53 protein-coding genes, 1 pseudogene and 1 riboswitch (1 of these 55 running past the window's edge) are annotated in these 54,943 nt (G+C 70.1%); of the genes and pseudogenes, 27 read left to right on the forward strand and 27 right to left on the reverse strand.

The features are described 5' to 3' along the window. From Pka01_RS34000 to Pka01_RS34015, 4 genes are all read left to right on the forward strand, one after another. Positions 1-178 carry the final stretch of a hemerythrin domain-containing protein gene (locus Pka01_RS34000; RefSeq protein WP_203887071.1) on the forward strand. The gene continues 485 nt to the left of window position 1, outside the view, so only the last 178 of its 663 coding nucleotides appear in the window; its start codon lies beyond the left edge, outside the window; its stop codon occupies positions 176-178. A gap of 136 nt (positions 179-314) precedes the next feature. Next, on the forward strand, positions 315-728 hold the full coding sequence (locus Pka01_RS34005) for a VOC family protein (RefSeq protein WP_203887072.1): 414 nt from the start codon (positions 315-317) through the stop codon (positions 726-728). Between the two features lie 112 nt (positions 729-840). Then, a complete protein-coding gene (locus Pka01_RS34010) occupies positions 841-1,272 on the forward strand; it encodes a YdeI/OmpD-associated family protein (RefSeq protein ID WP_203887073.1) in 432 nt (143 codons plus the stop codon). 368 nt (positions 1,273-1,640) lie between these two features. Continuing rightward, a complete protein-coding gene (locus Pka01_RS34015; protein WP_203887074.1) occupies positions 1,641-2,084 on the forward strand; it encodes a pyridoxamine 5'-phosphate oxidase family protein in 444 nt (147 codons plus the stop codon). Here the strand turns inward: Pka01_RS34015 and Pka01_RS34020 are convergent. The 4 genes from Pka01_RS34020 to Pka01_RS34035 all read right to left on the reverse strand — a co-directional run bounded on the left by Pka01_RS34020 (position 2,062) and on the right by Pka01_RS34035 (position 5,049). After that, positions 2,062-2,247: a site-specific integrase gene (locus Pka01_RS34020; protein ID WP_203887075.1), complete on the reverse strand. Its 186-nt coding sequence runs from the start codon at positions 2,245-2,247 to the stop codon at positions 2,062-2,064. The genes Pka01_RS34015 and Pka01_RS34020 overlap by 23 nt on opposite strands. Before the next feature lie 48 nt (positions 2,248-2,295). After that, positions 2,296-2,988: a GNAT family N-acetyltransferase gene (locus tag Pka01_RS34025; RefSeq protein ID WP_239115798.1), complete on the reverse strand. Its 693-nt coding sequence runs from the start codon at positions 2,986-2,988 to the stop codon at positions 2,296-2,298. 178 nt (positions 2,989-3,166) lie between these two features. Then, the gene (locus tag Pka01_RS34030; RefSeq protein WP_203887076.1) at positions 3,167-4,144 is read right to left on the reverse strand and encodes a DUF8189 domain-containing protein; all 978 of its coding nucleotides are present in this window, start codon (positions 4,142-4,144) and stop codon (positions 3,167-3,169) included. A gap of 266 nt (positions 4,145-4,410) precedes the next feature. Then, the gene (locus tag Pka01_RS34035; RefSeq protein WP_203887077.1) at positions 4,411-5,049 is read right to left on the reverse strand and encodes an HD domain-containing protein; all 639 of its coding nucleotides are present in this window, start codon (positions 5,047-5,049) and stop codon (positions 4,411-4,413) included. A 134-nt stretch (positions 5,050-5,183) separates the two neighbouring features. On the opposite strand from Pka01_RS34035, the gene Pka01_RS34040 reads away from it, so the two are divergent. Further along, positions 5,184-5,534 (forward strand): DUF4097 family beta strand repeat-containing protein, encoded by a 351-nt coding sequence (locus Pka01_RS34040; protein WP_308442313.1) that lies wholly within the window; start codon positions 5,184-5,186, stop codon positions 5,532-5,534. Between the two features lie 5 nt (positions 5,535-5,539). Further along, positions 5,540-5,653, forward strand: a pseudogene (locus Pka01_RS34045) (ABC transporter permease); the annotation flags it as partial. 147 nt (positions 5,654-5,800) lie between these two features. On the opposite strand, the gene Pka01_RS34050 reads toward Pka01_RS34045, so the two are convergent. Then, positions 5,801-6,553 carry an SDR family NAD(P)-dependent oxidoreductase gene (locus tag Pka01_RS34050; RefSeq protein ID WP_203887078.1) on the reverse strand — a complete coding sequence of 251 codons (753 nt, stop codon included), beginning with the start codon at positions 6,551-6,553 and terminating at the stop codon, positions 5,801-5,803. Positions 6,554-6,681: 128 nt separating this feature from the next. Next, the gene (locus tag Pka01_RS34055) at positions 6,682-7,281 is read right to left on the reverse strand and encodes an NADPH-dependent F420 reductase (protein WP_203887079.1); all 600 of its coding nucleotides are present in this window, start codon (positions 7,279-7,281) and stop codon (positions 6,682-6,684) included. Positions 7,282-7,474: 193 nt separating this feature from the next. Here Pka01_RS34055 and Pka01_RS34060 point away from each other — a divergent pair, with 193 nt between their 5' ends. From Pka01_RS34060 to Pka01_RS34070, 3 genes are all read left to right on the forward strand, one after another. Then, entirely contained in the window at positions 7,475-8,068 is a 594-nt protein-coding gene (locus Pka01_RS34060; RefSeq protein WP_203887080.1) for a TetR/AcrR family transcriptional regulator, read from the forward strand. A 1,738-nt stretch (positions 8,069-9,806) separates the two neighbouring features. After that, a complete protein-coding gene (gene bla, locus Pka01_RS34065) occupies positions 9,807-10,805 on the forward strand; it encodes a class A beta-lactamase (protein ID WP_203887081.1) in 999 nt (332 codons plus the stop codon). 285 nt (positions 10,806-11,090) lie between these two features. Further along, entirely contained in the window at positions 11,091-11,759 is a 669-nt protein-coding gene (locus Pka01_RS34070; protein WP_203887082.1) for a response regulator, read from the forward strand. Positions 11,760-11,788: 29 nt separating this feature from the next. On the opposite strand, the gene Pka01_RS34075 is transcribed toward Pka01_RS34070, so the two are convergent. Both Pka01_RS34075 and Pka01_RS34080 read right to left on the reverse strand, forming a co-directional pair. Next, on the reverse strand, positions 11,789-12,196 hold the full coding sequence (locus Pka01_RS34075) for a MerR family transcriptional regulator (protein WP_203887083.1): 408 nt from the start codon (positions 12,194-12,196) through the stop codon (positions 11,789-11,791). Then, positions 12,193-12,462, reverse strand: a complete 270-nt coding sequence (locus Pka01_RS34080; protein ID WP_239115817.1) for a hypothetical protein — start codon at positions 12,460-12,462, stop codon at positions 12,193-12,195. Before Pka01_RS34080 ends, Pka01_RS34075 begins: the two co-directional genes overlap by 4 nt. A gap of 326 nt (positions 12,463-12,788) precedes the next feature. On the opposite strand from Pka01_RS34080, the gene Pka01_RS34085 reads away from it, so the two are divergent. Next, entirely contained in the window at positions 12,789-13,949 is a 1,161-nt protein-coding gene (locus tag Pka01_RS34085) for an aromatic ring-hydroxylating oxygenase subunit alpha (RefSeq protein WP_239115800.1), read from the forward strand. Positions 13,950-14,055: 106 nt separating this feature from the next. Here the strand turns inward: Pka01_RS34085 and Pka01_RS34090 are convergent, their stop codons facing one another. The 5 genes from Pka01_RS34090 to Pka01_RS34110 form a co-directional block, all read right to left on the reverse strand. Further along, the gene (locus tag Pka01_RS34090; RefSeq protein WP_203887085.1) at positions 14,056-15,708 is read right to left on the reverse strand and encodes a hypothetical protein; all 1,653 of its coding nucleotides are present in this window, start codon (positions 15,706-15,708) and stop codon (positions 14,056-14,058) included. 299 nt (positions 15,709-16,007) lie between these two features. Then, positions 16,008-16,331 (reverse strand): hypothetical protein, encoded by a 324-nt coding sequence (locus Pka01_RS34095; RefSeq protein ID WP_203887086.1) that lies wholly within the window; start codon positions 16,329-16,331, stop codon positions 16,008-16,010. A gap of 401 nt (positions 16,332-16,732) precedes the next feature. Continuing rightward, positions 16,733-18,025, reverse strand: a complete 1,293-nt coding sequence (locus Pka01_RS34100) for an MFS transporter (protein WP_203887087.1) — start codon at positions 18,023-18,025, stop codon at positions 16,733-16,735. A gap of 299 nt (positions 18,026-18,324) precedes the next feature. Beyond that, a complete protein-coding gene (gene lpdA / locus Pka01_RS34105) occupies positions 18,325-19,725 on the reverse strand; it encodes a dihydrolipoyl dehydrogenase (protein ID WP_203887088.1) in 1,401 nt (466 codons plus the stop codon). Positions 19,726-19,890: 165 nt separating this feature from the next. Then, the gene (locus tag Pka01_RS34110; RefSeq protein ID WP_203887089.1) at positions 19,891-20,598 is read right to left on the reverse strand and encodes a hypothetical protein; all 708 of its coding nucleotides are present in this window, start codon (positions 20,596-20,598) and stop codon (positions 19,891-19,893) included. Between the two features lie 249 nt (positions 20,599-20,847). Here Pka01_RS34110 and Pka01_RS34115 point away from each other — a divergent pair, with 249 nt between their 5' ends. The 5 genes from Pka01_RS34115 to Pka01_RS34135 all read left to right on the forward strand — a co-directional run bounded on the left by Pka01_RS34115 (position 20,848) and on the right by Pka01_RS34135 (position 27,264). Next, entirely contained in the window at positions 20,848-22,857 is a 2,010-nt protein-coding gene (locus Pka01_RS34115; RefSeq protein WP_203887090.1) for a sensor histidine kinase, read from the forward strand. Between the two features lie 2 nt (positions 22,858-22,859). Next, complete coding sequence (locus Pka01_RS34120; RefSeq protein WP_239115802.1) at positions 22,860-23,522, forward strand: response regulator; 663 nt, start codon at positions 22,860-22,862, stop codon at positions 23,520-23,522. A gap of 397 nt (positions 23,523-23,919) precedes the next feature. Then, entirely contained in the window at positions 23,920-24,552 is a 633-nt protein-coding gene (locus tag Pka01_RS34125) for a hypothetical protein (protein ID WP_203887091.1), read from the forward strand. A gap of 76 nt (positions 24,553-24,628) precedes the next feature. After that, positions 24,629-26,608 (forward strand): sensor histidine kinase, encoded by a 1,980-nt coding sequence (locus Pka01_RS34130; RefSeq protein WP_203887092.1) that lies wholly within the window; start codon positions 24,629-24,631, stop codon positions 26,606-26,608. Further along, a complete protein-coding gene (locus Pka01_RS34135) occupies positions 26,605-27,264 on the forward strand; it encodes a response regulator (protein ID WP_203887093.1) in 660 nt (219 codons plus the stop codon). Before Pka01_RS34130 ends, Pka01_RS34135 begins: the two co-directional genes overlap by 4 nt. Before the next feature lie 36 nt (positions 27,265-27,300). Here Pka01_RS34135 and Pka01_RS40980 read toward each other — a convergent pair whose 3' ends face one another. Continuing rightward, positions 27,301-27,504 carry a response regulator transcription factor gene (locus tag Pka01_RS40980; protein ID WP_373318221.1) on the reverse strand — a complete coding sequence of 68 codons (204 nt, stop codon included), beginning with the start codon at positions 27,502-27,504 and terminating at the stop codon, positions 27,301-27,303. Between the two features lie 23 nt (positions 27,505-27,527). Between Pka01_RS40980 and Pka01_RS40985 the strand changes: the two genes are divergently transcribed. Further along, positions 27,528-27,674 carry a hypothetical protein gene (locus Pka01_RS40985; RefSeq protein ID WP_239115821.1) on the forward strand — a complete coding sequence of 49 codons (147 nt, stop codon included), beginning with the start codon at positions 27,528-27,530 and terminating at the stop codon, positions 27,672-27,674. 95 nt (positions 27,675-27,769) lie between these two features. Here the strand turns inward: Pka01_RS40985 and Pka01_RS34145 are convergent, their stop codons facing one another. Both Pka01_RS34145 and Pka01_RS34150 read right to left on the reverse strand, forming a co-directional pair. Next, positions 27,770-28,423: a response regulator transcription factor gene (locus Pka01_RS34145; RefSeq protein WP_203887094.1), complete on the reverse strand. Its 654-nt coding sequence runs from the start codon at positions 28,421-28,423 to the stop codon at positions 27,770-27,772. Continuing rightward, positions 28,420-29,616: a sensor histidine kinase gene (locus tag Pka01_RS34150; protein WP_203887095.1), complete on the reverse strand. Its 1,197-nt coding sequence runs from the start codon at positions 29,614-29,616 to the stop codon at positions 28,420-28,422. Before Pka01_RS34150 ends, Pka01_RS34145 begins: the two co-directional genes overlap by 4 nt. Before the next feature lie 160 nt (positions 29,617-29,776). Between Pka01_RS34150 and Pka01_RS34155 the strand changes: the two genes are divergently transcribed. Then, entirely contained in the window at positions 29,777-30,484 is a 708-nt protein-coding gene (locus Pka01_RS34155; protein WP_203887096.1) for a hypothetical protein, read from the forward strand. A gap of 50 nt (positions 30,485-30,534) precedes the next feature. Here the strand turns inward: Pka01_RS34155 and Pka01_RS34160 are convergent, their stop codons facing one another. The 4 genes from Pka01_RS34160 to Pka01_RS34175 form a co-directional block, all read right to left on the reverse strand. Continuing rightward, positions 30,535-31,209 carry a response regulator transcription factor gene (locus Pka01_RS34160; protein WP_203887097.1) on the reverse strand — a complete coding sequence of 225 codons (675 nt, stop codon included), beginning with the start codon at positions 31,207-31,209 and terminating at the stop codon, positions 30,535-30,537. Next, on the reverse strand, positions 31,197-33,317 hold the full coding sequence (locus Pka01_RS34165; RefSeq protein ID WP_239115819.1) for a sensor histidine kinase: 2,121 nt from the start codon (positions 33,315-33,317) through the stop codon (positions 31,197-31,199). The genes Pka01_RS34160 and Pka01_RS34165 overlap by 13 nt, the downstream gene beginning before the upstream one ends. 55 nt (positions 33,318-33,372) lie before the next feature. Beyond that, complete coding sequence (locus Pka01_RS34170; protein WP_203887099.1) at positions 33,373-33,900, reverse strand: hypothetical protein; 528 nt, start codon at positions 33,898-33,900, stop codon at positions 33,373-33,375. Between the two features lie 130 nt (positions 33,901-34,030). Then, positions 34,031-34,669 carry a hypothetical protein gene (locus tag Pka01_RS34175; RefSeq protein ID WP_203887100.1) on the reverse strand — a complete coding sequence of 213 codons (639 nt, stop codon included), beginning with the start codon at positions 34,667-34,669 and terminating at the stop codon, positions 34,031-34,033. Positions 34,670-34,826: 157 nt separating this feature from the next. Here Pka01_RS34175 and Pka01_RS34180 point away from each other — a divergent pair, with 157 nt between their 5' ends. Then, positions 34,827-35,978 (forward strand): sensor histidine kinase, encoded by a 1,152-nt coding sequence (locus Pka01_RS34180; protein WP_203887101.1) that lies wholly within the window; start codon positions 34,827-34,829, stop codon positions 35,976-35,978. Further along, the gene (locus Pka01_RS34185) at positions 35,975-36,631 is read left to right on the forward strand and encodes a response regulator transcription factor (protein WP_203887102.1); all 657 of its coding nucleotides are present in this window, start codon (positions 35,975-35,977) and stop codon (positions 36,629-36,631) included. The genes Pka01_RS34180 and Pka01_RS34185 overlap by 4 nt, the downstream gene beginning before the upstream one ends. Before the next feature lie 20 nt (positions 36,632-36,651). Here Pka01_RS34185 and abc-f read toward each other — a convergent pair whose 3' ends face one another. Then, positions 36,652-38,412 carry a ribosomal protection-like ABC-F family protein gene (gene abc-f, locus Pka01_RS34190; protein ID WP_275414525.1) on the reverse strand — a complete coding sequence of 587 codons (1,761 nt, stop codon included), beginning with the start codon at positions 38,410-38,412 and terminating at the stop codon, positions 36,652-36,654. A 250-nt stretch (positions 38,413-38,662) separates the two neighbouring features. Between abc-f and Pka01_RS34195 the strand changes: the two genes are divergently transcribed. Next, complete coding sequence (locus tag Pka01_RS34195) at positions 38,663-39,310, forward strand: hypothetical protein (RefSeq protein WP_203887103.1); 648 nt, start codon at positions 38,663-38,665, stop codon at positions 39,308-39,310. A 64-nt stretch (positions 39,311-39,374) separates the two neighbouring features. Here the strand turns inward: Pka01_RS34195 and Pka01_RS34200 are convergent, their stop codons facing one another. Further along, positions 39,375-39,614 carry a tautomerase family protein gene (locus tag Pka01_RS34200; RefSeq protein WP_203887104.1) on the reverse strand — a complete coding sequence of 80 codons (240 nt, stop codon included), beginning with the start codon at positions 39,612-39,614 and terminating at the stop codon, positions 39,375-39,377. Between the two features lie 38 nt (positions 39,615-39,652). After that, on the reverse strand, positions 39,653-40,369 hold the full coding sequence (locus tag Pka01_RS34205) for an SDR family NAD(P)-dependent oxidoreductase (protein ID WP_203887105.1): 717 nt from the start codon (positions 40,367-40,369) through the stop codon (positions 39,653-39,655). 79 nt (positions 40,370-40,448) lie between these two features. On the opposite strand from Pka01_RS34205, the gene Pka01_RS34210 reads away from it, so the two are divergent. Beyond that, a complete protein-coding gene (locus Pka01_RS34210; RefSeq protein WP_203887106.1) occupies positions 40,449-41,075 on the forward strand; it encodes a TetR/AcrR family transcriptional regulator in 627 nt (208 codons plus the stop codon). On the opposite strand, the gene Pka01_RS34215 is transcribed toward Pka01_RS34210, so the two are convergent. The 3 genes from Pka01_RS34215 to Pka01_RS34225 form a co-directional block, all read right to left on the reverse strand. Further along, on the reverse strand, positions 41,064-41,735 hold the full coding sequence (locus Pka01_RS34215) for a response regulator (protein ID WP_203887107.1): 672 nt from the start codon (positions 41,733-41,735) through the stop codon (positions 41,064-41,066). The genes Pka01_RS34210 and Pka01_RS34215 overlap by 12 nt on opposite strands. Beyond that, the gene (locus Pka01_RS34220) at positions 41,732-42,877 is read right to left on the reverse strand and encodes a sensor histidine kinase (RefSeq protein ID WP_239115804.1); all 1,146 of its coding nucleotides are present in this window, start codon (positions 42,875-42,877) and stop codon (positions 41,732-41,734) included. Before Pka01_RS34220 ends, Pka01_RS34215 begins: the two co-directional genes overlap by 4 nt. Positions 42,878-42,946: 69 nt before the next feature. Then, on the reverse strand, positions 42,947-43,852 hold the full coding sequence (locus tag Pka01_RS34225) for an EamA family transporter (protein ID WP_203887108.1): 906 nt from the start codon (positions 43,850-43,852) through the stop codon (positions 42,947-42,949). Positions 43,853-43,991: 139 nt separating this feature from the next. On the opposite strand from Pka01_RS34225, the gene Pka01_RS34230 reads away from it, so the two are divergent. From Pka01_RS34230 to Pka01_RS34240, 3 genes are all read left to right on the forward strand, one after another. Next, entirely contained in the window at positions 43,992-45,410 is a 1,419-nt protein-coding gene (locus Pka01_RS34230) for a HAMP domain-containing sensor histidine kinase (protein ID WP_203887109.1), read from the forward strand. A gap of 49 nt (positions 45,411-45,459) precedes the next feature. Further along, complete coding sequence (locus Pka01_RS34235; protein WP_203887110.1) at positions 45,460-45,975, forward strand: NUDIX hydrolase; 516 nt, start codon at positions 45,460-45,462, stop codon at positions 45,973-45,975. 184 nt (positions 45,976-46,159) lie between these two features. After that, on the forward strand, positions 46,160-46,672 hold the full coding sequence (locus Pka01_RS34240; RefSeq protein ID WP_203887111.1) for an ATP-binding protein: 513 nt from the start codon (positions 46,160-46,162) through the stop codon (positions 46,670-46,672). Between the two features lie 36 nt (positions 46,673-46,708). On the opposite strand, the gene tenA is transcribed toward Pka01_RS34240, so the two are convergent. Continuing rightward, positions 46,709-47,407 carry a thiaminase II gene (gene tenA, locus Pka01_RS34245; protein WP_239115806.1) on the reverse strand — a complete coding sequence of 233 codons (699 nt, stop codon included), beginning with the start codon at positions 47,405-47,407 and terminating at the stop codon, positions 46,709-46,711. Beyond that, positions 47,402-47,512, reverse strand: a riboswitch (TPP riboswitch). It overlaps the preceding gene by 6 nt. A gap of 87 nt (positions 47,513-47,599) precedes the next feature. Here tenA and Pka01_RS34250 point away from each other — a divergent pair. Genes Pka01_RS34250 through Pka01_RS34260 form a run of 3 tightly spaced genes read left to right on the forward strand, consistent with a single transcriptional unit; the run spans position 47,600 to position 54,676 of the window. Then, positions 47,600-49,138 carry a TIGR02677 family protein gene (locus tag Pka01_RS34250; RefSeq protein WP_203887112.1) on the forward strand — a complete coding sequence of 513 codons (1,539 nt, stop codon included), beginning with the start codon at positions 47,600-47,602 and terminating at the stop codon, positions 49,136-49,138. Continuing rightward, positions 49,131-50,468: a DUF2398 family protein gene (locus tag Pka01_RS34255; protein ID WP_203887113.1), complete on the forward strand. Its 1,338-nt coding sequence runs from the start codon at positions 49,131-49,133 to the stop codon at positions 50,466-50,468. The genes Pka01_RS34250 and Pka01_RS34255 overlap by 8 nt, the downstream gene beginning before the upstream one ends. Continuing rightward, positions 50,465-54,676, forward strand: coding sequence for an SbcC/MukB-like Walker B domain-containing protein (locus Pka01_RS34260; protein ID WP_203887114.1), 4,212 nt, complete (start codon positions 50,465-50,467; stop codon positions 54,674-54,676). Before Pka01_RS34255 ends, Pka01_RS34260 begins: the two co-directional genes overlap by 4 nt. Positions 54,677-54,943: the final 267 nt, after the last annotated feature.

Genomic DNA, 54,943 nt, shown 5'->3' on the forward strand with positions numbered 1-54,943 from the left:
ACCCAGAATCCTGCCGTGGCTTCTGGATGGCGCGAGCGACCAGACCGTCGCCGCAATGCTGGCGCAACTCACCGAACCGGCGCGCCAGGCCTACCAGCACCAGTGGCGACCCGCCTATGCGGCCCTCGACCGCTGGCATCAACGGAAGGAACGATCCGGCGGCATCGGTCAGGTTTGAAGAAGCACCGGTCGGGCCGCCGCTTCTACCGTCAAGTGACACACGCGCCGGGGTGGCGTCCGGGGCCTGCCTGGATGCCCGGCCGGGCACATGACCCCCCATGCACCGCATAACCATCTTTGTAAAGGAGTAAGGCATGAAGGCACACGTCAGCTCGATCCTTCTTGGCGTCCGGGACATGGATCGGGCCAAGCAGTTCTACACCGAGGGGCTCGGCTGGAAGATCCAGAGCGACTTCGGGATCTCGGTGTTCTTCGCATCGGACGGCGCCTCGCCCGTCGGCTTCTACGGCCGTGAAGGCCTGGCCGCTCAGGTGGGTACGGACTCCGAAGGCAGCGGCTTCAGCGGACTGGTCCTGACCTACGTCGTCCGCAGTGAGACGCGGGTCGACGAGGTCATGGCGGAGGCCGAGAAGGCCGGCGCCACGATCCTCAAGCCCGCCGGCGCTCTGCCGTGGGGAGGGTACGGCGGCTCCTTCGCGGACCCGGACGGTTACATCTGGAGTCTCGGCTACAGCGACCAGGGAACCGACCAGCCCTACGCGGAGTAGCCGCGAACTTTGTCACACAACCGTCCGGGATGGCGGGGCGCGTTGTCGCTGCCGTCCCGGACGGCTGTGACCCCGAGTGCCGGTGAACCGGCAGGACGAACAGGAGAAGATCATGAAGTTCCGGGCCCACGTTGAGCCACCTGAGCCCATGCGGGGCCTAGAAGTTCCGTCCGAGGTGGTGGCAGCGCTCGGCGGGGGTCCGCCGCCCGTGACGATCACAGTCAACGGGCACTCCTGGAAGAGCCGGGTCGCCCTCCTGCGCGGCCGCCACCTGCTCGGTCTCAGCAATGCCAACCGGCAGGCCGCAGGTGTTGCGATCGGCGACGAGGTCGAGGTCGAATTGGAGCTCGACACCGAGCCGCGCGTCGTCGTCGAGCCCGAGGACTTCGCACAGGCTCTGGACGCCGACCCCGTCACCCGCGCCGCGTACGACGATCTCGCGTACAGCCACAAACGTGAGCATGTACGCGCCATCGAGAGCGCGAAGAAGCCCGAGACGCGCCGGCGGCGTATCGAGAAGGCCATCACCACCCTGCGGGGCTGACCCTGAAGGTAAGACTCCGGCGGCAATGCAATCACCGTGCGGAGGCAGCACCCCGCCCGACTCTCCCCGAAACAACAGATATGTCGAGACGCCGTCCGACCGGTCTGTACTTGTCTCTTGCCTTTGAGTTCGCGTTGGGCGCCGTGACCAAGTACTGGCCGCGCCGACCCACCTCGTCATCATGGGCATCCTCGCGCCGGCCAACTGGCCCGCCGACTGGCGCGACCTCCTGCGGGCTCCTGCCGGCGAGGAGCGGATCCCCGTGCTGGTCAAGCAGGCAGCGAACTGAGTTCCGTGGCCCGACGGTGTCACCGCGGGCCACGGCGTCCGACCTTCCTCACCCGTATCCGGAACAGGAGACCCGACGCATGAAGGCCCCGCCTCGATCGCTCGCGCAGCGCATACAGGACACCCGGCGCCGCCTCGACGAAGACGTCGACGCCTGGGTGGCCACCGCCGACCGAGCGGGTACGCCGTATCTGGTGCCGCTGTCGTTCCTCTGGGACGGCGAGACGCTGTTGATCTCGACGGCGGCGGGCAACCCCACGGCCCGCAATCTCCGTGCCGGCAGCCGGGTCCGGCTCACGATCGGGCCGACCCGCGACGTGGTCCTGATCGAAGGATCCGCGGTCGTCGCCGACGGGATCACCGACGAGGTCGCCGACGCGTTCGCGGCCAAGACCGGGTTCGACCCCCGCGAGCAGCGCGACTACCCGTACTTCCACATCCTGCCGGAACTGATCCAGGCCTGGCGCGAGGTCAACGAGATCGCAGGACGGGATCTGATGGTCAACGGCAAGTGGCAGACGTAGCGTCGATGGCGGCTTCCATCTCGCGTTTCACCGTGCTGATCTGGTCGTCCACGTCGCGGATCTCACCCTCCATGAGGTGCCCGTAGGTGTCCTTGGCGATGGCGATGCCGGCGTGTTCGAGAACTTCGGAGACCACGTGGAGCGGGGTTCCCTGAGCGAGCATGATCGAGGCGCCCGAGTGGGCGCGGTGGGCTTTGAGTGTCGAGCGATGTCAACGGTTCGGCTGAGTTGGGTGCGGGGCGTTGGGGACGATGCCGAGCATGTCGTTGGTAAGGCCCCATCGCCCATGACCTCGCCACGCACCGTCGATGAACAGGAGATCGGGCGAGTAACCTTCGTAACGGAAGCCGTGGCGTTGGACCAGTTTGATGGACGCTTGGTTCTCGGGCCGGATCTGCGCTTCCAGCCGATGTAACCGCAGCTCCTGGAACGCGTGGCGCAGCACCAGGCCAAGGCCTTCTGACATGTACCCGCGACCGGCGTAGGGCGCGAAGGCCGCGTAGCCCAGCGAGCCGTTCTGGAAGCGCCCACGAATGATGCTGTTGATGTTGACATTGCCTGCAATGGCACCGGTGTCGCGCAGACATACCAGCAAGCCTTCGGCAGATCGTCCCTCATCGAATCGACTAAGGAACGTCTGGAACGCCTCCGGGGTCGAAGGCAGATTCAATCCGACGCTGGCATGGACCCGTTCAAGTAACTCGTCTTGATCATGACTGGTGATGCGGCGCAAGGCCACGCGAGGAGAGCGCCCAAGGTCAACGTTGGACGCCCCTGCAGTTTGCTCGGTTTCCTCAATCCCGCCGCTCTCAATCACGGACGGAACGCTATCGCGCGGCGGCGCCTCGGCCAGATCGGCATCCAGGGGCAGCACGATCCGCCCACCCACACCAGCGACGGCCACGACACCCACCCGTGGTTCGATTCCCCGAGTCGGCTCCCATGTCAAAGGCCTCTTGCGATCAACGCAAGAGGCCCTTTCGATCTCCGTACGGCGGTGATGTACAGCTACGTCCTCACCCGCCGTTGAGGCCTCCGTCTCATGCGGTCACCTGGAAATCAATGAATCCGCGAGGCAGGCTTCAGTATTTGCCGTCGTAGGACTCCTTGTAGAAACCTCGGTGATCAGAGGACGTGGTCATGATCGAGTAGATGACGGCGCCGGCCACGCTGAGATAAATCGGCCACGCGGCCCGCAGGAAAGTCGGATCCTGAGTCCAATCGCGCAGTGGATACCCATAAGAATTGAATTCGCGGTACCAGACGAATGAATCCCAGTCCCGGCCTCCCACTTGCATGTTGCCGGTCGAAGAGGCGGCGATGGTCGGTGCTCCGTTGACATCGCCGCCCACGCTGAACCAGCCGTGCCAGGTGCCGCCGTACTCCTGCCATTGCAAATAGACGTGGTTGTCGGTGCCGGTGTGCGCGGCGTAAAGCCGATGAGTGCCCGGGTTCCAGGTCACAGTGGGGTAGCTGTAAGTACGTCCACCCAAATTCTGGGCGTTCTGCCAGCTGTTGCCGTTGAAGAAGCTGCCCCACATGCCGAAGTCGGACCCGCTGCGGTAGGCCATGTAGAGCTCCCGTGAGCCCGCACCCACTTGAGCGACCGATACGGGAGTCGACAACTGCGTCGTCTGGCCGGCGATCGCGTGCCAACCTGACCAGTTGAGGTAGTCGTCGTAGGTGGCCCAGTAAATTCGACCATCCGTTCCGGTATGGAAGAGGGCGAATCCACTGCGACCCCAGGGAACGATTGTGGGAGAGGCCCAGGACACCGCCCCGTCGAGCCGGAACGCCTGTCCGGTGTCGCCATAGGACGCCCATAGGTAACTGGTGTCGTCGTTGGCTCTCCACACCCTGAACAGGTGGCCTCCATTCCTTGCTTCAGCGATCGTTCCTGTCGCATAGAGGTTCTGGTTGCCGTTTACTCTTTCGGTCTTCCAGTAGTCCCACTCGCCCGGTGCGGTGGCGGCGGACGCCGGGGTCCCGGTCACGATCAGGACCGAGAACGCAGCCACCAGAGCAATGGCCGCGGATCGCCATTTTTTCCGCCAAAACATAAATTCTCCATTAAGAGTGATGAGTCCATAGGACGAGATGAGCTCAACGCGTCAGAGACGCGAATCATGCGCGGATCCGAATCGAGGATGCGTTGCCGATGGCCCAGTGCGGGCGCGGCCGCTCCACTCGTTGGAGCTTCCCGCTGGAGGGTGTCGCACGTCGTCGAGTTCGGATGCCGGGTGTCCGGTCGCGGCCGGCGCGATCGGATCACGTTCCGGGCCGGTCGAACTCGCCGGGGGAGAAGCCTGCCTCGTGTGGTGTCCGGTCAGCTCGGCCAGGGCGAGCCGACGATGCGTTCGACGGTCGTCGTGCGCTGGAAGCCGGGGATGAAGTGCTCGAGCACGTCGGAGTTCACGGTGCCATCCGTGGTTTCCGGCCGGTTCTTGAGTCCGTCGACGTAGGCCCGCAGGAACTCGTTCTTGAAGTCCCCTCGTGGGTGGACGGCGAGGATTTCGGCCAACTGATCGTGTTCCAGTCCGTCCAGGCCGAAGCCGAGCACGTCGGTCAGGACGCCGAGCTGCATGGTCGCGATTTCCGGGGCCATCCGGCCGGGGATGCCCGGCGTGGTGTGCAGCGCGATCGCCGTCCAGACGGTCTCTGCGGCGGCCGTCGAGAAACCCCGGTCCAGGAGGAACTTGCCCGCGTGGTCGGCGCCGTCGACTTCGAAGCGCTGCTCGACGTCGGAAAAGGGAGTCAGTAGGCCGGCGTCGTGGAACATGGCCGCCAGGTAGAGCAGTTCCGGGTCCGGGTTCACGCCGAGCTTGTGGGCGTGAATCAGGCTGAAGAAGAAGACCCGCCGCGAGTGGTGGTAGATGAGGGGGCTGGTCGTCTCCTGGATGAGGCTGGTCGCTTCGGCGACCGCCGCTGTCTCGGGAATCTCCAACCCTGCGATGACCTCTGGCATGACCTCTGACTTTCGGGAAGTATGTCGAGCTGTGGACCGTGTGTCCGACATCCAGGCTGCCCACCGATCGGCGTGCGGCGCTGCCTCCGTCCGGCCAGGAACCACCTACATCCGGACAGGGCGAAATCGCAGCCGTGTGCTCCCCAAGGCGGCTCCCATGTCAGAGGCCCAAGTGGCTCGACGAGGCCGCGAACGCCCGCCTCGCCGCCGTCGCCGGTGACGTCTCGGTCGGCCGCCTCACCGGGGCCGCGGAGATCAGCACCAGCAAGGGCGACACCCGTGTCGCCGAGGCCGTACGCGGCACAGTCGTGCTGCGCACCGAGGCCGGCCAGATCTCGGTCGGCGCCGCCCCCGGCGTCTCGGCCTCGCTGGACGCCGGCACCTCCTACGGCCGGATCCACAACGGGCTCATGAACCACGGCACCGCCGAACTCGACATCCACGCGACCACCGCCTACGGCGACATCGTCGCCCGCAGCCTGTGACCGGCGTCCCCACCGACTCCCCGCCCACCGTCCTGCGCCGGCTCGCCGAATACCAGCCCTTCACTCCGATCATGGAGACCATCCGCGGCCTCCTCCTCGGCACCCCCGTCGGCGCCAACAAGGACACCTTCAACGAGGCCTGACCATGAACCGGTCGAACAGGGCCGTCAGACCGACAGGTCTGACGGCCCTGACCCTTTCGCCCGTCGCACCCTGGGGCCTGGCCGGCCATGTGCGGCCGGACGCCACTGGAGTGGGGGTACGCGTCAGGCGTTGAAGCCGCCGTCGACGTTTAACGTGGCACCGGTCACGAAGGTGGCGTCCGGACCGACGAGGAACGCGATGGCGGCGGCCATCTCCTCAGGCCGGCCGTACCGTCCCAGTGCGTTCATCGAGCGCTGCACATCGGCGAACGGCCCGACATCGGGGTTCATGTCGGTGCTGATCGAGCTCGCCTGCACCGCGTTGACGGTGATGCCACGCGGACCGAGGTCGCGCGCCCACGCACGGGTGTACGCGGTGATCGCCGCCTTGGTCGCGGAATAATCACCGAGGCCGGGGAAGGGGGTACGGTCGCCCGCCGTGGATCCCACGGAGACGATCCGGCCGCCCGCGCCCATCACCGTGGAGGCGGCGCGCGTGACGGCCACGACTCCCGCGACGTTGATGGCGTATTGCCGGCCCATCGCCTCCCAGTCGGTTTCCTCGGCGTCGATGGGGCCGGTCACGAAGACTCCGGCGTTGTTGACGAGGATGTCGAGCCGGCCGAACGCCGCCACGACCTTGTCGACCAGGTTCGCCGCCTGTTCCGGGTCGGCCTGGTCGGACGCGAAGGCCTCCGCCCGGGTGCCGCGCTGCTCGATCGTCGACACCACACTCTTCGCCCGCTCGGACGAGGACACGTACGTGATGGCGACATCCGCTCCGTCTTCGGCGAGACGCAGAGCCGTGGCCGTTCCGATGCCGCGCGAGCCACCGGTGACCAGTGCCACCTTTCCCGCCAGGGGTTGACGAGTCATGACGCTCCTGCTTTCTTTCATCTAGGGGTTGCCGCCGGGACCGGTTCGGGGCCGATCACGTAGGCGTTCATTCCGGGGTGGGGCCAACCGGAGGGCCTGGCTGAGGCACCGGATGCCCGGGCCGGCGGTCAGTCGACCTTCACCAGGTGGTGCGTGGGAAGCGTGCCGCCGGGAAACTGGAGGAGACGGGATCCGACGGCGAGCGGACCGAGGTCCAGGCCGAAGAAGCCGAGGCGGTCGATCAGCGCTCGCACCGTCTGCCGTGCCGCATGGTCGTCTCCCGACAGGAAGAGGACCCGGCGACCTCCGCGCGCGGCGGGATCGGCGGTCAGCAGGCCGGGACTCAGGTGGCCGAAGGCCTTCACGACGCGCGCGCCGGGGACCATGCCCGCGAAGACCTCGCTCGAAGTCTTGCCGTGCAGTTCGAACGGCTGGAACAGCGGCGCCTCGATGGAGTTGTTCGTGTCGATGACGATCCGGCCGTTCCACTCGGGCAGGCCTGCCATGGCGCGAGGCAGTTTGGACCAGTTCACCGCGACGAACACGATGTCCTGCTCGGCCGCCTGTTCCCGGGTCCCCGCGTGGACGTGGGGTCCCAGACGCTTCGCGAGATCGGCGAGCGTGTCCGGCCCGCGGCTGTTGGAGATGGTGACGTCGATGCCCGCTCGGGACAGGATCTCGGCCATCGCCGAACCGATGGCGCCGGCACCGATGATTCCGATGCTCATATGCAGGTGCTCCTAGGTAGATGACGCTGAGGCGGCGAAGTGATCGCCAAGGCGTTCCCGGCTCCGGCAGCACATCTGAAGCCGGCCACCAGTTGTTGAGCGCGCGTTCTCAAATGAGTTTGAGAGTGTGCGTTCTCAAATCGGACGGTAACAGGTTTGAGAGTGAGCGTTCAACTTGGGGTATCGTTCGATCGTGGCTCGACCCCGAACCTTCGACGAACAGGACGTCATCGACCGCGCCATGGAGTTGTTCTGGACGCGGGGCTATGAGACGACGTCGATCACCGACCTGACCTCGGCGCTCGGCGTGCATCCGGGCACGCTCTACCGCACCTTCGGCGACAAGCACGCCCTCTTCCTGCGCGCACTCGCCCGCTACCGCGAACGCCTGGCCGACGATTTCGGCCCCTCGCTGGCGGAGGGGGGCCCGGTCCTGCCCCGGATCCGGGCCGTGCTGATCGGCTGGATCGACCTGGCCGCGCAGGAGGAGCAGCCCCGCGGGTGCCTGATCGCCAACACCGCGGGCGAAGTCCTCCCCGGAGACGACGAGGTCGCCAGCAGTGTGCGCTGCGTCTTCTCCGTCGTGGAGGACGGCTTTCTGCAAGGACTGCGTGCCGCCGCCCGGCAGGGAGAGATCTCAGCCGCGGTCGACCTCCCCGCCGCGGCCGCCATGCTCACCATGCTCCTCGAAGGGCTGCAGGTGATCGTCAAGGCCGACCCCGATCCGCGCCGGCTCGTCTCCGCCGTGGACACGGCCCTGCTGTCCCTCGCGTCGGTACGCGGCTGAGGCTCCCTCCTCGGCAGGCCCGGAGCCTGGGAGAGGACAGTCCGGCCTGGTCAGGCTGTAATACGAGATCGCGGCGACGAGCAGGCCCAAGCCCCAGAGCGTGTAGCCGAACATCTCCATCAACAGCCTCCACACCGTGGCACCGGCCAGGTTGCCCTTGCCGAGGATCCACGCCGTCATCCCGGCCAGGCCGAAGTAGCCGGTCAGGCTCGCGCCGACGAAGAGGGCGGGGCCGAGCACGAGCCATCGCGGCACCCTGCGCCCGGCAAGCGGCACCACCCAGCGCGGCCAGATCCGTCCCCAGCGATGGACCAGTGCCGGCGGCAGCAAGGTGCCGGCGAGAACCAGCAGGACGACGAAGAGCGTGAACGGTGAATCGAGTGCGAGCGGCAACGGCCTGCCCGCCTCGAGGTCGTCGATCACCAGCGCGGTCACGCGAGCGGCGCACCCCGCGACCGCGACGTACGCGGCGAGATACGCCCACCTCGGCGCGGGGTCGGTGCGATGCTCGGGCGAGCGGCCATGGACCCGGCCGCAGCCGGAGCAGGCCCGTCGGATCCGGTGCTGTTCGGCGACGGCGCACGCCAGTGTCAGCGCCCCGCCCGTCATCCCCGCTGCGCGGGTGAGCAGGCTCGCCCAGTCGTCGTACTGGGCGAACAACATGGCGGCGAGGCTGATGGCGAGCATGTAGGAGTAAAGGATCAGGCCGATTCCGGCCACCCACGCCGCCACCACCAGGGTCCGGCGTACGGACGCCGCCCAGCGGCGTCCGGTCCCGGCCGCGATCAGTGAGCACACCGCCGCCGCAGAAAGGGCGAGCGTCACAGCAGCCCATCGGCCGGGCGAGAACGGCTCGTCAGGTGGGGCGAAGGGCGACCCGGGATCGGCCGGCCACCACACGTGGGCCGCACCGTAGGCGAAGGTCCACACCGCCGCCGCACGCGGCCGCCATCTCGCGGATCTGAGTGCCATGCCGTCGACTATTCCGGCCGCCGGTGCAAGTCGGCTCCCCCCGATGGGGGAACATCATCCCCTGCCAGGGGGAACCGGCTTCACGCCTGATCGGCGGATCTGTCGGGCGCGCGGGCGTCACCTACGCCGTCCATGTCCATGCCTGGACCGCCATCCACCGTGGCGCCCACCGCCTTGGGAGAAGCGGAGCCTCTGGGAGATCTTGCAACGTCGGCCCCTGCAGGATCCGGACTGGGTGATGGTGGTCCTGCTGGTGCTGTTCACTTGTTGCACACCCTTGTGGGTCGACGGGCTGTTGATGGCCGGGGCGTTCTGGTTGTGCCGCCCGTGATTGCGGGTCCGGACAGGGCCGCGCTCGTCCGCGGAGGCGGGTGCCCACGTGGTTTGAGGGGTCGTCCCGGCGCTCGCGCTCGCCTGTGGTGGTGTGATGAACACGCAAAGTGTGATGGCCGCCGTGGTCAACGTCAGAAGTCGTACGCTGACGGCCGTGCCGACGGTCGAACTCCCCGCAAGATGACGACTCATTTCGTCGTTCACCCGCCTCTCGTCCGCCGGCGGTGATCATCTCCGAAGCGGACATAAAGGACATAAGGGACATAGTTCTGCATACCCAACGGTCGGGCGTCGGCCTCCGGTTCAGCGGTCTACGGCGGAGGGGATTGCTCCTTCTTTGCCATCGTCCTTGCATATGCGGAGCACGGTGGACGATCTCAGGAGGCAGAATGGCCGGCCGGCCAGGCAGAGGAGGTCTTCGACATTGCTTGAAATGAAGGACCCGTCACGGTTTCTGGTCTCGCTCGGGGCAACGGGGCTCGCCTTGTCCGCCCTCGTCGTTCTCGCCGGCTGCGGTGAGACCACGACCGCCAAGAACGCGGCCATCCCAGCGGTCACCCCAAGCGCCACAACACGAACTCCCCAGCCGACGACGTCGCCGCTCCCGTCCCAGGCGGAGGTCGGCCGACAACTTCGCCACCTCGAGCAGCGGCACCACGGACGCATCGGCGCGTACGCGATCGACACGGGGACGGGCAGGACCGTGAGCCACCGGGCCGGCGAGCTGTTCCCGACGCTGTCGACGTTCAAGGCCATGGTCTGCGCGGCGGTGCTGCGGAAGGCGCGGCAGTCCGATCCCGGGCTGATGGACCGGGTCGTCCACTATGGCGGCGACGACCTCGTGGACTACTCGCCCGTCACCGAGAAACACGTGGACACCGGCATGACCGTCGCCGAACTGTGCGAAGCGGCGATCACCGTGAGCGACAACACCGCGGGCAACCTGCTGCTCAAGCAGATCGGCGGACCGGCCGGGCTCACCGCGTTCTACCGCTCGCTCGGCGATTCTGTGAGCCGGCTCGACCGCTGGGAGACCGGGCTCAACGTCTGGAAGCCCGGTGAGAAACGGGACACCACCTCCCCGGCCGCCTACGCGCGCGACCTGCGGGCGCTCACCCTGAGCGACGCGCTCGAGCCCGCCGACAGAACCCGGCTGGTCGGCTGGATGAACGATGCCGAGACCGGGGACGCGCGCGTCCGGGCCGGGCTGCCCCGCGAGTGGACCGTCGGCGACAAGACCGGCACCGGTCCGACCTACGGCACCACGAACGACATCGCGGTCATACGGCCACCGTCCGGCGCACCGGTGATCATGGTGATCCTCACCAACCGCCGTACCGCGGACGGCGCCAGTGACGACAAGGTCGTCGCCGAGACCGCCGTCATCCTCGCGCGCGGGCTCGGCAGGACGGATCAGGGCGCGACCGGATGATCACGTCGGGCGGCTCCGTCGGGGCCGTCATGGCCTTCACCCTCGTGGAAGGTGGATGCGCGACCTGACTTCCACCGTTCACCATTTCTCCACTGGGACTGAGTGGGGCTTCACCTCGTCTCCACCAGCCGGATGAGCAGACTGTCCTCGTGGCTGACGTGCTGGTAGTGCTCGGAATGCCGGCCCGCCGGTCGCGGGTCGCCCGATGAGACGCCTGGGGGAGGTCTCACCATGAGCCGTGCTCTTGCCCACGTCCTTGGAGGCGAGTTCCGTTCGGATGGTCTCGTGACACGTGTTCTCGTCGTCGATGACGAACCGCAGATTCTCCGGGCGCTCCGGATCAACCTGGTCGCCCGCCACTACGAGGTCGCGGTCGCGACCGACGGAGGGTCGGCGCTGAGGGGCGCCGCCGACTGGCATCCCGATCTGGTCGTGCTCGACCTCGGGCTGCCTGACATCGACGGAGTCGACGTCATCCACGGACTCCGCGGATGGACCACCGTCCCGATCATCGTCCTCTCCGGTCGTTCCGGAAACCAGGACAAGATCGACGCGCTTGACGCCGGAGCCGACGACTACGTGACCAAGCCCTTCAGCATCGACGAACTGCTGGCCCGCATCCGGGCGGTGAGCCGCCGGGCGTCCATCCATGCGGGCGAACTCGCCCACATCCAGCTCGGCGACCACGCGATCGACCTGGTCAGCAAGACGGTCACCGGTGGCGTACGGCTCACGCCCACAGAATGGCACCTCCTGGAGATCCTCCTGCGCAACCCGGGCAAGCTGGTCAGCCAGCGCCAGCTGCTGACCCAGGTCTGGGGTTCTGAGTTCGTCACCGCGACGCACTACGTGCGCCAGTACATGGCCCAGCTACGCCGCAAGCTCGAGAAGGATCCGGGTCGCCCCGTCCACCTGATCACCGAGCCGGGCATGGGCTACCGCTTCAGCCCCTGAACCCACTCCGGAGCTTCCGGGCCCGGTTCCTAGAGGCCCAGCGGGCAGCACGGACTGGCCGCGCAGGTCATCAGGTCGTCACACCCGGCATCCACCGCCTGTGTCAGCGTGTGACGGATCCGCCGCAGATCGGCGATCTTCTGTTCCACCTCGGTCAGCTTGTTCATGGCCTGCCGTCGCAGGCCGCCGCCTCGCCTGCCGCTACGAGGCGAAGCGGCATCGATGAGCTCCGCAGCCTCGTCCAACGTGAAACCGAGCCGCTGCGCCGCCTTGATCAACCGCAGGACGGTCACAACCTCCGGCGGATATCGCCGATGTCCCCCGTTGCTCCGATGCGGTTCCTCCAGCAGGCCGCGCCGGTGGTAGTAGCGCAAGGTCTGAACGTTGACCCCCGCCGCTTCGGCGACCTCCCCGGCACGCAGCCGGCCGTCGGTCATGACGCCACCTGGCCGTTCGCGCGAGCAGCCAGCCCATCGAGCACACGAGAGTGAACGGCGGGCACCTCGACGTCCAGGATCAGGGTCGGTCCCGCGATGCTCAGGCGGAAGGAGAAGAACGAGCAGCAACTCGTCTCCCTGGCCACCAGGTCCCGCGTGGTCTCCTCCACCCGTGGCCCGCCGTCGAGCACGAGCCGGAGGTGGGTCGGACCCACTCGCTCCAGCCCCCGCAAGGCGGAGGAGAACAGCTCGTCGAACTCCGCCACTCGCAACGGCCGCTCCTGGGATGGAAGCGTGCAGTCAGCCGGTGCCCACTCCATGAACCTTCCCTCCGCCGACGCCACCCGTCCCTCGTGCGAGTGGACCCTCCATATCTCGACGGTAAGGCTGTACCGGGGTACGGAATGCAACCCAGGCCGGGCGATCCATGTGCCGAAGCCTCTGGCCGTACATGGGTGGTGATCGGATGCCCGGAGGCATTGAACCTTCACTAAAAGGATCATTAGCCTCAATCTGGCCGGCGCGGGACCTGTGCGCCGGCCCGCGGGGTCGCCGCCGGGCACCCGTGTCGGTGTCAGGCTTTGGAGGTACGGTGACGCAGGATCCGATCCCAGCGATCGATCACATCTCGTCGGGATACGACCCCGACCCCGCCCTGTCGATGTCGCTGCACGCCGACGCCTACACCGATACGAAGTGGTTCGACGTCGACCAGCGGGCGATCTTCGCTCGCACGTGGCAGTGGCTGTGCCACGTGGAGAAGCTGCGAGAGCCCGGAAGCTACGTGACGGGCACGGTGGCCGGCATGCCGATCGTCGCCGTCAGGGACGAGACAGGCACGCTCCGGGCGTTCTACAACGTGTGCAAGCACCGCGCACACGAACTCCTGACGGGGTCCGGCGTACGGCGCAGCATCGTGTGCCCGTACCACGCCTGGAACTTCGACCTGACCGGCCGGTTGAGGCGCGCGCGCAACACCGGCGACATGCCGGGCTTCGACCCCTCCACCGTGTGCCTGGACCAGATCCAGGTCACCGAGTTCGGCGGCATGGTCTACGTCAACCTCGACCCCACGGCGCCTTCTCTGACCGAGCAGGCCGGAGACCTCGAGGCGGAGATCGAGGCGCGGGCGCCGGACGTGGCCAAGCTGACCCTCGCGCGCCGGCTCACCTACACCATCGCGTCCAACTGGAAGAACGTCGTCGACAACTTCCTCGAGTGCTACCACTGCCATGTGGCGCACAAGGACTTCGTGTCCCTGGTCGACATGAGCACCTATCGGGTCACCACCTATGGGATCTACTCCAGCCACATGGCCCAGGCGGGTAAGGCGGAGAACTCCGCCTACGACGTGTCGGGCGCGACGGTCACCGAGCACGCGGTCTGGTGGCTGTGGCCCAACACCTGCCTGCTGCGCTATCCCGGCCGTGGGAACTTCATGGTGTTGCAGATCATCCCTGACGGCCCGGACCGGACGCGCGAGATCTGGGACTTCTACCTGGAGACCACGGACCCGAACGAGGCGGAACTGGACAGCATCCGGTACATCGACGAGGTTCTCCAGGTGGAGGACATCGCCCTGGTGGAGAGCGTCCAGCGCGGAATGCGCACCCCCGCGTTCACCCAAGGGAAGATCGTTTACGATCCCAGCGGATCAGGGTTGTCGGAGCACGCGGTCCATCACTTCCATGGCCTCGTCCTCGACGCGTACCGGAGCGAGCTGGAACGACCGGGCTCGGCGCCCGTGAGGTGAGGCGGAACCCTCTTCGATTTTCCTGCGCACGCATGCCGAAGGCCCCTCGCGATCTTCGCGAAGGGCCTTCGGGTCTTTCGACATGCGTGGCCGTTCAGCACCGGCATCAGCGGACGTCTACGTAGTCCTTGGTGCTGTTGGCGGCCAGGTAGGTGACGTTGCCCTTGTACTTGGCCATCCAGGTTCCGTCCTTCCGCGCCTTGAAGCCCTTGTGCCACCTGCCGTAGCGGTCGGTGCCGGCGGTGCCCACATAGGACCAGGACTTCGATCCGTGCGCCTGGAAGTAGATGTTCACGGTCTTACTGCCCAGAGGGCGCCAGACGAAGGTGTGGTACTGCGTGGTGGTGAGGTACTTCAACGTTCCGCCCACCGTGATCGTCTTACCCTTGCGCACCGGCTCGGGTTTCGCGTTGAACCCCGAGACGGACGTCCGGTACTTCACCGTCGCGTAGGCGGTGCCGCTGAGAGCATCCAGATTGCGGTCCCAACCTTGGTAGCGCAGCCTCCAGTAGCCGGACGACACGGCCGTCGCGTGCACCTTCACCTGCCCGTTGGAGGTGAGGCGGCTCTGTCCCACCACGGTCCAGGTCTTCCGGTTCTTGGAGAACTCCAGATCCACATAGCCGGTCGTCGCGGGAAGCGCCGGGCCGGTGGCGGTGCGCCTGGTCACGACGGCACTGGCGGTGATCTGTGCGCCCTTGGCGGCCGGGTTCGGCGACACCGTGAACCGGCTGATCGAGGAGCGGTAGAAGGAGTAGATGACGTTCTCGGGGCCTTCACTGCTCCCCTGATAGGGGCCGGGGACGGAAACACCGTTCCGCGTCAGGTAGGGGAACGGTTCGAAATTCACGAACCACTGCGTGGCCTGCGGTACGACCACCGACTTGGAGTAGCTCCCGTCCGATCTCGTCCGCGTCGTCCCGAGATCGATGTCCTTTTTGGTGTCGAGGTCGTAGACGGAGATCTTCACGTCCTGCCCCGGAGCGCCCGCCCAGTGGCCATCGGCCTTCTTGCGTTCGAGCCGACCGGTGACCTGAACGGTGGCGCCGATGATCGTCGGAGGAGAGGAGAAACCGATGGACAGCCGAGTCTCCTGGGGGCGCACCTTGAGCAGGCTGTGCGTCGAGGCGGCTCTGGAGTACCCCGGGCTCCCGGAGTAGCTCGCGTAGGTCTCGCTCTCGATCATGTTCGTGTCCATGCCCTTGATGTACAGGTGGACGGCGCTGGAGAACCTTCCGGCCGAGTCGGTCGTCGCGTAGCCGGCGCAGGCGCCGTCGAGGTTCAGGCAGATCGTCACGCCGGGCACCCCGAGCTCGCTGCCGCTGCCGCTCCCGTAGACCAGTCGCCCTTTGTACGTCACGGTGTCGTGGTCGACGTCCACGGTGGACGGCGAGATGGTGAACTCGCTGAACCGCGTCATGCCCCGGCGGTCAAGGACGAGGGCCGGCTTCTTGGCGAAGGTCAGACCTGAGGCGTCGGCGATCTCGACGTCGATGTAGATGAGACCCTTCTCGAGGGTCACCGGCTGGGAGGTCCGCCAGACGCCGTCGGCGGCGGTCCCGCTGACCAGCTCGAAGTCCGTGACCGTCGCGAACGGCTCCTTGTTGCTGTTCGACCGCAGCCTTGCCGTGACCTCGGTGATGTCGCTGTCCGAACTCGCACTCACCTCGATGGGTGTGCTCCATCCCGGCGCGGTGGCCTTCGCATACCGAATCGCCACCGTCCCGGCGGAGGCGGGGTGGGCGATGGCGATCAGCATGGCGGCGAGCGTGACGCTTAGGAGGAGGGCGAACGCCGTTCGCCCGTAAATGACATGTTTTAACCGCAATTGCACAGAAGTGAGACACTCTGCGGGGGATTCGGGTTTACCTGTGGCCCCAGCTTGCCGCTCGGCGAATCTGGATGCCCATGCTCCTGCTTGTGGACCTAAGGGCTGAGGTTCGATTCGCCGAGACGGCTCCGCCTTGACCAGGGCGTTCTTCTTTGGAGGAACGTCCTGTGTGGTTCCCGGTTGTCAGGCCGAGCGGGCGAGTGACTGTGCCAGCACGCCGGGAGTCCCTAGTAGAGCTGCACTGTCCTCGTCGGAGAGACCGCCTCCCGTAGGTGCCTGCTCAGTTGAGTGATGGTCTCGCGGTATGCGGTCAGTTCCTCGGGAGAGACCCCGGGGAGTTCGAAGACGTACTCCACAGCCACGGGCACATCACCAGGGAGGTCGAGGATGAAATGCTTGACCGCTTCGACTTCCTCGCGGAGTTCCGTCAAAGTCTCTCCGGAAACGCCCCCAGCGATGGGTGCATCGATTGGATCAGCACCCCAGACGACGGTTCCCGTGTCGAGGGCCGTCTCCCGGGTGACCCTGAATCGAAGACGATGTGTGGTCACTGAAGTCAGTCCTTTCCGAACACGTGCTCAAGAGCGTGTTCCAGGTCGTTGAGCTGCGTAGGTCGGATGGCCCGGACGGGGACGACCGCACGGGCGATGGTGATCTGCGTTTGGTCGTACGTAGACGAGCCGTTCGTGTTGTCTCAGCCCAGTCGACTCGCAGCCCACGCTCCCGGGCGAGTTCGTAGATCCTGTCCCGGATTTCGGATAGCTGCTCAGCGCACGGTCACCGTAGCTATGGCGCGAATTCGCGGCAGGTCCTATGTGGAATCGATCTTGCTAACGACAATGCCGATAAGGGCAGCAGGGACCATTTCGGTCTTCATGTTGCGACCTCGTCTGAGATGCGGTGTGCTCCGCGACAGTGCGCGGCAGGAATACGAGGGGCTCGAGCGGCGCCGTCAAGAGGCCTCCAGGTCGTGGGTGCGGCCGCGGACCGGTTTCGTCGCGGGTCGTCCCGGCCGAGCCACCGCGATGAGAGCCGACAGCAGGGCCGGGGTCGCCGCCAGCACGAAACACAAACCCAGGGGCAGGCCGTCCACCACGAGGCCGACTGCCGCGGTGCCCATGGAGTTGCCGATGTTGAAGGCGGTGTTGACCCACGCGCCCACCCGGGTCCGGTTCTCCGGCCTGGCGGACTCGTCGGCGAGCAGGTAGGCCGTGGTCAGGGCGGGAGCCACGAACAGCCCGATGACGCACGTCGCGGCGGCCAGCGTGTACAGGTTCGACGAGGCTCCGGCCGCGGCGAGCGCGAGGCCGAGCGCGGTGGTCAGCACCGGGGACCGCACCGCCCCGGAGACGCGCCAGGAGACCGCGCCGTAGGCCAGGCCGCCGACCGCACTTCCTGCCGCCAGCGCGGCCTCGACCCACGCCACCGCCGCGGTCTGGTCATGCCGTTCGGCGAAGGCCACCATGAGCAGGCTCAGCGCCCCCAGGCACAGTCCGACCGCGGCTGACATCGCGATCGGAAGCATCAGCGTGCCCGCACCGCCCCTCCACCACCGCGCAGGTCCGGCCGGCGCCGAGGCCATGCCAGGTCCCTCGACCTCCGCGGCGGCAGAGGAGGTGCCGGCGCGGAACGACCGGGCGGCGCGTACCGCCGGCGCCGACACGAAGGCGAAGGTGCCGATCGCTATCAGGGCGGCGCTCAGGGCGACCCCCGCGGCAGGGTTCGCGAGGGCGGCCACCAGGCCGGCGAGCAGCGGCCCGGTGACGAACAGAAGTTCCTCGGCGACGGTGTCCAGGCTGTAGGCGCGTTGCAGCAGCATTCGATCGGGCAGCAGGTCGCTCCACAGCGTCCGCATGACAGGCCCGAGCGGTGGCGCGCAACCGCCGGCCACGGCCGCGAGAGCCGCCAGCAGCCCGCTCGGGGTCCCTGGCCGCCAGGTGAGTACGGCCAGGCAGGTCAGCAGCAGCGCGTACAGGACGGCCATCGGCGGCAGGGCCCTGCGCGGTCCGTAGCGGTCGATCAGCCCGGCCCTCAGCGGGGCGAGCACGGACGTGGTGAGGCCGAACAGGGCGATGGCGCCGCCGGCGAGGGCGTAGGAACCGGTAGTGGCGGTGAGCGCCAACGTGAGGGACAGGAAGACCGTCCCGTAGGACAGCCGGCCCAGCAGTGCGGCGCTGAAGGCACGCCTGGCGAGGGGATGGGACAGGACGGCGACGTACGACGGAGGTCGCGAAGGCGAAGACATTGGGGATGTTCCTCAGGAAAGCAGCGCGCATCCGAGGCGCTGCGAGCTGTCAGGGACGCCGGAGTGCCGCATCGCAACGATGCGACCGGTCCGATGTCCTAGGCACGGGGGAGGAACATGCCGTCACACTAACAGCGGTCGCGGCAGGTCGAAAGAGATCAGGTCGTGCCCGCACGCCCTCGACCGCGCGTGCCTCCGGTGCCGCGGGCTCCGGCACCGGGATCCAGGCCGGCGGAGGGTCGCGGCACGGCGATCCGTACAGCGACGTCGAGGCTCCGCCGGCACCGCACGGCGACTGCTCACATGTTGATCATGTGACCGGCGAGTCCGTGAACGGCCTCCTTGACCGCCTCGCCGAGCGTCGGATGGGCGTGGACGTTCCTGGCCACCTCCGTCACGGTCAGGTCCCACTGCTGAGCGAGGGTCAGCTCCGGCAGCAACTCGGTGACCTCGGGGCCGATCAGATGGGCGCCGAGGAGCTCGCCGTACTTCGCGTCACTGAGAATCTTGACGAACCCGGTGGTGTCGCCCAGTCCGTGCGCCTTGCCGTTCGCGGTGAACGGGAACCTGGCCACCTTGACGTCGAAGCCGCGCTCGCGGGCCTGCGCCTCGGTGAAGCCGAAGCTGGCGATCTGCGGCTGGCAGTACGTGGCCCGCGGGATCATCGTGTAGTCGAGCTCCATGGTCTCCGCGCCCGCGATCGTCTCCGCGGCCACGATGCCCATCGACTCGGCCGCGTGGGCGAGCATCAGCTTGGCGGTCACGTCGCCGATGGCGAAGATGTGCGGCACGTTCGTACGGCACAGCCCGTCGATGTCGATCGCACCCCGGTCGGTCAGCCGTACACCGGTGTTCTCGAGCCCGTATCCCGTCACGTTGGGCTGGAAGCCGATGGCCTGCAGCACCTTGTCGGCCTCGAGGGTCGACGTCTGGCCGTCGCGGGACACGGTGACACGCACCTTCTCGCCCGAGTCGTCGATCGACTCGACGCGAGTCGAGGTGAGGAGGTCGATTCCGAGGCGCTTGTAGCGCCGGGCCAGTTCCGCGGAGACCTCCTCGTCCTCCAGGGGCACGACCCGGTCGAGGAACTCGACGATCGTCACCTTGACGCCGTAGCTGTTGAGCACGTACGCGAACTCGACGCCGATGGCGCCCGCTCCCGCGATGATGATGCTCCCGGGCAGCTCCTCGCTGAGGATCTGCTCCTCGTAGGTGACGACCCGGTCGGTCACGGCCGTTCCCGGCAACAACCTGGTCGCCGCCCCGGTGGCGAGGATGCAGTGGTCGAACGTCACGGTCCGCTCGCCGCCGTCCGCGCCGGCCACGCGGAGGGTGTGCGCGTCAACGAAGGAGCCGCGCCCGTCGTACTCGGTGATGCCGTTCTTCTTCATGAGGTAGTGGACGCCCTTGACGCGGCCGTCCGCGACCTTGCGGCTGCGCTTGAAGGCTTCGCCGTAGTCGAAGGTGAGCGTGCCGTCGACCTGGATGCCGAACGTCTTGGCCTCGTGCGTGAGCAGGTGGACGAGTTCGGCGTTGCGCAGCAGCGCCTTCGAGGGGATGCATCCCACGTTGAGGCACACACCGCCCCAATAACGTTCCTCGACGATTGCCGTGCTGAGTCCGAGCTGGGCGGCGCGGACCGCGGCGACGTACCCGCCCGGGCCGGCCCCGAGGACCACGACGTCGTAGTGATCGGTCATACCGGGACCATAGGCGGCCGGGGAGGCGACGTCTCCAACCGGGGTGGAAAGAGTCATCGCACCCGGCTCGACCCCGACCGCGGACGGCCGGGCCCGGGAGAGCCGGGCCCGGCCGTCCTGATGGGGGACCGTCGCCGGCGATCCCTCATCCGGGGTGATCCGCCGCTACCCCCGCAGCCGGCGGATGCCGAGGACGATCGACACGAGGAGCAGCCAGAGCGTCCATCCGTACAGGGCGGCCAGCCAGGCCGTGTCGAAGACCGTCGACGGCACGACCAATCCCACGACGCTGATCAGACCGGTCGCGGCGAGCACGATGCCGAGCCAGCTGATCCACCGGCCGATGATCCTGCCGCGGAGCGCGGCGATCGAGAACGCGGCCAGCAGCACCGACTGGGCGACGATGGAGATCTCCCCGAGCATCTGGCCGAACCAGGAAAGGGAGTACCAGGTCTGCACCACCGTGTCACTGAGGGACGACACGTCAGAGAGCACCCAGAGCAGGGGGAGACCGGTGACGACGGCGTTGATCGCGACGAGCAGTCCGCCGCCGAGGAGGATCGCCTCGCGGAGCGAGGACTCGGGGAGGAACCGGCGGGCCAGACGGGCCAGCGCGCCGGTCAGCACGATCAGCGCGACGAGGCCGAGCGCGCCGGCGAAGGCGTTCATCTGCAGAGTCGAGGCGGCCTCGGACGCCCAGGCGCGGATTTCCGCGGCGCCGGCCTGACCGACCTCCGGGGACTCGGGCGCCCATGTGCCGAACGTCAGGACGAACAGGGCAAGGGCCGCGCCCGCCGCGATGCCGTACGCGGGCCGCGCGGAAGGCCGCGCGGCCGCCGGTTCGACCGCCGCGTCGGCGTTGATCGTGGACATCTCTCCTCCAGGTGTGTGAGAACGGCGGATCGTCAGCGACGCCGTCCCCATGACCTTCGTCGGCCCGCCGGCCCGGGGGCGACGGACGAGCGCCCTCATGAGTCCCGGTTCCGCGCCCGCCCGCCCACGGGACGAACGTCCCGGGACGACGGGACGCGGGCCGCGTTATCGTTCCCGCACCACCGTGGAGCACCGCCGAGGAACCCCGCGGAACCGCGTGGAACCGTCGCAGTACGCAAGGAGATGATCGTGGTCGGCACTCGTCCGTCGCGCCTCGGCGCAGCGGGTCTGCTCGGCGTGTCGGTGGTCCTGTTCGCCGTGACGGCGTTCGGCGCGGGCCTGCTCAGCGCGGTGGACGCGCCGACGGCCGCCGACATCATCTGGTTCGCCGGCTTCCTCGCCTTCCCGCTGGTGGGCGGCCTGATCGCGTGGCATCGCCCGGAGAACCGCGTCGGCTGGCTCTTCCTCGCCGTGGGCGTGCTGCAGTACGGCGCCGCCGTGCTGGACGGGCTCTCCCAGCACATGGTCGCGACGCACCCCGGTTCCGTGGTGGGACCGCTGCTGGTGCTGGTCCAGAACGCGCTGTTCGCCCTCGGGTGGGTGTGCGCCACGGCGTACCCGTTGCTGCTCTATCCCGACGGGCGGCTGCCGACGCCGCGCTGGCGGTGGGCCCTGCACGGCACCACGGCCGCGCTGGCGGTCCTCATCGCGTCGGTCGTCGTCACGCCGGGACGGATCTTCGAGGACGACCCCGCGCAGAACCCCCTGGGCGTGGCCGCGCTGGAGGCGGTCGCCCCCGCGGTCACCGCGGTCATGCTCTTCGCACTGCTCGGCCTCACCGTGATCGGAATGGCCTCGATCATCGTGCGGTGGCGGCGGGCCGGTGGGGTGGAGCGGAGACGGCTCGCGTGGCTCGCGCTGGCAGCCGTGGTGTTCATCGTCAGCACCGTGGTCGGACTCGCGACGGACGCGTGGACCCCCGAGTGGGTCGGCTCCACCCTGGAGGGCGTCGGGGTCGCGGCACTGCCGGCCGCCACCGGAGTGGCGGTCCTGCGGGCCGACCTGTTCGACATCACCGTCGTGCTCGATCGCGCGATCGTCTACTCGGTGCTCACCGGCCTGGTGATCACGGCCTACCTCGGATGCTTCGCCGCGACCTCCACACTGCTCGCCCCGGGTCCCAGCCGTAGTGCGTCACTGCTGGCCACGGCCGTGGTGTCGGTTTCGCTGAGTCCCGTCAAAGACAGGCTGATGCGGGTCGTCGACCGGCTCCTCTTCGGCGATCGCAGTCGTCCGTACCAGGTGCTGACCGCACTCGCCGAGCGGCTGGCCCGCACCGACGCGCTGGAGGAGTTGCTGCGCACGGTCACGGACGCCCTCAGCACGATGCTGCGCCTGCCGCACGCGCAGGTCGTGGTCGGCGCCGATGTCGCCGCCGCACCCAACCTGCTCGCGTTTCCCCTGATCAGCCATGGGCGGCAGGAGGGAACGCTGCTGGTCGGCCGGCGCTCGGGCCAGTCCAGGTTCGACGCGCGGGAACTCGATCTGCTCGCCGACCTCGCCGGGCAGATCGCCGTCGCGGTCAGGGCTGCTCGCCTCGCCGAGGACCTGCGCGAGTCCAGGGAGCGCATCGTCCGGGCCAGGGAGGAGGAACGCCTGCGGATTCGGCGTGACCTGCACGACGGCCTGGGACCCCTGCTGGCCGCGGCCAGCCTGCAGGTCGACGTGCTCTCCGACCGGTCGGCGGACGCCGAGGCGTCCCGGCTGATCGCGAAGATCAAGGCGCTGATCAGTCAGTCGGTCACCGACGTACGGCAGGTCGTGCACGGGCTGCGTCCGCCCTCTCTCGACGACCTCGGGTTGGTCGGAGTCGTGCGAGAACACGCGACGTCGCTGCGCGGGGCCGGCCTGCGCGTGTTGGTCGACTGCCCGGACGATCTGGCGGTGCACAGCGCGGCCGTCGAGGTCGCCGCGTACCGGATCGTCACCGAGGCGATGACCAACGTCGTCCGGCATGCCGACGCCGGCCTCTGCACCGTCACGCTGAACCTCGACGAGCACCGGCTGCGCGTCGAGATCACGGACGACGGAACCGGTCTCGGGTACCCGCACCGCGACGGCGTCGGTCTCGCCTCCATGCGGGAACGCGCCGACGAGCTGGGCGGAAGCGTGACGATCGAACCCGGTCGTGGCGGGGGCACCAGGGTCGTCGCCCTGTTGCCCGTGCCGGCGGTGCCGGCGCCCGCTGCGAGGATGTGACGGTGACCACGACCGTGCGGGCCCTCCTCGTCGACGACCACCCGATCTTCCTCGACGGCCTGCGGACCGCCCTCATGGGCCTCCCCGAGATCGAGGTCGTGGGGACCGCCACCGACGGAGCGTCCGCGATCGAGGCCGTCGCCTCGTCCCGGCCCGACGTCGTGCTGATGGACCTGACGATGCCCGGCATGAGCGGCATCGAGGCGACCCGCCGCATCAGCGGTCAAGGCGGTCCCGCCGTGCTCGTCCTGACCATGCACGCCGACGACGACTCGGTGTACGCCGCCATCCGTGCCGGTGCCACCGGCTACCTCCTCAAGGGCTCGGACCGCGCCGACGTCGTGCGGGCCGTGCTCGCCGTGGCCGCGGGCGAGGCCGTCTTCGGCCCGGAGATCGCGAGGCGGGTGCTGAGCTCCTTCGCGGAAGGCCCGCGCGAGGCGGCGGCACGGCCGTTCCCCGAGCTGAGCCCGCGAGAACTGGAGATCCTGGACCTCGTCGCCGGAGGCCTCGGCAACCAGGCCATCGGCCGCAAGCTCTCCATCGCCCCGAAAACGGTGCGCAACAGCGTCTCGACGATCCTCGGCAAACTGCACGCCGCCGACCGCGGCGAGGCCGTCGCCCGGGCACGCGCACACGGGCTCGGCTCCGGCACGCCCCGCTCCTGATCCGGGGCCCGGCGCGGGGGCCTGCAGCCCGGCTTCGGCGATCGTGAAGGCGAGGAGCAGACCGCGGGCGATGTAGGCCGTCGTCTCCGCGGCGCCGTACTGGGAGAGAAGGTGGAGGAGACCGAGGAGCGCGGCGGCGATCCCGCCGATGACCGCGGCGACGGCTCCGGCTCGGATGGAGGGCTTGTTCATGCACTCGATGCTTCTCGTCCGGCGTTCCCGGCACATCGGCGCGATTCCCGACGTCGCCGGGAATCCGTTTCCCGGCGAAGGGGACAGAGCGGGTCCCGGCTGGAAGGGGATAACGGCCTCAGGCCCTTGGGAGGCCGGGCGCCGAACACTGGCTTCCGCGGGGCGACGCCGACCCCGCTGACCCGCAGTCCCCGAGAGGTAGGCCATGACCGCCGTCGCTTCCGTTCCTTCCGACCCTTCCGCGCTGCACGGCCTGGGCCGGCCCCTGCTGGTGTTCGCCGGCCTCCCGTTGCTGCTGGCCGCGCCGTTCGAGTTCCTGAGTGTGTTCGACAGCCGGCCGTTCCCCGAGATCGCCGCGGGAACCGCGCACTCCGTCTCGGCCAATCTGGTGCTGCTCGGCTTCTGCGGGCTCCTCGTCGCCGTCCCCGCGCTCGTCACCCACACCGGCTCCACCGGGCGGCGACTCGGTCGTACCGCCGCGCTTCTCGCGACGGCCGGAGCCGCAGGAGGGGTCGTGTCCCAGTGGTACATCGGCACCGTCCTGCCCTGGCTGGCCCACTCGAAGAGCCCCGAACTGTCCGGTGAGATGGGCGGAGTCGGGCTGTACGGGACGATGGCGCTGCTGACGGCGGGCATACTCGCGCTGGGGATCAGCGGCCTGCGCTCGCGGGTCCTCCCGAAGCCGGCCGCGATCCTGCTGATCGTCGCCGCGGTCGCCTTCGTCTTCCCTCCCGCCCTCATCGCGCTCACCGGCGCCGCGCTGCTGTGGAGCGGAGCGGCCGGACTGCGAGCATCGGCGCCGTCGGTCCCCGCGACGGATGCGCCCATGGCCGCCTGAGTTCACCCGCCGGCCGGTCGCGGCTAACCTGTCGCGGCCGGCCATCGCCGACGACGCGCCTGTTCGAGAGGTTCAGATGATCCGCAGACGTGCCGCACTCGCCGCGCTCGTGGCACAGTCCGGTCTGCTCGTGTGGCTGTCGCTGTGCCTGTGGGTCCTCCCCGGCGGGGACATCCTGCGCGACCGCACCACGGTCGGCCTCTACGCCGTCGCCCTCGGTCTGCTCGGCGGCACCGGGATCGTGCTCGCCCGCCGACGGCGCCATCCGCTCGCTCCGATGCTGATCGCGACGGGGATCGGCGGCGCCGCGTACTACGCGGTGACCGCATCGGTGACGCTCGGCCACCATCGTCACCTGGGGCCTTTCCGGCCGTTCCTCTTCTGGCTGCCGACCTGGCTGTGGCTCACCATCCCGGTCGGTGTCGTCGCCCTCATGCTGCGCTTTCCTGACGGCACCGCGCTCGGCCCATGGTGGCGGCGCGGAGAGCGGGTCCTCGCGACGCTCGCCGTCTGCCTCGCGCTGCTCGTCGCGTTCCTGCCAGGCGGAGACGGCACCGTCGGCGGTGAACCCAACCCGTTCGGGATGTCCGCACTGCAGCCGCTCCTCCCGCTGATCACTCCGCTTTTCGCGCTGCTGCAGGCCGCCTTCCTGTTCGGCGCCGTCGCCCTCGTCCTCCGCTACATCCACAGCGGCCAGGTCGAGCGGCAGCAGATCCGCTGGGTGGCCGCCGCGGCGGGGGTCATCGCCCCGGTCACGGCCGCAACCGCCCTGCTCGGCACGGCCTGGATCGCCGAGGCCCTCGCGCTCGTCCTGCTGCCGGGCGCCATCGCGGTCGCCGTGCTGCGATACCGCCTGTGGGACCTCGGACTGGTGCTCCGGCGGACCCTGCTCTACACGGTCCTCACCGCGATCCTGCTCACCGCCTACATCGGACTCGTGCTGGGCCTCGACGCCGCCCTGCCCGGCTCGGACCTGCTGCCGGAGGTGCTGGTCACCGCCCTGATCGCGGTCGTCGCGCTCCCGCTGCGCACGATCCTGCAAGCCGCGCTCGACCGGATGCTCTTCGGCGACCGCCGTGATCCGCACCAGGTGGTGCGCACGCTCGGCAGACTGCTCGAGTCGACGCGCGAACCGCTGCTCGCCCGCGTGGTGGTCGAGCTCGCCGAGTCGTTACGCCTGCCGTACGTCGCCGTCGAGTTGCCCGACGGCTCCGTCGCCGCGGCGGTCGGAACTCCGGTGACCGGCGCGGACGGCGCCCGGATCCTCCTGCAGGTGTCCGGCGAGACCGCCGGGAACCTGATAGCCGCCCGGCGGCATCCGGACGAACCGCTGTCGCCGGCGGACCATCGCCTGCTCTCCGACCTCGCCGGGCATCTCGGCGTCGTGGTCCACGCCGCCGGGCTCGACTCCGCCCTGCGGCGCAGCCACGAACGCCTCACCCTCATCAGGACCGAGGAACGCGGCCGGCTCCAGCGCGACCTGCACGACGGTCTCGGCCCACTGCTCGGCGCGGCGGGAATGCGGATCGCCGCCGCACGCAACCTGCTCGTACGCCCGCGGGTGGACCGCGCGGAGGAGGTGCTCGCCGCGGCCGCCGCCGATCTGGAGGAGGCGCTCACCGAAGTGCAACGCATCGTCGCGGACCTGCGGCCCACGGCGCTCGCCGACCGCGGGTTGGTCGCGGCGCTCCGCGATCAGATCGACGGCTGGGCCGGCCGGCTCGCCGTGACGCTGGATGCTCCAGATAGGTTGCCGGCCATGGATCCCGCCATCGAGACGGCCGCCCACCGGATCGTCATGGAGGCTCTTCGCAACGCCGAACGGCACAGCGGCGGCAGCACGGCACAGGTGCGGATCGCGGTGCACGGCGGCGAACTGACCATGGAGATCAGCGATGACGGCGCGGGCCCTGCCACCGGACCCGTACGGCCCGGCGCCGTGGGGCTGCGCTCGATGCATGAAAGGGCCGAGGCTCTCGGGGGAGTGCTCCAGATCGAGCCGGGTCCTGGCAGCGGGATGCTGGTGCGGTGCGTGCTGCCGGGGGTCAGGGAATGACCGTGAGGGTTCTGCTCGCCGACGACCACCCGATCTTCCTCGAGGGACTGCGCACCATGCTCGAGACGGTCGACGGCATCGAGGTCGTGGGCGTCGCCTCGAACGGGGCCGAACTGCTTGAGCAGGCGGCACGAGTCGAGGCCGACGTGGTCGTCGTCGACCTGGACATGCCCGTGCTGGACGGCGCGGGCGCCGCGGCCGAGCTGATCGAACGGCAGCCCGGTGTGGCGGTGATGGCGCTGACCATGCACGCCGACGAGGAGGCGGTGCTGCGGGCGTTGCGTGCCGGTGTGCGCGGCTACCTGCTGAAGTCTTCTGGGCCGGCCGCGATCGCCCGGGCACTGTCCGCCGTCGCGGAGGGTGACGTGGTGTTGAGCGGCAGGATCGGCGCGATGGTGGCGAGGGCCGCGCTGCGGACGACCACCGACCGCCCGTTCGCCCAACTCTCCGGACGCGAGACCGAGATACTCGACCACGTCGCCCGGGGGCGCTCCAACCCTGAGATCGCCCGCGAGCTGTTCCTGTCGGTGAAGACCGTGCAGAACCACGTCAGTGCGATCTTGAGTAAGCTCGGAGTGGCCTCACGGGCCGAGGCCGTCGCCCGCGCCCGTGACGCCGGGCTCGGCACCGGACCGGCATCGGGCGGCGTCGCGTGACGGACGGGTCCGCTCAGCTCAGGGGGGCGGGCACCGTCACACAGAGCCGCCCGGCGCCACGAGACCGCACTCGAACGCCAGGATGACGGCCTGAACCCGGTCGCGGCTGCCGGTCTTGGCCAGCGTCCGCCCGACGTGCGTCTTGACCGTCGACTCGCCCAGATGGAGGTCGCGCGCTATCTCCGCGTTGGACAGCCCCCTGCCGATCAGGGTGAGCACCTCGCGTTCGCGGTCGGTCAGGGCGGCCGCCGGCGTGGCTGATCGTGACCATGTTCGCCGGAAGCCTGTCGCCGACCTTGGCCCTGGCCAACCTGCTCCTGCTCCCGCCGTTCGTGATGGTGGCACGGCTGCTGGTCTCCCCGGCCCATCGGGCGGGCCAGGTCGGGTCGCCGTCGGCGGTCGCCGGCTGAGGGCGGCGAACAGCGACGACAGGGCGTACTCCGGCAGGGGGACGCCCTGTTCGTCGTCACGAGCGGCACCGGAGCCCTCGACGCCGTCTCCCTCGTCACGGGCGACGGGGCCGCACCACGCCGGCCTCGAAGGCGAGCACCACCGCCTGGACGCGGTCGCGCACGTCGAGTTTGGCGAAGATGCGGTTGACGTGGGTCTTCACCGTCGCCTCACCGACGAAGAGCTCTCCGGCGATCTCACGGTTGGACAGTCCGCGCGCCATCAACCGCAGCACCTCGGTCTCCCTGCCGGTCAGGTCGGACAGTTCGGGAACGCCGACCGGCGACGCCGTCGCCGTGTAGTGGTCGATCAGCCGACGCGTGATCTCCGGGGAGAGCAGCGCGTCGCCACGGGCGGCGGCGTGCACCGCGCTCGCCAGTTCCTTCGGCGGAGTGGTCTTGAGCAGGAACCCGCAGGCGCCCGCGCGCATCGAGCGGTAGACGTACTCGTCGAGGTCGAACGTGGTCAGCATGACGACCCGGCAGCCGGGGTGGTCCGCCAGGATGTGCTCGGTGGCGGCCACGCCGTCGAGCCCCGGCATGTGGATGTCCATCAGCACGACGTCGGGCCGGTGCAGCGCGGTGAGCCGCACCGCCTCCTGCCCGTCGACGGCCTCCGCGACGACGTCGATGTCCGGTCGCGCGCTGAGGATCATCCGCAGTCCGCCGCGTACGAGCGCCTCGTCGTCCGCGATGAGGATGCGCGTCACGCCGGCGCTCCCGTTTTCGTCGGCGTGGACGCCGCCGACTTCGCGCTCAGCGGCAGTTCGACGCTCACCTCGAAGCCGCCTCCGTTCCGCGGACCGGTGGCGGCCGTTCCGCCGAACAGCTCCGCACGCTCGCTGATCCCGGTCAGCCCGTGGCCGCCGCCGTCGTTCCGCCTGCCGGCCCCCGGGCCGTCGTCGACGACACGCACCCGCAGGTCGGTCCGTCCGACGTCGACCGTGACCGAGACCGTGGCGCCCGGCGCGTGTTTCGCCGCGTTGGTCAGGGCCTCCTGCAGCACCCGGTAGCCGCTGACGTCGACCGCCGCGGGAACCGCGTCGAGGTCGCCGTTCACGGTGACGTCCACCCTGCCGCCGGCGACGCTGACTCCGGAGAGCAGCGGGTCGAGGTGCCGCAACGAGGGCAGCCGCTCCGGGCCCCCTTCGGCGCCGCGCAGCACGACGAGCAGCCGGCGCAGCTCGGTGACGACGTCGCGGCCGACGTCCTGCACCGCGTCCAGCGACTCGCTCGCCCGCCGCGCGTCGGAGTCGAGCACGGCCTGGGCGGCTCCCGCCTGCAGGACCATCACGGTGACGCCGTGCGAGACGATGTCGTGCAGTTCGCGGGCCACCCGGAGCCGCTCGTCCGCGCGCGCGGCGGCCTCCCGTTCGGCGGCCAGCGCGACGAGACGTTCCGCCTGCGCCCGCCGCATGCGGACGGCGTAGGCGGGCCCCATGACGGCCAGCGCGACGAAGACGATGAAGACCCAGTCCTGGTTGCCCGTACGCACGGCCTGGACGCCGTACGCGACGAAGTAGGAGACGCCCGCCACCAGCGGCCCGTGGCGGCCGCCCACGGCCACGCAGCCGAAGCAGGCTCCGGCCAATGCCAGGAGCGGGACGACCGGCGCTATCGGCGGAACGGGAGTGAGGATCTGCGCGGTGAAGCAGGCGCCGGCCAGCACCGCCGCGGCCCGGGGATACGACGTGCAGACCGCGACCGCCAGGCAGAGGCCGGCGAGCAGCACGGTGACCACGGCCATCCAGCCGGCGGGCACCGCGGTGAGATCCGGCCCTTCGCCGCCGTACGGCGCGAGCGGCACGTAGAGCTCTGCCGAGCCGAACGCGAACAGCGCGAGGCCGGTCACGGCGAGGGCCAGGTCGACCCGCCGCCGCCCGATGTTCCGGACCCATGCCATGGCCGGGAGCGTATCCGAGCCCTTCGCGAGCCGGCGTCCACCTGTGGATGGACCGGACGCCCGGCGACGTCCACCCGCCGATCAATGTCTCGGCCGACGACCGGAGCGGCATGCCGTTCCTAACGTCTGCGTCGTCAACAGACAACGACGGGAGACCTCGATGAGTGACCTGACCACCCGGCCGTACGGCCGGCGTTTCGCGGGGATCGCGATGGCCGCGAGCGGCGTCCTGTACGCGGCCGCCAACGCGTTCTACTGGGTGATGTTCCCTGACGAGGTGAGCGAGACCGCGGCGAACGTCGACGTGGCCGCCGCCGACCTCGGCGCCTGGCGGATCGAGACGATCCTCTTCGCGCTGACCCACCTGCTGCTCCTGCCGGCGACGGCGGGGCTGATCGTGGCGGTCGGCGCCCGCAGGCGCCTGTTCGCCACGGTCGGCGCGGTCTTCGCCGTCCCCGGCCTGTACTTCTCCACGGTCCATCTCTGGCACTACAACGCCTTCTTCGGTGCGCTCGCCGGCGGGGGCGTGAGCGTGGAGGCGATCCGGCCGGTCACCGGCGCCCTCGACGAGGATCCGTTCGTGATGGCGGGCTTCGCGGTCTGGATCCTGGGTTTCATGATCGGGCTGCTGGTGTTGTCCTTCGGAGCGTGGCGGGCCGGTCTCGTGTCCCTGTGGGTGCCGCTCGCTCTGACCGGCGGGCAGGTGCTCGACTTCGTGTCGAACGGCACGGCGCCCAAGCTCGTGGTGAGTGCGCTCATGGCCGCGGGTCTCATCGGCCTGGCTCTGGGCATCGGCCTGCGCCGGGCGGCGGGCACGGCGGACGAGACCCAGGACGAGGGCGAAGCCGCACCGGCTTCGCGGGCCTGACTGGGGGCGACGGTGACGCGGTCAGGGGGCGGCGACCCCCTGACCGGCGTTCAGCCCTGCCAGGTGGGCCGGTTCCCGCCTCTGCCCAGCCCGGCCCGTCGCGCCAGGTCGACGGCGGCGGCGCGATCCGGCGCCCCGATCCTGCGGGGGATCACGGTCAGGTAGTTGCGGACGGTCTTGGGGCTCAGGTGCAGGGCCGCCGCGATCCTGGCCGTGTCGTAATCGGCGGCGAGCAGGTCGAGCACCGCCCGTTCCCGTTCCGACAGTTGCGGGAACGGCGGACGCGCGGGGGATCCGGACTCGAGCAGGCGCCGGGCGTACCGGGCGACGCCGGCGCCGAAGAGCAGCTCGCCCCGGGCGGCGGCCCGCACGACTCGCAGCATCTCCTCCTGGTCGGCGTCCTTGAGAACGTAGCCGCAGGCGCCCTCGCGGAGCGCGGCGGCCACGGACTCGTCGTCGTCGACCATCGTCAGCATGACGACCGCCACCTCGGGCGCGAGAGCACGTACCCGCCGGGTGGCCGCCAGCCCGTTCATGCCCGGCATCCGGATGTCCATGAGGAGGACGTCGGGGTGGACGGTGACGGCGAGTTCGAGGGCCTCGTCCCCGGTCGCGGCGGTGCCGACCAGCGTGACGTCGGGCACCGAGTCGAACAGCGCGCGCAGCCCGTCCCTGAACAGGGTGTGGTCGTCGGCGACCGCGATCCGGATGTTCACTTCGTCCATGGAATCCGTTCCTCAGCCGGGCTCTCCTCGCCGTCCCTGGCGGGCAGAGGCAGGAAGGCGTGCACGCGGGTGCCGCCGGACGGGCCGGCGTCGATCCGCAGGGACCCGCCCAGTTCCGCCGCCCGTTCTCGCATCGAGGTGAGGCCCACCCCCGCGGCGGCGTCCGCGGTCATGCCCACCCCGTCGTCCTCGACCGTGACGGTGCAGGCGCCCGCCTCCAGCGCGATGCGGACCTCGCACGTCTGCGCCGCGGCGTGCCGCACCGTGTTGGTGACCGCCTCCAGTGCGATGCGGTAGGCCGCGACCTCGACGGCCGCGGGCAGTCCGGACAGGTCCTCGTCTCCCGGGCCGGCGGACACCGAGACGCCTGTGCCCTCGCGGTCGAGACCCTGGGCGAAGGACTGGACGGCGGCGAGCAGGCCCAGCTCGTCCAGCGCGGGTGGCCGCAGTCCGTAGACCAATCGGCGGATGTCCGCCACCACCGCTCCGGTCTGCCGCCGCGCCTCCTCGACCAGCCGGCCGGCGCCCGCGGGATCGCCGGACAGCCGGTTGCCCGCGGCGGCGAGCTTGAGCATCACCGCGCCGAGGGCCGGTCCCAGGCCGTCGTGCAGGTCGTTGCGCAGCCGCCGTCGTTCCTCTTCGCGCGCCGCCACCAGCGCCCGTCGCGACTCGTGCAGTTCGTGCGTGAGGAGGGCGGCGTGCGCCAGCGCCGCGGCCTGCCGCGCGACCGCGGCGAGCGCCCGCTCGTCGCCGTCCTCCAGCGCTCCGTCCCCGTCGCGCGCGGCCACCGTCAGTGACCCCACGGAAAGCCCCTGATGGGTCAGCGGGTAGTCGCTGGTCGGCCAGGAGCCGGGCAACGTGCCGGACTCGCCGCGCAGCAGGCCGCCGCCGACGGTGATCCGGGCGTACGGCAGACGCAGTGTCCGCACCAGCACCTGCGCCACGGAGGTGAGCACCACGACCGGCTCCGCCGCCGACGCGATGCGGTCGGCCAATTCGTCGAGCACCGCGGAGGGGTCGTCTCGCTCGCCGTAGAGCAGGCGGTTCATCGCCCGGCGCAGCCGTACGTACCCGGGATGGACGACGACGGCGACCAGTCCGGCACCGGTGACGGCCACTCCCGTGCCGTCGGCCGACGAGATCGCGGTCACTCCCACGACGAGTGTCGTGTAGGCGATCGTGACGCCCAGCGTCAGCGCGCCGTACGTCACCGCGCGGCCGACCGACGCGCGGACGTCCCACAGCCCGCGGCGCAACACGGCGGCGGCGACGCTCACCGGGATCGACAGGAAGGCGAGCACGATCCCGCCCTGGACGATCAGGTCGGCCAGGCTCCCCGGGCCGATCCCCAGCGGCCCCTGCGCCACCGAGGCGAGCACCAGGGCGACCAGCGCGGCGGCGACGGCCCCGGCCACCCAGCGGATCTGCCGCCGCTCCGGCACGGCGGACCGGTCGGACGGCCCGCCGGAACGCCGGTAGCGGTGCGTCTGAACCCCGATGACGAGCCCGACCAGGACGACCGTGAGCCCGAGGTCGATCGGCCCGCCTGGCGCGGGCTCGAGCCCGGCCGATCCGAACGCCTCGTAGACGAGGAGCACGGGCGCCACCGTCGCCGTCCACCTCGGCAGGAAGCGGCCGTCGGGGAACGACAACGCCCAGCAGACGAACACCACGAAGCTCAGCCGCTCCAGGACGTCCACCGCGACCGACCAGAACGGATCGCCGGCGGCGAGCGCGGGCAGGGTCTGCGGGAACGTCACGCCGATGGCGGCCAGCACGGCCGCCGCGTAGACGGCCGACGCCTGCCGCCCGGCCAGGCGCAGCAGGAGCCCGGCCACCGTGAGGTGAATCCCGGCGAGCACCGTGACCAGGACCATCAGGTAGAGGGCGTAACCGCTCGGGGTGAGACCGAGGTGGGCCAGCGCGACCGCCTGTGCCTGGGAGATCGAGCCGGACGGGCAGGCGGGCCCGTCGCACGGCACGCGCATCCGCTCGAAGGCGGCCGGGACGCTGATGAGGAACAGAACGGTGGCGGCCGAGCCGAACGACCACACCGCCGTACGCCACCAGTGGTGTGGCGTACGGCGAATCGGTCCGGCGGCTTCCATGGGCACGAGGGCGATCATCGCTGCCGCGGGTGCCGCCGGCAAAACGGGCGAACCGTCACGGCCGTCGACCGGCGAGCCCGACCCCGGCCCAGATCAACGCCATCGTGACGGAGTTCACCGGGTTCGGCAGGAAGAACATGGCGGGCAGGAACAGCGACACGAGCAGCCCTGCCCACCACGGCCACACCCGGGCACGCCACCCGATGACGCCCTGGGCGACGAGCCCGGCCAGGTTGACGAGGACCAGGACGGTGACGATCGGCTCCGGCCACTCCTCACCGGTCACGGTCACGCCGAGCATCGCGACCCCGGTCAGCGCCGACGCGGCGATGCCCGGCAGACAGGCGACGCGGGCCGGCACCCTCCGCGGCAGGAAGAACACCAGAGCGAGCGCGGCCGTCAGGAAGGCGACCCCGAGCAGGGCCTCCGAGACGAGGCCGGCGCCCGCGGTGTGGTCGGAGACGGTCTCCGAGCCGACAGTGGAGACGACCGCTTCCGCGGCGATCAGCAGAGCGGTGCCGAAGGCGGCGAGACTCCTTCCACGCCGCCCGGCCTGGACGATGTCTGTTGTGGCGGTGGACACCGGAAAACCTCCTGTGGGTTGGAACGACCCCTCAAGGCTCGGTGTCCGGCCGTCCCGAGGTCATCGCCCCCGGTGTCCCGGCTTCCGGGATCGGCGTCCCCGTTTCCGGGACGGACGGGCCTGGCCGCCGTCAGCCGACCGGTTGGGGCACGGGGCTCGCGAGGGGCGCCCGACGCGACCGCGCGGCCAGCACGCCGAAGACGACGATCAGCACGACGTACATGATGACGGCGTTGTACGAGGTCGGTGAGAAGTCGGCGACGAGGGCGAGGAACCCCGCGGGGGCGAGCCAGCCGGGCAGCAGCCGGGCCCGCCACAGCGCGACGACCAGCACGGTGAGGCCGAGGTCGAAGCCGAACAGCAGCATGAAGAGCTGCAGCGTCGCCGCGAGGCCGTCCGACATGGCCTCGTTGGCGGGCGCCATCGCCGCCGGGTCGCCGATGAGGGCGATGTCACGGGTGGCGAGTAACACCATCGAGTGCGAGAGCATCGCGAGCGCCCCGATGACGGTCATGGTCCCGCCGATCCTCGCCGCGAGCCTGCCGCGCTCGCGCACCATGCCGACGAGTCCGATGACTCCCACGGCGAACAGCGCGAACGCGACGTACGACAGGAGGTCGGCGATCAGGTAGGGCGTGGACTTGCCGGCGATCAGTGCCAGTTCCGCGGCGGCGTCCGCGGGTTCGTCCCGTGGCTCTATGAACTCGGCGACGAGGGCGATCACCGGGGCCGCGACGAGGGCGATCTGAGGGAGTGTGGGCTTGGACACGCGTCCTCCAAAGGCTGGTTCTTAGCGGTCCCGACGCTTCCAGCGGCCGCGGCCGGCGACACCCGCCCGTGGGAGGGGCCATGTCCGTCCGGGGACGGAGTCCGACCGGCACCCCAGGGGGAGGCCGGGTCGCGGACGCGTGACCTAGGCTGCCCGCGTGCGGCATGTCTGGCGAAACGCGGTCATCGATCTCGGTCCGGCGATCGGCCTGCTCGCCGTGGGACTCCTTGAGCTGCCGGGCTCCGGTCTCGGTCCCGAGGCGGCGCAGCAACATCTGTTCGCGGTGCTCGTGTCGACCCTGGCGCTGGCGGTACGGCGCCGCCATCCGCTGGCGGTCGCGCTGGCGGTCGCGGTCACGGTGATGGCCACCTCACTGGGCGCCGAGCCGCCGGACGAGGTGGCGGTGCTGCTCGCCGTGATCGTGTCGGTCTTCAGCGCCGCGGCGTACCTGCCGGCTCTCGCCACGGCGGGAGCGGCCGCGGCGAACGCCGCCGCGCTCACCGTGTCGATCGTGACCGACACGACCGACACCGACGCTGCCAGCGTGGGGACGGGGATGATCCTGTTTGTCGCCCTGCCCGCCGCCGTGGGCGCCGCGTACCGGCGCCGGCGGCTCGCCACGCAGTCGCTCGAGGCCCGCGCCGAGGAACTGCAGCGTCAGGCCGGTGAAGCGGTGGCCATGGAGCGCCGGCGCATCGCGCGGGAGCTCCACGACCTCGTGGCGCACTCGGTGAGCGTCATCGCCGTGCAGGCGGAGGCGGGCAAGCAGGTGCTGGGCGCCGGGGGGCCGACGACCGCGGACGGCGCGTTCACGGCGATCGCCGACGCCTCACGATCCGCGCTCGTGGAGCTCGCCAGGCTGCTGCGCATTCTGCGCGAGGACGAGGTGGGCACCGCGGCCGAGCCGGTTTCGCCGCAGCCGGGGATGTCCGACCTCGACGCGCTCCTGACCCGGATCGGCGCCGCGGGGCTCGACGCTCGCCTGAAGGTCGAAGGCGAGGCGCAGCCTCTCGCGCAGGGCGTCTCCCTGTGCGCCTACCGCGTGATTCAGGAGTCGCTGACGAACGCTCTCAAGCATTCGGCGGCCGAGCACGCGGACGTGATCCTCCGATACGGTGCGGACGTGCTCGATCTCGAGGTACGCGCGGCGGACGACGGGTCGACGCCCTCGCCTTCCGGCGGCACCGGGCGTGGCCTGATCGGGATGTGGGAACGGGTCGCCCTCTGCGGCGGCAGCCTGACCCTCGACGTCTCCGACGGCTTCGCGGTCCGGGCGAGACTGCCGCTGACCAGGGAGCCCGCCCTGTGATCCGGGTCGTGGTCGCGGACGACGAGATGCTGATCCGCCAGGGCTTCACCGCGATCCTGGCCGGCGAACCGGACATCGAGGTGGTGGGAGAGGCGGCCGACGGGGTCGCCGCGCTGGCCGAGGTACGCCGTACGCGTCCGGACGTGGTGCTGATGGACATCCGGATGCCCGTCCTCGACGGCGTCGAGGCGACCCGCCGCCTCACGAGGACCCAGGCCGGCGTCCGGGTCCTCGTGCTGACCACCTTCGACCTCGACGAGTACGTGTACCACGCGATGCGCGCGGGAGCCGCCGGGTTCCTGCTCAAGAGCGTCCCGCGGGAGCACCTCGTCGCCGGGATCCGGACCGTGGCGGGCGGGGACGCGCTGCTGGCCCCCGCCATCACCCGGCGGCTGCTGGAGGAGTTCCTCAACGGCCCGCCCCCGGGATCCACCACACCGGTCCTGCTCGACGGCGTGACTCCGCGTGAGCTGGACGTGCTGCGCCTGGTCGGCCGTGGTCTGTCGAACGCGCAGATCGGGGCCGAGCTCTTCCTCGCGGAGAGCACGGTCAAGACCCACGTGGCCAACCTGCTCGCCAAGCGCGGGCTGCGCGACCGGGCACAGCTCGTGGTGCTGGCCTACGAGTCCGGACTGCTCCGTCCCGGGGCGTGAGGGCTTTCCTCAAAGCCGTTTCAGTCGCCGTCGGGGGCCCCGATCTCCAGCAGGCGGCCGTCGTCCAGCCGCAGCCAGCGGTCGACCTTGATCTCCGTGAGAAACCGCTGGTCGTGGCTGACCACCACGAACGCGCCCTCGTAGGCGTTCAGCGCGCTTTCCAGCTGACCGACGCTGACGAGGTCGAGATTGTTGGTCGGTTCGTCCAGGAGCAGCAACTGGGGCGCGGGCTCGGCGTACAGGACGCAGGCGAGGGTGGCGCGCAGCCGTTCGCCGCCGGACAGCACCGAGATCGGGAGGTGGACGCGGGAGCCCCGGAACAGGAACCGGGCGAGGAGGTTCATCCGCTCCGCCTCCGGCATCGCGGGCGCGAACGCGGCCAGGTTCTCCGCCACGGTGCGGTCCAGATCCAGCAGGTCAAGCCGCTGGGACAGGTAGGCGACCCGGCCGTCGGCCCGCCGGGTCCCACCGCCCCCCGGCTCCAGTTCGCCGTTGACGAGGCGCAGCAGGGTGGACTTGCCTGCGCCGTTGGGGCCGGTCAGCGCGATCCGTTCGGGCCCTCGGATCACCAGGTCCGCGCCGTCTCCGGCGAACAGGGCCCGGTCGCCGTGGCGGACCTGCATGCCGCTCCCGAGGAAGACCGTGCGACCGGCGGGGACGTTGGTCGCGGGAAGCTCGAGCGTGATCCGCTGCTCGTCGCGCAGGGCGCGGCTCGCCTCGTCGAGCTTCGCCTTGGCGTCGCCGACCCGGGCGGCGTGCGTCTCGTTCGACCTGCCCGCCGACTCCTGGGCGTCGCGCTTCATCGTCCCGGCGAAGATCTTCGGCAGGCCGGCGCTCTTGAGGTTGCGGACGGCGTTGCCCGCCCGGCGTTCGGCCCGTTCGCGGGCCTGCTGCATCTCCCGCTTCTCTCGTTTGAGGTCCTGCTCGGCGTTGCGGACGTTCTTCTCCGCGACCTCCCGCGCGGCGCGCACGGCCTCCTCGTACGCGGTGAAGTTGCCGCCGTACGAGCGGATCTCCCCCTGGTCGAGTTCGGCGATGCGGTCCATGCGGTCGAGCAGGGCGCGGTCGTGGCTGACCAGCAGGAGGCAGCCGTTCCAGTCCTCGAGCACGTCGTAGAGCCTGCGGCGGGCGTCGAGATCGAGGTTGTTGGTCGGCTCGTCGAGCAGCAGGACGTCGGGCCGCTTCAGCAGCTGTGCCGCCAGGCCGAGGGAGACGACCTGGCCGCCGCTGAGGGTGCGCAGGCGCCGGGTGAGGGCCACGTCCCCGAGGCCGAGCCTGTCCAGCTGGGCGCGGGTGCGCTCCTCGATGTCCCAGTCGTCGCCGACCGTGGTGAAGTGCTCCTCGTCGGCGTCGCCGGACTCGATGGCGTCCAGAGCCCTGATCACATGGGCGATCCCCAGGACCTCGGCGACGCTCAGGTCACCGACGAGGGGCAGGCTCTGCGGGAGGTAGCCGACCACTCCCGTGGCGGACACGGTGCCGCCGCCGGGACGGTACTCGCCGGCGATCAGCTTGAGCAGGGTGCTCTTACCGGCGCCGTTCGGCGCGACGAGGCCGGTACGGCCGGCGCCCACGGTGAAGGACAGGCCCTGGAAGACCGGGGTGTCGTCGGGCCAGGAGAAGGAGAGATTGGAGCAGATGACGAACGCGTCGGACATGCGGGAGACCTCGATGGAAACGCGGGTGCGGCGATGGCACGCCCAGCCAGGGACATGGATGAAGAGAACGACGACGTGGGCCCCGGCGAAGGCGCTCTCGTGCGCCCGCCGACGGCCGATCATGTCCGGGTCTCACCCGGAGATGTCGTCGTCACCCGCCATGTCTGGTCTCCCTGGTCCGATCAGTTACGGCTGTCCATATTAGTGACGACCAGGTAAAGGCGCGAGTGTGATTACTGGGCCGGCCCCTGGCACGGTCTCGATCGCAAGCGGTGTAGCGGCCGCCTTGAGCTCTTCAGCGCGAAGTGTTCTCAATCACCACGTCATGCGATAGAAGATCAAATACACTCCACCGACTCTTCTCGAGGTATGCGTGAAGAAGTTCCTGCGCCTCCTTGCGGCGCCACTCTTCGTGGCGACCGCCATGGTCGCCTCCCTCTCCCTCCCCGCCAACGCGGATGCCGTCGACACCGACCCGGAGATCGCCGCCCAGTGGCAGACGGCCTGGGACACCTACAAGTTCGCCGAGGTCACGCCCCCGCCGCCGCCCGAGTCGGGGCGGAGCCGGACCACGACCAGCATCTCCGTCACGATCGACGGGTCCGCCAAGGACGTGTTCGACGCCTACTCGAACATCAACAACCACATCGGCAGGGCCGCGTTCCTCAAGCGGGTCGTCACCCACAAGCAGTTCACGGACTGTGACGTGCGCTACATCAACTTCACCGCCATCGAGGACGTGCCCTTCGAAGGCACCGTCGTCTCGCTGGCGACGCACGCGCAGCAGCGGCTCCACCGCGACGATCTCTTCTACGAGACGGACACCTGGTCGGAGCCCAACGTGGTCACCCACCAGAAGATCACCTTCACGAAGCTGTCCGGCGGCAGGACCAAGGTCACCGAGCGCCTCACCTTCGAGGCGGACACCTCGCTGATCGACTTCGTCGTCACGAACGGCGTCGCCTCGCACCAGCAGACGCAGACCGCCCTCAAGCAGGCGATCGAGAGCGGCGTGCTCTGACGTGCCGGGGGCGCGGGGCCGGCTCACCGAGCGGCCCCGCGCCTTCCCACGTGCCCAGGTTCGCTCATCCGGAAGGACGTGAGCGCCGCTGGGCGCGGAACTGTTCGACCGGCAGGCCGCCCCAGCCCCAGTTCTCCAGTTCGACTTCGTCGATGACGACGAAGGTGGACTCCATCGGTTTGCCGAGCACGTCGAGCAGCAACCGGCTCACGCCCTGGATGAGCGCGGCCTTCTGCTCGGCGGTGGCGGACTCCGCGCCGGGTTCTGTTCCCTCGCGGGTGATCTGGATGGTGACGATCGGCATCGGTCCGGCTCCTGTCGTTCCTCGCTTCGCCCGGGCCGTCAGTGGCCGGCGCTCTGGCCGCCGTCGATGTGCAGGATCTCGCCGGTCACGAACGGCGCGGACTCCAGGTACATCACTCCGTCCACGACGTCGTCGATCCCGCCCATCCGGCCGACCGGGTGCAGTCCCGCGAGCGTCTCGTGGGTCTCGGCGGGGTGCATGGGCGTCTTGATGACCCCGGGCGAGACGGCGTTCACCCGTACGGACCGGGTCGCGTACTCGATGGCCAGCGACTTCGTGGCGGCAGCCAGGCCGCCCTTGGTCAGCGAGGCGAGCACGGACGGAACCGCGGAGTTGGGCTGGTCGACGAAGCTGGTCGTGATGTTGACGATGTGGCCTCCCCCCTGTGCCGTCATGGTGCCCAGCACCCGCCGGGTGATGTGGAAGAACCCCGAGAGGTTCACGCCGGTCACCCTGGCGTAGTCGTCGTCGGTGTAGTCGGTGAACGGCTTGGCGACGAAGACGCCGGCGTTGTTGACCAGGGTGTCGATGCGGCCGAAACGGCTCAGCGCCTCGGCCGCCACACGCTCGGCCGTGTCCGCGTCCGCGATGTCGCCCCGCACGGTCACGACGTCCGCGTCCTCGGAGGGGGCGATCGACCGTGACGTGGCGACGACTCCGTAGCCGAGCTTGCGGTAGGCCTCGACCAGTCCGGCGCCGATGCCCTGCGACGCTCCGGTGATCACTGCGACCTTCTGTCCTCGATCAGTGCTCATGGCTGTTCCCTTCAGTGATTCTGTCTTGAGACGACCGGTCTACTATTCAAGCTAGACGACTGGTCGTATACTCGCAACCATGGGACGGACCAGTGACGCGAGAGACAAGATCCTCTCGGCGGCGCGAACGCTGATCGAGCAGCGTGGCTACACCGCCTTGGGGGTCGCCGAGATCTGTGCGGCGGCAGGAGTGCCGAAGGGCAGCTTCTACCACTTCTTCGAGTCCAAGCAGGCCCTCGCGATCACCGTGATCAACGAGCACTGGACGGAGCAGCGACAACAGTGGACCGAGGTGCTCGGTCGTGACCGTCCCCCGTTGCAGCGGTTGCGCGACCTGTTCCTGGCGACCGAGACCGTGCAGCGCGTCGGTCAGCAGGACAACGGCAAGGTCGTCGGCTGCCTGTTCGGCAATCTCGCCCTCGAGCTCAGCAACCAGGCCGACGACGTGCGACAGCGGCTGCAGGAGATCTTCGACGCCCAGATCGAGCTGATCGAGCAGGTGGTCGCCGAGGCGCACGAGCGCGGTGAGATCGCCGCCACGGTGGACATGCACGACGCGGCGCGATCGATCGTGGCCCAACTGGAGGGGCGGGTGCTCTTCGCGAAGCTCCTCAACGATCCCGGGCAGCTCGAGGCGATGTGGCGCAACTGCCTGGCGCTGCTGGGGGCACCACCCCTGGAGGCGGAGGCCGATTCACCCCGATGAGCCCGGACGGCCCCGCATGACATGGTTCTCCCAGGCCCAGGCGGCGATCCCGACGCGGTTGCGCACCCCGAGCTTGGCCTGGATTCCCGACAGGTGGCTCTTGACCGTGCTGAGTGAGATGAACAGGTCCGCGGCGATCTCCTGATTGGTGCGGCCGACGGCGAGGGCCCGGACGACCTCGAGTTCCCTTTCTGACAGCGCCTGCGCGGGCTTCCCGCCGGCGGGCGCCGCCGTCTCCGTCAGCCGCCGCAGCAGCCGGGTGGTGACCGACGGTGAGACCAGGGCGTCCCCGGCGTTGGCCGCGCGGACGGCCTCGACGAGCAGGACGGGGCCGGCGTCCTTCAAGATGAAGCCGGTCGCCCCGCCGCGCAGCGCGCCGTACACGTATTCGTCGAGGTCGAAGGTAGTGACCACGACCACCCTGAGCGGATCGGTGACCCCGGGGCCGGCCAGCGCGCGGGTGACCTCGATGCCGTCGAGACGGGGCATCCTGATGTCCACGAGGCACACGTCCGGGCGCAGCCGCCTGGCCAGTTCTACCGCCTCGACGCCGTCCGACGCCTCGGCCACCACGTCGATGTCCGGCTGGTCCTCGAGGATGATCCGCAGGCCGCCGCGCACCATCGCCTGGTCGTCGGCCAACAGCACCCTGATGGTCATCGGGGCTCCGCGACGGGAACTGGCAGGGTGGCGAGCACGGACCAGCCTGCCCCGGGGCGCGGACCGGCGTGCAGGGTCCCTCCGAGGACCTCGACGCGCTCCCGCATCCCGACCAGGCCGTATCCGCCGCGGTGGTGATGGCGGACCGGGGCCGGTGCGGCGTCGTCGACGACCTCGACGGTGACGGCCCGCCGATCCTGGGCGACGCTGACCGTGACCGACTTGGCGTGCCGGGCGTGCCGGACGACGTTCGTCAGCGATTCCTGTACGACGCGGTAGACGGTGCCGGCCACCTCGGGCGGCCACGCCGATTCGCCGCCGGGGAGCCGCAGGCGCACCTCGGGGCCGTGTCCGCTGAAGCGCTCGACCAGGTCGCCGAGTTGTTCGGGCCCGGGCGTCGTGGATGCGGCGTCCCCGTCGTCGCGCAGGATGCCGACGACGCGGCGCATCGCCGCCAGCGCGCCGGAGCCCGCGGACTCGATGTCCGCCAGGCAGTCGTCGAGCGTGTCCGGGCGCCTGCGGGCGACGAGCCGCGCGGCCTGGGCCTGGACCACGATGCCGGTGATGTGGTGGGCGACGACGTCGTGCAGTTCCCTGGCCAACTCCAGACGCTCGTCGCGCCGTACCTTCTCTGTCGTGGCGCGGCGGCGGGCGTCGAGGGACCGCAGGCTCAGTCCGATCGTGAGGGCGGCGAGCCATCCCGCGACGGTCATGCGCGGCACCGTCCCCGAGGAGAGCGGAGGGGCGGAGAGCCAGGCGCCGGCGACCACCGCGAGGCCCGCGGCGGCCACGGCGGCGGCCTGCGGAACCGGCAGCGCTCTGATCGCCGAACCCACGAGCACGGCCAGGGCCAGGATCATGGCGGGGCCGGGCTCGGCGGGCAGATGGACGAACCGGGTGGCCAGCACGGCGACCGCCGCGACGGCCAGGCCCGCGGCCGCGGCCCACACCCGGTCACGCCCGCGCGCCAGGGCGATCACGCACACCACGGCTCCGGCGGCGCAGTCGAACTGCCAGTAGCCGGCGCCCCATGTGTCCTCGATGGCGAGCGCCGCGAGGACGAGCACCGCGACGAACACGAGCACCAGCCCGGCGTCGGCCAGGGTCCCGGGCCGCAAGCTCAGCCGATCCCGAAGATGCACCCGATCAGGCTACGAGAAACCCGTTCGCGCCGGACCGGCCGAAAGTACGGTCCTGGGACGGGAGGCTCGTCACGTCTGTGCGAACGCGAGCAACACGGTCGCGGTCAGGGCCAGCGCGACGCCGAGGGCCTGCGCCGGAGCCATCCGCTCGTTCAGCGCGACACGGGACAGGGCGATCGTGGCCAGGGGATACAGGTTGACCAGCACGGACACGACGGCGAGGCTGCCGGAGCCCAGCGCGAGAAGGAGCAGGGCGTTGGCGCCCCCGAGCAGCACTCCGGCCGCGATGCCCGGCACGCGGCCGGCGCCGGGGGAGGGCGGGCGGGCTCGCACCGCGTCGCCGTCCAGCAACGACAGGGCGTGCCGTGCGCGGGCGCCGCCTGCGGGAAGCGCCAGGAGCGGCGCCAGCACGATCAGACCCACCGCGCTTTCCACCAGCCCGGACGTGAGGCCGGATTCGTCCGGTGCGAGATCCAGGGAAACGATGGAAAGACCCAGGCTGACGCCGGCCACCACGGAGAGCACGACCGTCCGTGTCCGAACCCGGACCCGCGCCGGGTCGGACCGCCGCCGGACCGAGATCAAGATTCCGCTCGCGACGGCCAGGGTCACGGCGACCCAGGACCAGGGCGTCAGACGCTCACCACGCGCGACCGCCACGGCGATCGGCACGACGGACTCCAGGACGGCGATCAGCGGCGAGGCGAGGCTCATCGGCCCGAGGGCGAGCGCCGCGTAGAACGTCAGGAATCCGATGATCGCGAGCAGGCCCGCGGCGGATCCCGCGAGCACAGAGGCGGGTGACCACTCCCCGTCGCCCAGGACCACCAGGATCGCGAGGATGAACGTGGAGAAAAGGTAGATGATCGCCGTCGCCGGTACGACGCGCAGGCGCATGGCCGCGAGCCCGCCGAGGAAGTCGGAGACCCCGAAGGCGATCGCCGACAGCAGTGCGAGCGCGACGGCGAGGATCACGTAACCACTGTAGATGGAATGCCGGTTACTGAACAGCTCGTCGCCGGCGAAAGGCGGCTGATCCCCAGGCCGTTCGGCACGCCCCCTTCGGCCTCCGCCCTCCGGCGCGTGTGGTGCACTGGTCAGGGGGAAACCGCGGATGAGCGCGCCACAGCAATGGTCCATCACAACGCGCATCACTCTGTTCACCGGCGTGGTGGCGGCTTTGCTCTCTGCGCTCCTCGCCACGGTCCTGATGATCGCCATCAGCCGCATCGCGACGGACTTCCTCACCGACGAACTCGCCGCGAACGCCGGCCGCGTGGCCGTCGCCGTCGAACGGGGCCGCGTCTCCTATCCCCTCGCGTACCACCCGTCCCGCAACATGCAGGTCGTCGACCCCGAAGGCACAGTCGTCGCCGCCACGGACCAACTCCGGGGCAAGCCGCGCATGGCCAGGTTCACCCCCGACAGGACGATCACGAACTCCGTCGTGTGCGACGGGGTCTTCCCCGCGGGGGAGTGCAACATCGTGGTGGCGAAGGCGGCCTTCCGTGACGGCGAGAAATGGATCGTCTACAGCGCCAACCCGGTGTTGCCCGCGTGGGTCGATCCACGGGTGGCCGCCCTGGTGGGAGGGAGCGCGATCACGCTCGCCGCGGCCGTCACGTACCTCGGCTACCGGGTCGCCAACGCGTCCCTCCGGCCGGTGCGGGCCATCCAGGCGGAACTCGAGGAGATCAACGCCAGTTGCCCCGACCGCCGCGTGCCCGTGCCGGCAGGTGACGACGAGATCCACGATCTGGCGGACAGCGTCAACCACACCCTGAGCCGCCTGGAGGCCGCTCTGCTCCAGCAGCGCCAGTTCGTCTCCGACGCGTCCCACGACCTGCGCAGCCCGATCGCGGCGATGCAGGCGGAGGTGGAGGACGCGCTGATCGCGCCCCAGGAGACCACCGTGCCCAAACTGGGCGTGGCCCTGCTGCGCGATCTCAAGCGACTGCAGGCGATCGTGCACGACCTGCTGACCATCGCCCGCCTGGACTCCGCGATGCCCGGCGCGCGCGAGCCCGTCGACCTTTCCGACCTCGTCACCGCGGAGTTGCGGGCGCGCCGGCACACCAAGGTGATCGAGACGGTGCTCGAGCCTGACGTGTACGTCGTGGGCGACCGCTCACGGCTGGCGCGCGTGTTCACCAACCTCCTCGACAACGCCCAACGGCACGCGGAGAGCACGATAATCGTGACCGTACGGCGGGAGCCGGATGGCGGCGACGAGCGCTTCTCCGCAGGCGCCGCGGTGCTGGAGGTGGCCGACGACGGCCCCGGCATCGATCCGGACAAGCGCGAACTGGTGTTCCAGCGGTTCATCCGGCTGGACGCGGCCCGCAGCAAGGACGCCGGCGGCGCGGGGCTCGGCCTGGCGATCGCCCGGCAGATCGCCGAGGGCGCGGGCGGCACCCTCGGGATCGAGGACAGCACTCGCGGCGCACGCTTCGTCCTCCGGCTTCCCGCCGCTCCGGCGGCCGACGACGCCGGTGAGCCCGCGTCACGCGACACGCTCAACTGGAGCGACTGAAGCGCGCGCGGGGATGCCGAGTGACGTGGCCCGTCCTAGGCTGGCCGCCGTGCCCGGTTTCATCCAGCGCCCGAGCGCGCGCCTGCTCGTCGTGAACGATCAAGATCGGATTCTGCTCTTCAGCAGCGTCGACGCCACATGGTTCACCCCCGGTGGGGGAGTCGACGAGGGTGAGCCGCTCGTCATGGCGGCGGTGCGCGAGCTGCGCGAGGAGACCGGACATCAGGTCGCCCCGGAGGAGTTGGGGCCGGTCGTCGCCACCGCGTCGGGTCACTGGAGGGCCGGCTGGGACGGCCGGATCCGGTTCTCTGTGGACTCGTTCTTCTTCCTGCGCGTGCCGGAGTTCGCCCTGACCGGCGAGGGGCGCGAGCGGTACGAGGCCGACTACATCACCGGGCACCGGTGGTGGTCACTGGCGGAGCTGCGGGCGACGGAGGAGAACGTCGTCCCATGGGGGCTGGCAGGGTTGCTCGAGCGCCTCTACGCGGGCGAGATCCCGGCCGAGCCGGTCCGGCTTCCCTGGCATCACCCCGAATTCGCGCACCTCGCGGACGCGGGGCAGTAACCGCCCAGCCCCAGATCCCCGGTGGTCGCGGGCTCGGCCCGGCGGTGGGCCACATGGGCATGGCGGCCAGCAGGTAGCGGCGGAGTCGGGTCTCCCGGATCCCAAGATGGGTGCTGCCGTCGCAGACGACGCGCGTACACGGCGGGACCCTGGAAGGGAAGATCCAGCCAGGGAGGTGGGAGCCATGACCGCCGACACAGCCCTTCCGCCGGTGATCCGCCGGGCAGGGCTTTCGAACACGGAGCTCGGCGGTTCCCGCTCGCGGCCGCCCGCCCGGGCCACACGACCCGCTCAGGGCCACCGCATGACGTGGGTCCTGGCGGACGACCCGTCCGCGGTGCCGGAAGGCCGCCGGCTGGTCCGCGCGTCGATGGCCGGGTGGCGACTGGACGACCAGACCGACGTCGTGGAACTGCTCGCCGCCGAGCTGATCACGAACGCGTTGCGGCACGCGTGGGGGAAGCCGCTTCTGACCTTGTCCCTCATCGACGGCACGCTTCGATGCGAAGTGAACGACCTGAACCCGGAGATGCCGGAATTGAGACTCCCCGGCGCGTGCGGGGAAGACGGCCGGGGACTGCGCCTGATCGAGCGGATGGCCGAGCGATGGGGCGCCGTCCTCACCTACACGGGCAAGGTCGTGTGGTTCGAGATCGCGGCGTCGCCTCCGGCCGCGGCGCTCGCGGAAACCTCCTGACGCCGGCCACCGGCCCCGCGGTTGATCCGGCCGGCGTCAGACCGGCCACGCCTCCCGCCGCCAGGCGGCGTCCCAGAACATCCACTCGTAGCGCGACGTGGTGACGAAGTGGTCCCGGGCGCCGGCCCGTTGACCGTCCGTCGCCTCCTCCCCGGCGCGGTCGGCAAGGGCCACCACCCGGCGGACCACGCTCTGGAACGCCTCGTCACCGTAGGCGGCGATCCAGCGGCGGTAGAGCGGGTCGGGGGAGGAGCGTTCGAGCAGTTCCTCGCCGACCCTGGCGTAGATCCAGTAGCAGGGGAGCACCGCCGCGAGGCCGTCCAGGAACGAACCCCCGTACACCGTCGCCAGCAGGTAGCTCGTGTACGCCTGAGTGGTCGGCCCGACGGGCGCCGTGGCGGCCTGTTCCGCGGAGCCGCCGAGATCGGCCATGAACGCGCTGTGCATGTCCTGCTCCGCGGCGATCGCTCCCACGGCGTCGCTCGCGAAGGCGCGCACGTCGTCCTCGGTGGGCGCCTTCGCCGCGCACAACGCCAGCGCCCGTGCGTAGTCGCGCAGGTAGTGCGAGTCCTGCACCACGAAGTGGCGGAAGGCGTCGCGCGGCAGGGTGCCGTCGACCAGGCCCGTGATGAACGGATGGTCGAGGATCGCCTTGTAGGTCGGGACGATCGCGTCCCACAGCTCTTCGCTGAACGGCCGGCGGATCGCGTGCGTGACGGTCGACTCGGACATCATTTCGGACCAACTCCCTACGCCGGCATGACCCGGTCAGGTTCGAGCGGTCTGTGGCCGCGTCAGCCACACTCTCAGCCCGTGCGCCGGGCTCCCGCGGTGTCGTGATCGAGGCTAGCGCATGAAATGCCGCCGGCGGCAGCGGCGACGGACCTTCCTGGGGTTGTCGCACCCTTGCGGAATACTTACCTGGTCATGGCTGATTCTTTTGACGGCTCGAGAGCCCTGGACCTGGATGCGCCGGCGATCGGCGACCGTTTCCGGCTGTTCAACTTCACCCGCAGAGACGACCACGTCGCCTATCTGTGGGTGCTGCGAGCCATGGAGCGCCTCCGCGCGGTGCATCGCGTCCAGGTGGACGGCGACGACGTGCTGGCGGCGCTCCGGGATCTGGCGCTGGTCCACGACGAGGTCCCCCGGTTGGACGGAGACCTGCGCAGCCGGCTGGACGCGCTGGCGGAAGACGGGATCATCCACAGGCTTGAGGACGCGTCCCGGGCCGGATCGCTGGAGCGGTACCGCAACAGGCAGTCCGTGTACCAGTTCAGCGAGCTCGGCTACCGGGCCTTCGTCGCGGTCGAAGACGTGCTGGCCGCCCGGGTCCGCGACGCGAACCTGTCCCGTCTGGTCTTCTCGGACATCCTCGACGACCTCGAGGCGCTCGCGGCGGCCAACCGCACCGGCGACGAGGAGCAGGTTCATCGGCGGCTGTCCCGGTTGAACCAGGTCATGGAGGACATGGTCCGCAGGTCCGCCCAGTTCCACGTGACCCTCAACCAGATCGTCAACTCCACCGACGCCTCACCTGAGGTGTTCCTCCGCTACAAGAACGCCCTGCTCGTCCACATGAGCGACTTCATGGCCGAGCTCGATCGCTACCTGCCCCGGCTGGACCGTGCCGTGCGCGACGTCGAGGCGACCGGCGTCAACACCATGCTCGTACGGGCGGCCGACGCCGACGACCGTCCTTTTCTCGGCACCGTGGAGCGGATCGAGGACTGGAAGAGGCGTTGGCAGGCGTTGCGCGCGTGGTTCACGTCGGCGCCCGGGCAGGTGTCCGGGGCCGCGGATCTGCGGCGTGCGACCAGGGCGGCCGTCTCGGGTGTGATCGCGTTGCTCCGTCAGCTCACCGAAGCCCAGCGCGGAGGGGTGAACCGGGCCTCCGAGCTCCGGCACCTCGCCCAGTGGATCTACAACACGCCCGACGAGGACGCGGCGTACGCCCTCGCCTCCGCGGCGTTCAACGTCGGCTCGGCCCGCCATCTCGGCGGCGCCCACGACGACGTCGAGGAGATCTCGCCGTCGGCGACGTGGTGGGACGCGCCGGGAATCGAGGTCGCCCTCACGCCGTTCCGGACGGGGCGGCAGGCCGGGCCCGGTCTGCCGCAGCCTGTCCGCGTCGACACCGGACAGCGGGCCGACCTGCGGCGGCGGCAGATCGCGGTCAGAACGGCCGAGAAGACCGCCGCGGAGAGCCTCGCGGCACGAGGGGCCCACGACCGCGTCCTCGACGAGGCGGAGACCAGGGTGCTGATGTCCCTGCTGACCAGGGCGCTGGAGGCGCGGACCGTCGTCGCCGGCCGGCTCGAGTCCGGGGCGGGGAGCGATGACACCGTGCTGATGAGGCTCGTCCCGGATCCGAGGGGCGGCGCCGTACGCACCCGCCACGGGATGATGCACCTGCCGGGGTTCGCCCTGGAGATCGTTTCGCGTTCCGGGCGGGCACGTGGCTGAGCCGAAGGCGGCGGCCGAGGTCCCTGTCGGCGATCTCGGCGCCTACCAGGACGCGGTGCGCCTGATTCTCACCAGCGACCTGATCACGGCGGTCCACCCCCGGCCGGGAGTGCTGGAGCGGGTGCTGCCCTGGGCCGACGAGCTCACGCGGGACCTTCGCGATCTGTTCGGCTACACCCTGATCGCGACGACCCGCCATGTGCGGCTGATCCGTCAGCTCGACACGCTGAACCCGTCCCGCGGAAAGATCTTCACCACGAGGGCGGGCAAGCCGTTCGACCGGCGGCGCCTGGCGTATCTCTGCCTGATCATCGGCTCGTTCCAGCGGTCGCGGGTGGAGATCAGCCTGGCCGACCTCGTCCGGCAGTTCGGCCCGGTCGCCAACTCCATCGACGGGCTCGGCTTCGATCCGCTCGTCCCCGGCCACAAGGGAGCGGTCGTCGACGTGCTCGGCTGGCTGGTCGAGCGCGGCGCGCTGAGCCTTTCCGACGGTTCGGTCGAGGCGTGGGCCCGCGGCGGCGGTGGCGACGCCCTGTACGACATCGATCACGACGTCTGCGCGATGATCTTCCGTCCGTCGCGTCCGCTGCAACACCTCACCAGCGCCGCCGGCCTGCTGGACGGCGCCGCGTCCGTGGAAAGAAGGGCGCGGAGGCTGTTGCTGGAGCGCCCGGTCGTCTACTACTCCGACGTCGACGCGGAGACGGCCGCCGTGCTCCGGCGCGACGACGTCGCCGAGAACCTCGCCTGGCTCACCGGCCTCGTCGTCGAGCGCCGCGCCGAGGGCGTGCTGCTCGCCGACCCGGCCGGGAGGTTCACCGACCGGCCCTTCCCCGGCAGGGGCGGGGTCGTCAACCGCGCGGCCGGTCTCCTGATCGCCAGGATCGCCGACCTCCTGGAGGAGGGCGACGTGCTGGGGCGCGTGCACGCGGCCGCCGAGGCCGAGGCGCAGCGGGACCTGCTGGCCCGGATCGACTCCGCGCTGCCGGAATCCGGGGTCGTCCACGATCTGGCCTGGTCCGAAGGGCCGCACACGCCCTCCGGGCAGAGCACGGAACAGCTCGTCTTCGTGGAGCGGCACAGGCTGGAAGAGCTGATCGAGGTGCTGTACGACCAGTTCGGCGCGGCCTCCTTCACCGGCACCTGGCAGCAGGATCCGCACGGCCTGCTCGACGCCGCGGTCACCATGCTCGAGGACCTCCGTCTCATCCGTTCCGTGCCCGGCGGCGTCCTCGTCCTTCCGGCCGCGCTCCGTTATCGCAACATCTCGCTGGCGATCCCGGCGCCACCCAAAGACCAGCTCGACCTCTTCGACGGAGACCCGAAATGACGCGCTTCAAACCGTCTCGTGCCGGTTTGATCAACATCTGGGACTACACGGACGAGGAGTTCGTGTTCGCGGACGGCAGGCTGGTGCTCCGCGGTCACAACGGCTCCGGCAAGACCAAGGCCCTCGAGGTGCTGTTCCCCTTCGTCCTCGACGGGGTCGTCGACGCCCGCCGGCTGGATCCCTTCAGCGGCGAGAACCGCACGATGAAGTCCAACCTCCTGTACCGCGGACAGGAGTCGGAGTACGGGTTCGTCTGGATGGAGTTCGCGGCGGGCGCACGGACCGTCACGCTCATCATCGCCATGCACGCCCACAAGGACCGGCCGGAGGTCAAACGGTCGTATTTCGTGACGAGCCGGCGGCTGGGCGTCGACTTCGGCCTGCTGACGGACGACTCCCGCCCGCTGACCGACCAGCAGTTGAAGCGGGTGCTCGAACCCGAGGCGTGGCACACCACCCCGACCGACTACCGGGACGCGATCGACTCCGCCCTGTTCGGCCTGGGACGCGAACGGTACACCCAACTGCTCGACCTGCTGCTCGCGCTGCGCAGGCCCCTGCTCGCCAAGGACCTCGACCCGGGCAAGGTGTCCGACACCCTCACCGCAGGACTGAGCCCGGTGCCGGAGAGCCTCGTCGAGCAGGCCGCGCGTGATTTCGACAACCTGGCCGCAGTCCAGCGGCAGTTCGACGACCTCACGGCCGCGGACGGCGCCGCCAGGGCCTTCCTCGAGTCGTATGCCGACTACCTCCGGGCCGAAGTGCGCTTCCACCTCGACCGCGTCGCCGGCCGTACGCGGCAGGTGGTGAAGCACGCCGGCGAGGTCGCCGTGGCCGGTGCGGAGATGCGGCGCGCGGATCTCGCGCGCGGCGCCGCGGAGGACGAGCGGACGAACGCGGGCACGGAACAGAACAGGCTCTCCGCCCGGCTGGACGGGCTCAAGAAGGACAGCGCGTACACCGCGCAGGGAGAGCTGGAGATCCTCCGCGGCCAGGTCGGCAGGCAGGCGCAGGAGATCGTCCACGAGCGGGAGGCGAACGCCAGGGCGGCCGCGCGCATCGCGGACCTCCGCACGGAGGTGGACGCCGCGGACCGGCGGCTCAAGAGCTCCCGCGACGGTGTCAGGCGGCTGGCCGCCGACAGGGCCGAGGCGGCGAGGCTCGCGGTGATCGTGCATTCGGACGACGACGATCTTCAGGCCGCCAGGGCACAGGCCGGCGCACGCCGGCAGGACGTGGAGGACGTGCAGGCCTGCCTGCGCAAGCTCGGCGACGCCGAGAAGGACCGGCGGCGGGCGGAGCAGGCCGTGGACAAGGCCCGGGAGCGGGCCGAAGCCGCCGAGCAGGCCGTCGAGACCGCGGTCGGGGAGCTTGAGGAAGGGCGCGCGCAGGCGCTGGACGACCTGAACGCCTGGGCCGGCCGATGGTCCGCGGATTCCGCCGGCTCTCCGGTGAGTGCGGGCGACCTCGCCGTTCTCATCGAGGCGCTGGACGGTCTGGGAGAGGCGGGCGCTCCGCGTCTCGCGGAGGTCTTCGGCGACCTGGCCGAAACGCGGCGGACGACGCTCGCCCGAACGGCGGCGGCGCTGGACGCGAGGTCGGCGCAGCTCACGGCTGAGCGCGACCGGCTGGCCGCGCTCGTGCAGGAGATCGCGGCCGAACGCGACGACGCGCCCGCGCTCGCCGGCGCCAGGCGCGCCGACCGGACGGCACGGCAGGGCGCCGCGCTGTGGCGGCTCGTGCGGTTCGCCGACGACGTCTCGGACGCCGATGCGGCGGCCATCGAGGGGGCTCTCGACGCGGCGGGTCTGCTCACCGCATGGATCCACCCGGACCCCCGGCTCACCGCCGCCGCTGTGGAGCAGGGCGAGGCCGACGCGTACCTGCTTCCCGCGCCGCCAGGATCGCGGCCGGCCGGGGCGACCCTGTCGAGCGTCCTCGTCCCGGAGGACCAGAGCCACGTGCCCGCGCGGATCATCGCCGACGTGCTCGACTCGATCGCCCTGACCGACGTGTTCGTCGGCACGGCGACCACGCCCGCGGTGACCCGGCGCGGGCAGTTCGCGTTCGGCGTGCACCTGGGCGCGCAGCAGAAAACGACGGCGGAGTACATCGGCGCCACCAACAGGGCGGCTCGGCGGCGGGCGCGCATCGCCGAGTACGAGCGGAACATCGAGGTCACCTCGCGGGAACTGTCGGCCGCCCAGGCGGAGCGCGACACGTCGCAGGCACGGCTGGACGACGTGGGCCGCGCCAAGGCCGAGTTGCAGCCGGTGGGCAAGGACGTCCTCACCGCCGTGGGCACGCTGGCGCAGAAATCGACCCTCCTGGCCGCGGCCCGCGCCGAACACGGGGACCGCGCCAGGGCGTTGGACGGCGCCATCGCCGAGATGGACGCCGACCGCCGCAGGCTGCGGCAGGCGGCGACCGACCGGAACATGCCCGCGGAGGAGAAGGAGATCGAGGTGATCGCCCAGGCGATCACGGATTTCCTCACCACCGCGGAACTGGTGTCCGAGCAGCACAAGCACATCGCGTCTGCTGAGTCGGACCTCGAGTCGAGGCGCCGCACGATCGCCTCGCTCGAAGCCGAGCATCAGACCGCGCGCGACACCCTGGCCGAGAAGGAGGAGGGGCACGCGGGTGCAGCCGAGCGCCTCACGGCCATGGAAGAGGCGCTGAGCGCACCGCTCAAGGAGATCCTGGAGCAGATCGGCCACATCGAACGGGAACTCGCAGCGGCGGACGAGGCCTGGCAGGCCGCGGACACGTCGGTCAGGCGGGAGCACGATGCCCTGGTCGGGGCCAGGGTCGCCTACCAGCACGGCACGGGGGCTATCACCGGCGCGCTGGGCGAGCTGCTCGACCAGCTCGCGGCGTTCGGGCCGCTCGCGCACCCCGATCTGCGGCCGGTCCTCGGCGTCGGATCGGGGACGGCGTGGCCGGACCGGGCCCAGTGGGCGACGCCGGAGCAGTCCGTGCGCGACATCATCGAACGGCTCGCCGGGCAGGACGCGGCCGCGGCGGTCGAGTCCGTCCTGCCGCAGGGCACCGCCGACCTGCTCAGGTCCTACGAGGAGGCCACTTCGGGACGGCAGATCGGCGAGGCGGCCAGGAAACGTGCCCGGGACCGGATGTCGGCGGCGCTGGGCGAGTTCGACGACGCGCTGAACGCCTGCGAGGAGGACTATCGGCTGGACTGGCAGCCGGGCGAGTCCGTGGTCGTCGTCCAGGTCCAGGACGCCGACGGCCGCCATCCGGTCGCCGACTTCGCACACCGCACCGCGGCGCGCGCGGAGGAACAGGGCGTCCTGATGGAGGAGCGTGAGCGCACGGTTCTCGAGGACGAGTTGCTCGCCGGCCTCGCTCAGCAGATCTTCCAACGTGTCGTCGCCGCGAAGGAGCTGGTCAGGGGCATGGATGCCGACACCAGATCCAGGCCGATGTCGACCGGCACGACCGTGGGCATCCGCTGGGTGGTGGCGGACAAGATCACTGACTCGCAGCGGGAGATTTCCGAGCTGCTGGGACAGGACGGTCTGGAGGGCGCCCGGCTGGCCGATATGCGCCGGCTCCTCCGGCAGATGATCCGCGAGTACCGGGCGGGGCATCCCCGGGCGACGTACAAGGAGGTCCTCTCCAAGGTCCTGGACTACCGGACCTGGCGGTCGTTCGAGCTCCGGCTCAAGGTCCCGGGGCAGGAGGAGGTGAGGCTGAGCAAGAAGCGTCACTCCCAGATGTCCGGCGGGGAGAAGTCCGCGGCGATCCATCTGCCGCTCTTCGCCGCGGCGAACTCCCTGTACTCGTCGGCGTCCGACACCTGCCCGCGTCTGATCGCGCTCGACGAGGCGTTCGCCGGCATCGACGACGTCTACAAGCCCGACCTGCTCGGGCTCACCGTCCGCTACGACCTGGACGCGTTCATGACCGGCCACGACCTGTGGATCCGGTACGAGACGGTTCCCGCGGCGGCCCACTACGACATGCACAGCGACAAGGCGTCGCACACGGTCTCGGCGATGCTCGTGTTGTGGGACGGATGCCAGCTCGTCGACTCGGCGGCCGGGTTCGCCGGAAACGAAGAGCTGGCGACGGAGCTGCTGGGGTTCTCCCCGAGCCGGCGCGTGCCGGTGAACAGCGGCCTGCTCGGCCTCGTGGACGACGGCTCGATGGACAGCGGGGACGGGGAGCCAGGGGACGGGCGCTGACGAGCAGGTTCACGGATCTGTGGAGACTCCCGTAGAACAGCGAGCACTCACCTGCTGTTCGCCTGACATTTGTGTCCCATTCGCCGGGGTGCCCGAGGCTGCTGGGCGAGTACTGCCCGTCGTCCGCTGCGGCGACCTGCGAAGAGGACATCAACGTTGCACAAGAGTTGGCGTGCGCCGATCAAATGGACGGTCGCGTTACTGACCGCTGTTCCGCTCTTCGCCACGGTGTCGCCCGCCTCGGCGGACGATCAGGCCCCCTCCACC

Origin of the sequence: Planotetraspora kaengkrachanensis (assembly GCF_016862895.1) — a bacterium.
Taxonomy (GTDB): Bacteria; Actinomycetota; Actinomycetes; order Streptosporangiales; family Streptosporangiaceae; genus Planotetraspora; species Planotetraspora kaengkrachanensis.

Excerpts from the sequence above, each read along its gene's own strand:
- Pka01_RS34015 (WP_203887074.1), top strand. The coding sequence starts at position 1,641 with ATGAAGGCCCCGCCTCGATCGCTCGCGCAGCGCATACAGGACACCCGG.
- Pka01_RS34050 (WP_203887078.1), bottom strand. The coding sequence starts at position 6,553 with ATGACTCGTCAACCCCTGGCGGGAAAGGTGGCACTGGTCACCGGTGGC.
- Pka01_RS34260 (WP_203887114.1), top strand. The coding sequence starts at position 50,465 with ATGACGCGCTTCAAACCGTCTCGTGCCGGTTTGATCAACATCTGGGAC.
- Pka01_RS34150 (WP_203887095.1), bottom strand. The coding sequence starts at position 29,616 with ATGGCATGGGTCCGGAACATCGGGCGGCGGCGGGTCGACCTGGCCCTC.
- Pka01_RS34215 (WP_203887107.1), bottom strand. The coding sequence starts at position 41,735 with ATGACCATCAGGGTGCTGTTGGCCGACGACCAGGCGATGGTGCGCGGC.
- Pka01_RS34240 (WP_203887111.1), top strand. The coding sequence starts at position 46,160 with ATGACCGCCGACACAGCCCTTCCGCCGGTGATCCGCCGGGCAGGGCTT.
- Pka01_RS34090 (WP_203887085.1), bottom strand. The coding sequence starts at position 15,708 with ATGCTGATCGCCATCGCCCACCCCGCCTCCGCCGGGACGGTGGCGATT.
- Pka01_RS34135 (WP_203887093.1), top strand. The coding sequence starts at position 26,605 with ATGACCGTGAGGGTTCTGCTCGCCGACGACCACCCGATCTTCCTCGAG.
- Pka01_RS34100 (WP_203887087.1), bottom strand. The coding sequence starts at position 18,025 with ATGTCTTCGCCTTCGCGACCTCCGTCGTACGTCGCCGTCCTGTCCCAT.
- Pka01_RS34155 (WP_203887096.1), top strand. The coding sequence starts at position 29,777 with ATGAGTGACCTGACCACCCGGCCGTACGGCCGGCGTTTCGCGGGGATC.
- Pka01_RS34075 (WP_203887083.1), bottom strand. The coding sequence starts at position 12,196 with ATGACCGACGGCCGGCTGCGTGCCGGGGAGGTCGCCGAAGCGGCGGGG.
- Pka01_RS34110 (WP_203887089.1), bottom strand. The coding sequence starts at position 20,598 with ATGTCCACGATCAACGCCGACGCGGCGGTCGAACCGGCGGCCGCGCGG.
- Pka01_RS34010 (WP_203887073.1), top strand. The coding sequence starts at position 841 with ATGAAGTTCCGGGCCCACGTTGAGCCACCTGAGCCCATGCGGGGCCTA.
- Pka01_RS34005 (WP_203887072.1), top strand. The coding sequence starts at position 315 with ATGAAGGCACACGTCAGCTCGATCCTTCTTGGCGTCCGGGACATGGAT.
- Pka01_RS34210 (WP_203887106.1), top strand. The coding sequence starts at position 40,449 with ATGGGACGGACCAGTGACGCGAGAGACAAGATCCTCTCGGCGGCGCGA.
- Pka01_RS34020 (WP_203887075.1), bottom strand. The coding sequence starts at position 2,247 with ATGCTCGCTCAGGGAACCCCGCTCCACGTGGTCTCCGAAGTTCTCGAA.
- Pka01_RS34125 (WP_203887091.1), top strand. The coding sequence starts at position 23,920 with ATGACCGCCGTCGCTTCCGTTCCTTCCGACCCTTCCGCGCTGCACGGC.
- Pka01_RS34230 (WP_203887109.1), top strand. The coding sequence starts at position 43,992 with ATGAGCGCGCCACAGCAATGGTCCATCACAACGCGCATCACTCTGTTC.
- Pka01_RS34200 (WP_203887104.1), bottom strand. The coding sequence starts at position 39,614 with ATGCCGATCGTCACCATCCAGATCACCCGCGAGGGAACAGAACCCGGC.
- tenA (WP_239115806.1), bottom strand. The coding sequence starts at position 47,407 with ATGATGTCCGAGTCGACCGTCACGCACGCGATCCGCCGGCCGTTCAGC.
- bla (WP_203887081.1), top strand. The coding sequence starts at position 9,807 with ATGAAGGACCCGTCACGGTTTCTGGTCTCGCTCGGGGCAACGGGGCTC.
- Pka01_RS34030 (WP_203887076.1), bottom strand. The coding sequence starts at position 4,144 with ATGTTTTGGCGGAAAAAATGGCGATCCGCGGCCATTGCTCTGGTGGCT.
- lpdA (WP_203887088.1), bottom strand. The coding sequence starts at position 19,725 with ATGACCGATCACTACGACGTCGTGGTCCTCGGGGCCGGCCCGGGCGGG.
- Pka01_RS34035 (WP_203887077.1), bottom strand. The coding sequence starts at position 5,049 with ATGCCAGAGGTCATCGCAGGGTTGGAGATTCCCGAGACAGCGGCGGTC.
- Pka01_RS34130 (WP_203887092.1), top strand. The coding sequence starts at position 24,629 with ATGATCCGCAGACGTGCCGCACTCGCCGCGCTCGTGGCACAGTCCGGT.
- Pka01_RS34250 (WP_203887112.1), top strand. The coding sequence starts at position 47,600 with ATGGCTGATTCTTTTGACGGCTCGAGAGCCCTGGACCTGGATGCGCCG.
- Pka01_RS34165 (WP_239115819.1), bottom strand. The coding sequence starts at position 33,317 with ATGGAAGCCGCCGGACCGATTCGCCGTACGCCACACCACTGGTGGCGT.
- Pka01_RS34205 (WP_203887105.1), bottom strand. The coding sequence starts at position 40,369 with ATGAGCACTGATCGAGGACAGAAGGTCGCAGTGATCACCGGAGCGTCG.
- Pka01_RS34055 (WP_203887079.1), bottom strand. The coding sequence starts at position 7,281 with ATGAGCATCGGAATCATCGGTGCCGGCGCCATCGGTTCGGCGATGGCC.
- abc-f (WP_275414525.1), bottom strand. The coding sequence starts at position 38,412 with ATGATCGGCCGTCGGCGGGCGCACGAGAGCGCCTTCGCCGGGGCCCAC.
- Pka01_RS34160 (WP_203887097.1), bottom strand. The coding sequence starts at position 31,209 with ATGGACGAAGTGAACATCCGGATCGCGGTCGCCGACGACCACACCCTG.